This window comes from Streptosporangium sp. NPDC002721 (assembly GCF_042888905.1).
GTDB lineage: Bacteria > Actinomycetota > Actinomycetes > Streptosporangiales > Streptosporangiaceae > Streptosporangium.
This window is the reverse complement of sequence record NZ_JBIAQI010000018.1, coordinates 1-56223: the sequence shown is the minus strand read 5'-3', so window position 1 is coordinate 56223 and position 56223 is coordinate 1. Positions and strand designations below refer to the sequence as shown.

The following is a 56223-nucleotide window of genomic DNA, read 5'->3' as shown; positions in this document are numbered from 1 at the left end:
CGCCGCGCTGGGCCTCGCCGCGGGGGCCGGGGCGCTCGGCCTGCTCGCCCAGATCCCCCCGGCGCGCTCCCTGCTGCTGCGCCGCTTCGCCCCCGGCGACGGTCCCGGCGCCGAGCAGCGGGCCAGGAGCTGGTTCAAGGTCACCTTCCTCGGCAGGGGAGGCGGGGCGCGCGTCGTGACCGAGGTCGCGGGCGGCGATCCCGGCTACGACGAGACCGCCAAGATGCTCGGCGAGTCGGCGCTCTGCCTGGCGACCGACGACCTGCCCGACGTCTCGGGCCAGGTCACCACCGCCGTGGCGATGGGCGACGCGCTCGTCGACCGGCTCCGGCGGGCGGGCATCACGTTCAGGGTGCTGAGCGACTCGCGGAAGTAGACGCCGGCCCGCGGAACCGGCTCGGCCGGAATCCGTTCGGGCGGGTCGCTCACGGCCCGGAGGAGTCGTCCGGTCGCGGTGTGGAGCGGTGGCGCCTGCGGTAGGCACGCTGCCGGCAGGCCCGTGAGCAGTAGGCGCGTGGGCGGCCCGCCTCCGCCCGCTCCATGCTCGTCCCGCACATCGCACACGAGACACTTTCGTCACGCGTTGCGTCACGCTCGCGGACCAGTGTCTCGATGCCGTCCAGCACGCGCCGCAGGCCGAACTCGAAGGAGTCCTCGGGCTCGTCGTAGCCGCCGGCCTCCCAGGCGTGGGTCAGATTGGGGTAGTGGTGGAGCTTCTCGTACAGGGAGTCCCTGGCCCCCCACCACTCCTCCTCGGAGACCCCGGTGTGCCGCTCGATCCTGGTGATCTCCGCGGCCCTGGCCGCCTCGCTGTCCACGAACCGGCCGACGAGCCCCACCACCGCGATCATCTCGGCCGGTCTCAGGCCGATTCCCGCCACGGTGCCGAGCGCGTACTCGAAGTGGGCGATGGAGTTCGGGCCGGGGACGTGCCGGGTGCCGCGCACCCCGGCCAGCCAGGGATGGCGGTGGCACAGCGCCCAGTCGCGCCGCGCCCACCCTTCGAGCGCCTCGCGCCACTCGTGCGACATGCCCGCCGATCGGCCCGCCGACGTGCCCGTCGACGTTCCGGCAAGGGCCTCCGTGGCGACACCGCGGCCCGCCGCGCCCGTCACCGCGCTCCCGGCGCTCCCGGCTCCCCCTGTGCCCCCTGTGCCCGCCGCGGGGCCCGTCGCCGTGTCTGCCGGCACGGCCGTCGTCGTCATGCCCGTCGCGACCTCGCCCACCACCGCGTCGCACATCAGGTCGACGAGCTGTGCCTTGCCCGGTACGTGCCGGTAGAGCGACATGCTGGTGAAACCGAGCCGCTCACCGACCCGGCGCATGGACAGCGCCTCGATCCCGTCGGCGTCGGCGATCTCGACGGCGGCGCGAACGATCGCGTCCAGGCTCAGCCCCTGCCGGGGCGTGGTGTCCCCCCGCTCCCGCCACAGCAGCTCGACCGTCCGGTCCGGATCCTCCTGGGCGGCCACCCGTCCTCCTTCGGCGCGACGTACGAACTCCGACTTGACGCTCGAACGCGATATCTGTTTATGCTGTATATATACGTTTACATTATAAACGAGGAGTGCTCCTTGAACGAACTCTACGTCTCTCCCTCGGGTGACGACACCTGGCCCGGCACCCGGGAGAAGCCGCTCGCCACCCTCGCCCACGCCCGTGACCTGGCCCGTGGCGCGGGCGCCGTGGTCAACCTGCTGGCGGGCACCCATTGGCTCGCCGAAACCCTCCGGCTCACCGAGGCCGACTCCGGCGTGACCTACCGGGCCATGGGCGAGGCCGGCGAGGTCGGCGACGCCGTCGTCAGCGGTGGCCGGAGGATCACCGGCTGGCGCGAGCGGGACGGCGTCTGGCTGGCCGAGGTCGGCGACCTCGACACCCGGCAGCTCTACGTCGACGGCCACAGGGCCGAGCGGGCCTCGATCGACGCCCTTCCGGGAAACGTCACCAGAACCGACACGGGTTACGTCACGGACAGCACGGCTCCGCAGAGCTGGGGCAACCCCGGTGACGTCGAGTTCGTCCTGCGTGGTGTCTACCCGTGGACGGAGGCCCGCCTCGGCGTCGCCGCCGTCGAGGGTGACGAGCACTCGACCACCGTCACCATGGCCCAGCCCGCCTTCGGCTGGGCGATCGAGCTCTACAACTCGGTCGTTCCCTGGGAGGGCGGCGGCGAGTCCTACGGCCCCGGCCTGCCGACCCGGGTGGAGAACGGTGAGGGCTTCCTGGCCGAACCCGGCACCTTCGTCCTCGACAGGTCCCGCCCCGGCCGCCACGTCCTTCGCTACCGGCCGCGCCCCGGTGAGGACCCCGGGCGGACGGAGATCGTCGCACCCGTGCTGGAGGAACTGGTCACGGTCTCCGGCGCCCGCGACGTCGCCTTCCTGGGCATCACCTTCGCCGACGCCACCTGGACGCGGCCGAGCCGCCCCGAGGGCTTCCTGCACTACCACGGCACCGGCTACTACGACGGTGGCCCCATCGAGAAGGTGTCGTTCGCCGAGGGGGCGTGGGTGACGGTGCCCGGGGAGTCGCTGACGATCCCCGCGAACGTCGTGTTCGAGGGCGTCGAGCGTGTCGTGATCGAGGGCTGCCGCTTCACCAGGCTGGGCGCCACGGCCCTGCGGTTCTCCGGAGACAGCGCCGAGGTCCTGGTGCGGGGAAACGTGTTCGAGGACGTCTGCGGCGGTGGCGTCTCGGTCGGCGGGAGCCGTGCCGTCACCATCGAGAACAACTGGATCCACGACATCGGCCTGGAGTACTCCGGCTCGCCCGGCATCGCGGTGGCCGCGAGCGAGGACTCCACGGTCGCGCACAACCAGGTGAACGACGTCCCGCACTGCGGCATCGTGCTCGGCCCCGGCAGGAGCACCCGGGTCCTGCGCAACCTCACCTTCAACACCCTCAAGGTGCTCGCCGACGGCGGCGGAGTCTACCTGTCGGGCCCGCAGGGCGACTCCCACGACAACGGCGCGGTGATTCGCGGCAACGTCGTGCGCGACACGCTCACGCCGTACAACTTCGGGCTCTACACCGACTACGGCGCCGCCTGGGTCACCGTCGAGGGTAACGCCGTCCAGCGCGCCGACAACACCGCCACCTTGCAGGCCTGGCCGCCGCTGGAGAACGTCGTCTTCCGCGGCAACCTCTGGGACGCCGACCCCATGGGCTGGGACGACCCGCCGGAGGGCGTCACCCTGGAGGACAACGCGACGGTGACCGACGAGAGGGACTTCGAGGCCCGTACGGCGGACATCGCCGCGCGAGCGGGCCTGGAGCACGGCCACACCCACCTGCTCGGCCGCTGACCGCCGGACCCTCCACCACCGGGGTGTGCGCGTGACCGGTTTTTCCCCGGTCACGGCGGTGGCACGCCCCGCTGTTCAGGCATGTCCCACCGTTCGGGCATGCCCTGCCGTCCGGGCAGGCCCACCGTTCGGGCACGCTCCGCCGGCCGGGCAGGCCCTACCATGCAGCTGTGCAGAATGATGTTCTAAAGGCCGGGCCGCTCTCCCGCGCCGTACCGGCCGCCTTCTGGGTCTGTTGCGCGGTGCACCTGGCGCTGGTGGCGACCGGCACCACCCCGCTGGACGCGGTGACCAAGGCGCTGCTCATGCCGCTGCTCGCGGCCTGGGTGCTGGTACGGCGCGGGCCGCGCCCGCTGGTGGCGGCGCTCCTGCTGTCGTGGGGCGGTGACGTGGCCCTGGAGATCGACGGCCTCTTCCTCCCGGGCATGGCCCTGTTCGCCGCGGCGCACGTCTGCTACGTGACCTACTTCGTCCGGGAGGGGGCCCTCGACGCGCTGCGGCGCCGCCCGGTGGTCCCGGTGGTCTACGGCGTCCTGTGGCTGGTCCTGATCCTCGTCCTGTGGCCCGGTCTCGGCGACCTGCGCCTGCCGGTGGCCGCCTACTCGCTGCTGCTCACCGCCACCGCGGTGACCGCCGCGGGGCACGGCCGGTGGATCGGGGCGGGCGGCGCCCTGTTCCTGCTGTCCGACACGCTGATCGCGTTCGAACTGGCGGACCTTCCCCGCCTCCCGGCACACGGCTTCCTCATCATGGCCACCTACATCGCGGGCCAGTACCTGCTGGCCTCGGGCGTCGTCGGCCGTTCCCGAAACCCGGCCGCGCGGGACGAACGTCCAGGCTCTCTTGGAGAAGCCTTGGGACCGGTATGAGCGTGAAGGCGATCCGGGCGCGGTAGGAGACGGGGTAGTCCCGGCGCCCGTACGCGGGCACGGGCCGCGTCACGTCCGGTCGCGAGTGTCGGCGACCGTGACCTGGCGCGGCGCGAGGCGGGCCGAGGTCCCGGACGCCAGCCGGGACGCGCCGGCCTCGCCACCGGGTGACAGCGAAACCACTGGGCGACAGGCCCCGGCGATGGCTCGTCGAGCCCGGGACCGGCCCGAGCCCAAGGAGAGTTCAGCCATGCAAATGCCCGCGGTCAACGAGTGCCAGGTCGAGGCGTGCGCCTACAACACGGCGCACACCTGCCACGCCCTGGCCATCACGGTCGGCAACAGCAGCCACGCGGAGTGCGAGACCTTCTTCAAGGTCGACGCGAAGGGCGGCGACCCGTCCGCCACCGGTCACGTCGGCGCCTGCAAGATGTCCAAGTGCCAGCACAACGTCCAGTACGAGTGCCAGGCCTCCGGCATCGTCGTCGGCTACGCGCAGAACGACATCGACTGCCTCACCTACGCGCCCGCCTGACGCCGGGGGAACCAGGTCAGAGCGACGGCGGGACCGGGCTGAGGCGTCCGGTGAGGACACGCACCTCGTCGTGGAGGGCGCGCAACTCACCGGCTGTCGGGCCGAGCTCGTAGCCGTGGTGGTGGCAGGCGGCGCTGAGCGCGGCCCACGCTCCGGAAACGCGCCGGGCGGTGCTCTCGCCGGCGTACCTCGTCAGGCAGAGCACCTGAGTGTGCATGCGGCACCGCTCCACACCCGGCCGGGTGTGGAGCCAGAAGTCGTACATGCATGACTCCAGCGCCTTCCGGAGCAGGAAGGCGGTCATCCGAGGCCACGGCCCGTGGCCACCGGAGCGCAGGACCGTGTCGGCGTCGTCAAGCAGACGCGCGTGGGTCGTCGACGACCAGGAACCGGAAGGGGCTCTCGTTCGCCAGGGCGCGGGGCAGGAACAGCGAGAGCGCCAGCGCGTGCAGCTCCCCCTGGCTCGTTACACCGAGAGCCGCCCCCGACACGTCGTCCACCGTCACGTCGAGTTCGACCTTGCGCCGGGTACGGTTGCCCGCCAGCCGGATCTCGCCCAGGCTCACGTTGCTCTGCCGGCGCATGATCGCCCAGTACATGCGGGCGTCCTGGCCCTGGGCGGACATGCGCCGGCGAGGCGGCCACAAAAGGTATCCATGCGGAGGTATAGGCAACCGGCCTGCCTTGATGCTGGCAACCGCGTTGACTACGCTGAATGAAACGGAACGACCTGCTTGGCCGGATGGCACGCCTGGCCAGGCGATACGGCTTCGAGTTCTCGAAGTCGCCCGATGTGCACGGCGGTGGCCACGACAAGTGGTATGTCCGGGGAGACGCGGTCATCGTGCCGCGCCATACCGAGGTCAACGAGCTGACGGCCAAGGGCATCCTCAAGGAGTGGGAGGCACTGCTCGCCCAGGCTCGGCAGGACGTGCTCCGGGAGAACGAGGGGGAGGGCGAGTGAGCGAGTTCCGAGTCACGGCCCAGCGGTCCGACGGCTGGTGGGCGCTGGAGATCGAGGGGCCAGGGCTGCGGCGTCCGGCGCACACGCAGGCGCGGCGGCTTGACCAGGTCGAGGAGACGGTGCGCGATCTGCTCGCGCTTCGCTTCGACACCGGCGTCGACGACCCGTCCACGGCCGCCTGGCGGATCACGGTGCTTCCCGTCCTGGGGGAGGAGCTCGCCACGGAGGTCGCGCGGACCAGGGAGGTCCGCCAGGAGGCGGACCGGTTGCGTGAGGACGCGGTCAGCCGTTCGCGCGAGGCCGCCCGCCACCTGCACGAGCAGGGGCTTCCCCATCGGGACATCGGCGCGCTGCTCGGTGTCTCCCACCAGGCGGTCGGCAAGCTCCTCGCCGGTTGAACCCGACACTCACCGACGGCGGCCGAGGCGTGAAGGGGGTAAGCAGGCTCGTTTTTCCGCCCCCGGGGCCGGGCCGTCAGCGGAGCCCGAGCCGGGCCAGGTCGGGGAGGAGCGGGAAGGCCGGGCGGGTGCCCGAGCGGGTGGGCAGGGCGAAGGCGACGGCCTTGCCCGGCGTGCCGGTGGTGAGGACCGTGGCGGGGTGGACCCGGCAGTGGCCGTGGGAGAGCCGGTGGGCCAGGAGCAGGCCACGGCCGTTCTCGGCGAGCAGGGGCAGGCCGATCTCCTCCACCGAGCACAGGAGGTCGAGGATGACGCGGACCTCGTGGAGGTCGGGATCGCCGTCGACGACCTCGCACCAGGCGGGGACGCCGTCCAGGCTGAGAACACGCAGCTCGTACGGGGGACGGGCGTGCTTCTCGGCGTTGGCGGCCAGCTCCGCCACGACGGTCTCCGCATCGCCGACGGCGTCGTCGTCCAGCCCCGCGTCCCGGAGCACCTTTTGGACGACGGCGCGGGCGCGGCGCGCGGCCGAGCCCGGCTGAAGGACCCTGGCCAGCGCGCGGATGTCGTCCCGAGCTGGTGAGGGCGCGGGTGCTGCGGGGGATGAGCCAGGAGGCGGCGGCGGAGGCACTCGGAGTGACGCCGACGACCTGGGCGCGGTGGGAACGCGGCGAGCAGGGGGTGCGTGCCTGCTACCGGCCGCAGATCGCCGCCGTGTTCGGTGTCGAGGCCGTCGAGGTCGAGCGGTGGATAGCCGGCTGGTCCTACGGGGAGACATCATCGTGGCCGATCGCGGGCTGTGGCGACGGCTCACCGGCGGCTACCGTGAGGTCGGCCGCGCTTCTGTGGAGGTTGGAGATGGACCCGTCCCGGCGTCACCTGCTGGCCTCGCTGCCGTTCGTGCCCGGAGCCCTGGGGGAGTGGCTGGTCTCCTGGAACTACGGCACCCCGGTCGCGTCGGCCGCCCAGCAGGGGGCGGGGCGCGCGGTGGGTCTCGCCGACGTGGCGCGGATCGTCGAGGCACAGAAGGCGTTCGGCCAGATAGACCAGCGGTTCGGGGCCGGGCTGGTGCGCCCGGTGGTGGTCAAATACCTGAACGAGAGCGTGACGCCACTGCTGCGGGGCCGCTACGACGACCGGGTGGGCTCCGAGCTGATGACGGCCGCGGCCGGGATGACCTGGCTGGCGGGCTGGACGGCCTTCGACCTGAACCGGCACGGCCAGGCCCAGCAGCACTTCGGCCAGGCACTGCGGCTGGCCAAGAACGCCGACGACCCGCTGACCGGCGCCTGGGTGCTGGCGACGCTGACCCGCCAGGCGATCCACCTGGAGCAGGGGGCCTGGGCGGTATGGCTGGCCCGAGCCGCCGTCGACACGGCCCGCCGGGCCGAGGCGTCCCCACATGTCATGGCGTTGATGCTGGTCCGAGAGGCCTGGGCGACGGCCCTGCAGGCCAAGTCGGCCGAGCCACCTGACCGGCATACCGCCAAGCAGGTCGGACAGTTGGTCGCCGAGGCCGAACGAGCCTACGCCCGAGGAGCCAGCGACCGTGATCCGGAATGGGTGGGCAGATACGAGGAGGCGGAGCTGAACGCCCAGGTAGGTCGTTGCTGGAGCATGCTCGGTGAGCACCGGCGAGCGGTGGGTCCCGCAGAGGCGGCCGTAGCCGAGTTCGGTGAGCGAATTCCTCGGACCGCCCAGTTCAACCAGATTCATGTCGCCGAGGCGTACCTCGGCATGGGGGAGTTGGAGCAGGCTCTCGACTCGGCGCGTGCCGCGATCCCGATGACGAAGGCGCTGACCTCCGCTCGCACGGTGGAGCTTGCCCGCCAGTTCGCCGGGCGACTTGAGCCGTACGAGGACAGCGTGATGGTCCGCGAGTTCCGCGATCACCTGAACAGCGAGCTGGCTGCCTGACCAGGTACGAGCTTTAGATCGTTGTTCATGAGGGGTGCTGAGTGGAGAAAGGCGTGGGGTAAGACTCAGGAGCCGGCCGAGAAGTCCTGTGAACGAACGCGGAGGGCCGGAGGTGCGTTCAAGCCGACAGCCGGACCGATCCCGGCGAGTGTGACCGGACGTTCAGTGGAGTTCGTGGAACGGCCAGGCCAAAGGTTTGATTTTCGTGATTCCCTGGGCCATGCCGACGAACTTCAGATCGGTCGTGGCCACATCGGTGATGTGAGGGCGTTCCGCCATCGCGATCACCGTGGCGTCGACGTAGCCGAGCGATGCCGTGACCATGTGGCGGACAAGTTCGGAGGTCCGGGACGGTCGTGACCGTCAGCCGGAGCGGCGGGAGGCGATCACGTCGGTGACGGCCACGGCCAGCGCGACCAGCACGAAGGCGACGGTGACCAGCAGCGAGTGGCGGAACGCCGTCGCGTAGTCGCCGTGCGAGGAGGCGACCTCGGCGAAGAACACCGAGCCGATCGCCGCGATGCCCACGGCGGTGCCGATGCGCTGTCCCGTCTGGAGCACGCCCCCCGCCGAGCCCGCCCCGGCGACCGGCACCTCCGACAGGGTCAGCGTCTGGTTCGGGGAGATCACCAGGCCGCTGCCCAGGCCGGCGAGGAGCAGCGGCAGCGCGGTGGCCCAGGCCACGTGCGTGCCGGGGACCAGCTCCACGGCGAGCGCGGTGACGAGCAGGGAGACCGCGACCGTGACCAGCCCGGCCACCACCAGGGGGCGGCCCAGCCGGGTGACGATCCGGCCGCCGAACAGGGAGGTCACGGCCGACCCCGCCGCGAACGGCGTGGTCGCCAGCCCCGCCTCCAGGGCCGAGTAGCCCAGGCCGTTCTGCAGGTACAGGGTGAGGATGAAGAAGATCGCGGTGAAGCCCGCGAAGTAGAGCGCCCCGACCAGGGCGCCGAGCGCGTACGAGCGCCTGCGGAACAGCGACAGGTCGACGACAGGCTGACGGTGCCGCCCGTACCGGCGCTCCCAGGCCGCGAAGGCGGCCAGCACGGCGAACCCGCCGATCAGGGACGGCCACCTCGCCGAGGCCTCCCACTCGTGCCCCTCGACGAGTGGCAGGAGAACCAGCACGACCCCGGCGGCGAGCAGCAGCACGCCCGCCGGGTCCATGCTCTCCCGTGGCCGCGCCTCCTTCGGGGTGGGCCGGATGTAGCGGTACGCCAGGACCACGGCCAGGACGCCGATCGGCACGTTGACGTAGAAGACGAGGCGCCACCCGCCGACGGCGCCGCCGAGGTCGATGAGCATCCCGCCGAGCAGCGGGCCGATCGCGGTCGAGACGCCGATGACGGTGCCCAGCATCCCGAACGCCCGGCCGCGCTCCGCCCCCCGGAAGAGCTGCTGGATCAGCCCGCTGACCTGCGGGTTGATCACCCCGCCCGCCAGTCCCTGCACGAGCCTCGCGACGACCAGCAGGGTCGGGTTCCCGGCGACCCCGGCCGCCGCGCTGGCCAGGGTGAACAGCACGACGCCGAAGACGAACGCGTTGCGCCGGCCGTACATGTCGCCGAACCGCCCGGCGGGGACCAGGATCAGCCCGAAGGTGAGCGCGTACCCCGACACCACCCACTGCAGGGAGCTCTGCGGGGCGTCCAGGCCGGTACGGATGGCGGGCAGCGCGACGTTGACGATGCTGACGTCCAGCAGGGTCATGAAACCGGCGACGAGGCAGACGGTCAGCGCCTTCCAGCGGCGCGGGTCCGCCCCCTCCTGGTCCCGGGTGGACGTCACCCCGTCCGGGCCGGTGCTCATCCGGCCGGGCGGGGGAGCGGTGCCCCGGCCCGTGATCGGCTGAGGATCGTCATGACCGCCCCGTTCCCCGTCTCCGGTCGACCTTTGCGCATTTTCAGCAGCGCGTACGTACCCTTTTTGACTTCCGAATCACCGTTCAACGCCCGGACAGCGGTCCGGCCCTCGCGGAGGTGCCCGCGAGGGCCGGAGTCGTCTCACCCGAGGCGAAAGAGCCGGGTGAAGAAGTGTGCGAAGAAGCGCGAAGAAGTGCGGCGGGCGGCCCCATCACCGCCCGCCGCACCGGTCCGTCCGGGTATGGCCTTACCTCGGCCGGTGAGCACTCCGGCCGGTGGAACTCCCGGACGGCGGGGTCACCGCCGGGGCGGGAGACCGTCCCGTGTCACGGGCACGACACCTCGCCGCTGGTGGCAGGGACGTTCACCGCGCTCCAGGCGGCCTTGACCGCGTTCACCTCGACGCAGCCGCTCGGGTAGAGCGACTTGGCGGCGGCCACGGTGGCCCTGCGCGCCTTCGCGTGCGTCCACGGGGCGGTCTTGGTGTTCAGGCCCGCCATGTAGATCCGGCCGGCCTTCTGGATGCCGATGCCGGTCAGGCTCGTCGGGCCCGAGCAGACGGAGCTGGCCGGCTTGCCCACCGGGTTGGTGCCCTCGGAGAGCAGGTAGAACCAGTGGTTCTGCGGCCCGGCCGCCGCGTGCACCGCGGTGCCGGGGATGGCCGAGCTGTAGCAGTTCGGGTGCCCCTTGGCCGAGGGGTTGTACATGTTGCGGATCTCGCCCGAGCCGCTCAGGTTGACCTCCTCGCCCACCAGGTAGTCCGGCGGGTCCAGGGTCGCGGGCTGGTTGGCGTAGTGCTCGGTCAGCGCGCCGAAGATGTCGCCGGTCGACTCGTTCAGGCCACCGGACTCGTTGCCGCTGCCACCGCCGCCGCTGCCGGAGGTCTGGAAGATGGCGTGGCCGTACTCGTGGCCGACCACGTCCATCGGGGTGGCCTGCCTGGTGTTCGCGCTGTTGCGCCCGAAGCTGGTGTAGCTGCCGTTCCAGTAGGCGTTGACGGCGCTCAGGCCGACCCGGGCCGGGTATCCGCCGCCTGAGCCGTTGAAGCCGTTGCGGCCCAGCCAGTTGCGGAGCATGTCCCATTCCTTCTGCGCCGCGTACAACGCGTCGACGCAGGCGGTCTCCAGGTTGGTGCCCGAGCCGTTGCCCCAGGAGTCGTCGGTCCCGGTGTAGGTGGCGCCGTTCTGGCCACCGCAGCGCAGGCCCGGACGGGTGCTGTCGGTCATCGAGTACGAGCTGCCGGAGCCCGAGGTCTGGATGGTCACCGGGTTGCCGTTGTAGTAGCTGTTGCCGGTCCCGGCGCGCACGTCGTCGTAGGACTCGACGATCGATCCGTCGAGGGCGTCCACGAAGACGTGCAGGACGCTCGGGGCCTCGGCGGTGGCGCCGTTGACGACCACCTCCCAGGCCAGTTTCGGCGTCTCGGTGGTCGCGTGCACGACCAGCTTGGGCGCGGCCACGCTCTCCACGACGGGCAGCTGCGCGCGGGCGGTGGCGGCCGCGGTCGCGGCGTCCACCTTGCTCGTGACGTCGATCGTGATCCTGGCCTGCTGACCCGAGGACACGGACCCGACGAGCTCCCCGGCCCGGTCGGTGGAGACGATCACGTCACCGCCGTGGACCGGCAGCCCGCGGTAGGTGCGCGCGTAGGTCAGGTACTGCAGGCCGTGGGCGCCGGAGATGTTCTTGGCCAGGGTGAACCTCTCGTTCTGCCCCTTGAGGACGGCCTCCGACCTGGCGGCGAGGGTCGCGTTGGCGGTGGTGACCGCGCGGCTGCGCGCCTCCGCGTCCGGCGGCGCGAACACCGGCGGCTCGGCGGACGCGGTACGGGCTGCGGCGTTGTCCGCCGGGGTGGCGGCGTTCACCGCCGTGGGGGTGGTCATGGCGGCGACGGCCAGTACGGCCACGGCGCCAAGCTTGGCCTTCTTCACGCGGGGTGTCCTCTCGAAGTCCCTTGGGGGGTAGGTAGGGATGCAAGAAGCCCTGAGAAGTCCGGGCTCCATAAAGTTGGCACCGGAAAGCGCGGCTGAGGACCTAGCAAAGTCCCATAACGCGGTGGTATGGGGTGGTACGCATACCGGCGCGGCTCCCTCCGCCGGGGCTTTCATCTGCGCGGGAGCACCCCCGGTCGGGCCGGGCCGCACCCCCGTCCAATGAGCGAAGTCTCATGACGTGACGGGATTACCCGAGTCGGGACGGCCCGCAAGGTTGGGTCTTCTCAACGGCCCGGCGGCGGGTTATCAAGAGCCGTACCTCCGCTCCATCCGGCCCGTCGTGACCCACCCCGTCCCGGCGGCCCTCGGCTACCCGCCCCGATGTTGGTGAAGGACGACATGCGTCAGTGCCGGCAAGTGATCTTGCGTATCCTCAGCGTCACCGCGATGCTCGCCGCCATGCTCGCGGCCGGGCCCCTCTCGGTCGCGAACACGGCCGGTCCTTCCCAGGCCGGTTCCTCCCGGGTCGCCGCGAGCGCCGAGGCCGCCGGGGCGGCCCTCCCCTGGCAGTGGGGGTACGCGTACGTCAGGGGCTCCTCGGTGGTGGACGGCGCCCACCAGGCAGGCTCGTGGGCGTACGGGCTCAAGGCCGAGGCCTCCCCGGGAGGGCCCGGCCAGGTGTTCGTGAAGTTCCCGCAGATCGGCCTCGCCTCCGGGGGGGTCGCCCACGTCACGGCGGTGTCCCGGTCCGCCGACTGGTGCCAGGTCCAGGAGTGGTGGCAGTCGGGAACCGACGAGATCGTGGCGGTGCAGTGCTACCGCTACGGCGGCACCCCGGGCTTCACCCCGTTCTCCGTCGTCTTCGGGCACAGCGCCCAGGTGCCGCGCGCGCCCGGGGCGTTCGGCTACGTGCACTGGAACGGCTCCGCGGTGGCCGGGCAGTTCAACTCGTCGGCACCGGGCGTCGTGAACTCCGTCCTGGCGTCGTCGTCCCCCGGGACGTGGCAGGTCACCCTGCCGGGGCTCGGATCGACGGGCTACGCCGGGAACATCCAGGTCACGGCGGTCGATCCGGCCGTGCCCGCCCGCTGCAAGCTGAGCGGGTGGAGCCCGTCGGCCGCCCAGCAGAGGATCGTGGTGAGGTGTCACGACGCGACCGACGCGCCGGTCAACACCGGGTGGAGCCTGACCTACCACCGCGAGCGCGCCGTCGTCTCGGCCGTCCCGCAGTACGGCTTCGCCTACACCTTCAACAACGAGCCCGACAGGTTGGGCAGCTACCGGCCGATGCCGGTGGCCGTCAGCCACAACTCCCGGAGCGGGGGCGTCCGGATCGACCATGTGGGGATCGGTCGCGCGAACGTGCTCTTCGGCGACGTCACCGGCGGATACCGGGACAACGTCCAGGTCACCGCCTTCGGGTACGGGCCCGAGTTCTGCAACCTGAACACCCCGTGGGAGTCCTATCCCACCTACCCCGCCTACGTGAACATCCGGTACGTCACCTGCTACAACGGCACCACCCAGGTCGACCACCCCTCGATGGTCACCTACCTGTCCGCCTCCACCCCCAGCTCCTGACCGCCGGGCGGCCCTCCGGCCGGACGAGGGCGGCGCGGCGTTCCGCCATGAGGCGACCGGCGGCGGCGCGGTGCTCCGTCACAGGGCGACCCGTGCCAGGAAGGACAGGGATCCCAAGATTTCCGACCTGTGCGACCGCCCTTCTTGGCGCGCGGCCGGTACGGCGACACGGTTGGACCATGAAACAGACAGCACCGACCGGCCGCCGGTGGGGCCGCTTCGCCCGGCACTACGTCGAGATGGTCGTCGCGATGTTCGCCGGGATGCTCGTTCTCGGCATGCTCCTTTCGGCCGCCGGCCTCGGCTTCTCCCACGACCGGCAGCCCGAGCTCGCCTACCTGCTGATGGCGTTCGACATGTCCGTCGGCATGGCCGTCTGGATGCGCTACCGGGGACACGGCTGGACTCCCACCCTGGAGATGTGCGCCGCCATGTTCGTCCCCGTCGTGCCGCTCTTCCCACTGCTCTGGCTGGGCGTCATCGACGGCGGGGCGCTCATGACGATCGCCCACGTGGCGATGTTCCCGCTGATGCTGGCCGCCATGCTCCGGCGCCGCGACGAGTACGCGGGTCACGCGGGCCACGCGGGCTACACGGACCATGCGGACCACGCGGACCACGCGACCTGAGACCGGCGCCCGCCCGGATCGTGTTCCGCGCGGGGGCCGGGACAGGCTCCGGACGGGCGCCCAACTCGGATCCCCGGATCGCGCCGTCCGGCGAGGTCCTCCCGTACGGGATCCTCGGAATGATCATTCCGATGGCGGGGCGCGTGGAGGGCTTGCATACTTACTGGCATGGAGACACACGTCACCGACGAGGTCGTGGGAGAGCTGACGCTCACGCTGGATCGAGACGGCGGCACCGTGCGAGTCGAGGGCGAGGCGATTCCCGCCGTCGTCGTGCGCCGGTCCGCCGAGGCCGTCGCGCAGAGGCACGTCCCCATCGGCACCCGCGGCCCCGACCAGCTGACCATGACCCTCGACGGCGTCCCCGTCCCGCTGCGTCCCGGGCCGGGGCGCGTCACGCGCCACTCCTACCGGGTGGAGGTGGACCACAACGAGGTCGTCTACACCCTGATCCCCACCTCCGAGGAGTCCAGCTCCCTCTTCCGCGGCGAGAAGCACCTGGGAAACTTCACCACCATCACCGACGGCGAGGTCAGGGCCGAGTGGGTCGCCTCACCGGAGCCCGGGGAGGCCGCCATCGGCTACGCGCTCGCCACCTGCTTCGGCAGCGGGGCGGAGCACCCCATCTCGGCGATCGTGAGCATGTTCCACTTCTGAACCGTCACCGGTCGGGCCGGACGCCACGAACCCGCCCGGCCGAGGAGCGTCCGAACCGGCGCCGTCCGGCCGGACCGCCTCCGGCCGGACAATACGAGCCCGCCCGGCGCCCCGGGCGGGCGACGAGGTCAGCCGGTGGCGTGCTCCCAGTACGGATCGCGGTAGAGCATGACCGAGGTGCCGCGGAGCAGCTCGTCGGGGGCGGAGATCAGCACGAGCTCGCCCCGGGCCTCCAGGCCGCGCAGGATGTCGCGGACGCGCGGGCCGACCGGCAGGCGGCCCACCGGCAGGTGGAGGGTCTCGCGGACCAGGTCGGCCACCTCCGAGAGCCGGAACGGCTCGGTGAAACCCGCGATGAGCCCGCGGACGATCTCGACGGTGATGACGGACTCGGCCTCGACGTGGGCGAGCTCCCAGGTCAGCTGGGCCCGACGCCGGCCGGTACCGGCGCAGGCGGTGCAGGGCTGGGAGAAGCCGGGCACGATGTCCTCGACGGTGGTGCCCAGGCAGGTGGTGCACTGGCCGGTCTCCGACGCGTGCAGCTCCGCCGACGCCCGGTCGGACAGCGGCCTGCCGCACAGGCACAGATAGACCCTGAACCCGCCGCGCACCACGACGAGGTCGTCGGCGTCGTCCGGGACCTCTTCCCACAGTGCGGTGATCGTGTGCTTTCTCATCGTCGTGCGACTCTACCCATTCCGGACCGGCCACGGGCCTGACACGGACCTGACACCGGCCTGACACGGACCCCGCGGCCTCGCCCGGCCCCGTCACGGCAGCGTGACCGGGACCAGCCTCATCGGAGCGCTCCACAGCCACTCCTCGGTGATGTAGGTGGAGGTCAGCAGCGTCATCAGGCCCAGGGTGCGCTCGGTCGCGGTGGAGGGGTGGGCGCCGCAGTCGCCGAAGCGGCACATCCACAGCTCGACCATGCTGTCGTCGGAGAGCTGCTCGTGGACCGAGGGACGCCCCGCGGGGAACCCGTCCCGCCAGATGTCGACCGACGGGCTGGTGGACGGGAACGCCCCGGCCAGCACCCCGCCGCCCGAGGTGACCGCCCTGCCGACCCCGTCGCGCACCGGCAGGATGCCGCCGGACTGGAAGAGCACCACCCCGCCCCCCGGCGGGCTGGCCACGCGCAGCACCTCCACCGGGGAGGCCTGCTCCGCGCCCCACAGCTCGCCGGTCCCCATCGGCGGGCACGCCTCCGGCTCGGCGCCCAGGCGGCGGATGACCTCGTCCTCGGCCACGTCGCCGACGAAGGCCACGCACAGCTCCTCGCCGTAGTCCTCGTACGAGAACATCATCGCGTCGACGGTCTCCTGGAGCTCGCGGAACCTGGGGCTCACGCTGGGAGCGCCCGGCAGGTGGGCGAACAGGCCGGCCATCTCGGTGAAGAGGGCCTGGGCGCCGGGGGAGCGGCCCGCGATGCACGGCCGCCAGGGGTCGGCGCCCGCGGCGAGCAGCGTGCGTACGGCGTCGTCCCAGCCGTGGCGGACGGCCTCCCACAGCGGGGTGGCGCCGTCGGCGTCGACGGGATCGACCTCGGCGCCCGAGGCGAGCAGCAGCTCGATCACCTGTGTCGCGCCCTCCTGGGCGGCCTGGTGCAGAGGGGTCGTGCGCAGCCACGGCAGCCGCCGGTCGGGGTCGAACCCGTTCGCCAGCCGGTGGCGGATCTGCGCCAGGTTGGTGTCACGCCACGCGTCGGCGTCCTCGGCCCACTCGTCTTCGCCCACTTCTATCCCATCTTGTCGTGCTGAGCGGATCCAACCAGTTCCGTACGACAGTTCTCGGCCAGGGACCGTCGCGAGAGGCGGTCGGCGGTGCGGGTGGTCTCGGGGAGGCGGTAGCGGGGCGTCAGGTTCAGCACGTTGTGGCAGGCGGTGTCGAGGTCGACGCGGTGGCCGGTGGAGACGAAGACGGGTTTGACCCCGTCGCGGGTGCGCAGCACGCGGCCGACGACGTCGCCGTCCAGCGTCAGGTCGGTCCACGCGCCCCGCTCGGGCGCGGGCTCGGGGTAGGTGCCGACGAAGGCGGTCTTGCCGACCCCGATCGTGGGCAGCCCGGTGAGCACGCCGAGGTGGCAGGCCAGGCCGAAGCGGCGCGGGTGCGCCAGGCCGTATCCGTCGCAGACGACCAGGTCGGGGGCCGCGGACAGGCGCCCGAGGGCGTCCAGCAGCGCGGGGACCTCGCGGAAGGCGAGCAGGCCGGGAACGTAGTCGAAGGTCACCCTCCCGGCCACGGCGACCTCTTCGACGATTTCCAGCGTCGTCCCGTCCAGGACGGTCACCGCCGCCGCCAGCCGGTCCCTGTCGTAGGCGACGTCCACCCCCGCGATCCTGGCGGGATGGCGGGGCCCGGGACCGGTCAGGTCGAGCAGTGCTCTGAGCTCGTCCTGGATGGCCTCGGCCTCCATGACAGTGCGCGGCATTTGTACCTTCATGACTCCATGATCGCTACTTTTATAATATGACGTCATATTTCGGTGCGGTTCACCGGGTTCTTCGGTGGCCGGTGAAGTCGCTGCGGGGCGAGGAGCTCCGGGAAGCGCGTTTCGACGAACGGGGACTGGCCGGCGACCGGGCCTACGCGCTCTTCGACGAACGGGAGAGCCACGCGGGCACGGTGCTGACCGTACGGCGGCGGACGGGGATGCTGCACTGGCGCGCCGCCTACGGTTCCCCGGAGGGCGGAGACGCGCCGACGCCGACGCTGACCGGACCGGACGGCGCCACCTGGGACTGGCACGCCCCCGGTCTGCCGGACGCGCTGGCGGAGTCGCTGGGCACGCCGCTGAGCCTGCGCGCCGCCGACGGCCAGCAGGACCGGGGCCAGACCGTGCTGGTCACCTTCGAGGCGTCCCTGGCGGCCCTGGGCGACGAGCTCGGCAGGCCGGTGGACCTGCTCAGGTTCCGGCCCAACCTGCACCTGGAGACCGACGCGCCCGCGTTCGACGAGGAGGGCTGGGGGCCCGGCACCACGGTCACCGCGGGCGAGGTGGAACTCACCGTCACCGGCGCCAACGCGGGCCCCTGCATCAGGTGCGTCGTACCCAGCTGGGACCCCGAGGGACGCGAGCGCTGGCCCGAGCTGCAGAAGTGGCTGATCGGCGAGCACGAGAACAAGTTCGGTGTGGTCATGCGGGTCACCCGCACCGGCACCGTCCGTCTCGGGGACCGCGCCACCGCCACCCCGGGCTGACACGCCCGCCGCTGGTTCGCCCCGGCCGGATTGCCCGCCGATCCGGCCGGAAACTAGGGTGCGTGAGGGAAGGCGCCGGAAGGCGTGAGGCCGGGGAAAGGGTGAGAGATGTCGGTGCTCGTGGCGTTCAGCGTGACCCCGATCGGAGCGGGGGAGGACGTCGGCGAGCTCGTCTCCGAGGCCGTGCGCGTCGTCCGCGCCTCCGGCCTGCCCAACCGGACCGACGCCATGTTCACCACGGTCGAGGGCGAGACCTGGGACGAGGTCATGACCGTCGTCAGGGACGCCGTCGCGGCGGTCGAGGCCCGCGCAGGGCGGGTCAGCCTCGTTCTCAAGGCGGACATCCGCGAGGGGGCGGGCGGCCGCCTGGAGACCAAGGTCGCCACCGTCGAACGGCATCTCGCCCCGTAGCGCCCCCGCGGCCGCGACGCGCGGCCACCCGCGCCGGTGCCCCGTCCGACGCTCCTCGGCGTCCCGCGGCCGGTCGTTCACGGTCGTCGAGAACGCGCACGCAGTGTCCCGGTATGTCGCCTCCGGGTGACTCGTCCCTGGGTGACCGGTCTCGCCCAGAGCGTAACGGGAACACCGGCGGAGCCGGGACCGTTCTGCAGGCACTGGCAGGTTTCGGGAGCGCGGGGAGCGTGAGCCGCATGGCGGGCAGCAGGTCGATCGGGCGTCTCCTCGTGGGCGGGCTGGCGCTGGCCGCCGCCGGCTGGGCGTTGAAGGACATCCCCGCGGAACTCGGGGGCAAGGCCGGCGGTGAGCGGCTGGAGCGGATGCGCCGCTCGCCGCGCTTCCGGGACGGCGTCTTCCACAACTCCACGCCCGGCGCCTTCGTGCCCTCCCCGCAGAGCGCGCGGGAGCTCGCCTGGCACCTGCTCAACAACCGCGAGGAGCGCCGTCCGGCCGCGCCGATCCCCGTGGTGACCTCACCGTCCGGCGGGCCGTCCCCGGCGGGGCTGAGCGTCATCTGGTACGGCCACGCCACCGCGTTGCTGGAGATCGAGGGCCGCCGCGTGCTCGTCGACCCGATCTGGAGCAGGCGCGCCTCGCCCTCCCAGCTGGTCGGCCCCCGGCGGCTGCACCCGGTGCCGGGGCCGCTGGCGGGCCTTCCGCCGCTGGACGCGATCGTGATCTCGCACGACCACTACGACCACCTCGACCGCGCGACGGTCCGCGGGCTCACCGCGCTGCAGGCCGCCCCGTTCCTGGTGCCGCTGGGCATCGGCGCCCACCTGGAGCGGTGGGGGGTGCCCGCCTCGCGGATCGTCGAGCTCGACTGGGACGAGGAGGCGACCGTCGCGGGCCTGCGGTTCGTCGCCACCGCCGCCCGCCACTTCTCCGGCCGCACCTTCGACCGGAACGTCACCCTGTGGGGCTCCTGGGTGATCGCGGCCGGAGAGAAGAAGGTCTTCTACGCGGGCGACTCCGGATACTTCGACGGCTACGCCGGGATCGGCGCCGCGCACGGCCCGTTCGACCTCACGCTCATGCCGATCGGCGCCTACAACGCCGCCTGGCCCGATATCCACATGGACCCCGAGGAGGCGGTCAACGCCCACCTCGACCTGGGCGGCAGGCTGCTCCTGCCGGTGCACTGGGCGACCTTCGCCCTCTCCACCCACCCGTGGGCCGAACCGGTCGACCGGCTGTGGCGCGAGGCGAAGGCCCGCGACGTCCGCATCGTCGTTCCCCGTCCCGGCGCGCGTGTCGACACCGCCGACGTGCCCATGCTGGAGAGCTGGTGGGAGACGCTGCTCGGCGGCGAGACGCCGCGCCCGCGCCAGGGCCCGGCGCGGGTTCCCGCCCCCCCGCCCCTGGGCTCCGACCCCAGGCTCTGACCGTACGACGACAGCACGACGACCGCACGGCCCCTCAGGTCCGGGCGGTCCTCGCCGACAGGCGGGTACGGACGACGAGGTCGTGCACCGTGCCCGCCGACGGCGCGGTGTCGGGAAGCCCGGAGGAGTCCCGGGCCTCCTCCAGCAGCCCGGTCAGCCGGGCGACGTCGCCCACCAGCCGCTCCGGCCCCGGCGCGCCCTCCGGCGGCGAGCCGTGCTCGGCGGAGCGCTTGGCGGCCACCAGCTCGCCGAGATACGCCGGGCCGCCGGAGAGCCGGGTGAGGTCGGCCTCCAGCTCCCCGGTGCGCATCAGGTGGACGCCGGTGAGCAGCACGCGGAAGGTGTAGAGCAGCGGCTTGAGCTCGCCGGAGCGCTCGAACAGCCGCCACTGGGTGCGGGCGAAGCCCAGATAGTGGTGGGCGTGATGGCGGGTGAGGCAGCCGGGGGCGAGGGCGACCATCTCCTCGTGGACCGGCGAGGTCGACACCACCAGCGGAGAGAGCAGCTGCTCCAGCACGTAGCCGTTGCGGCGCAGCAGCAGGCGGCAGAACTTGGCCAGGTCGTGGGTGACCAGGTCCACCTCGACGCCGTCGCGGACCCAGGACCGGGTGAGGGTCTCCTCGCCCGTCCGCAGGCCGACCACCTCCTCCAGCGGCAGCAGGTGCACGCCGCGCAGGTCGACGTCGGAGTCGACCGAGGGGAAGCCGTACAGGTGCGCCCCGCTGACCGTGGCGAAGGCGGCGGGGTGCGCCTGCCCGGCGGGGATCTCGGCGAGCCAGGAGGGCAGGGTGACGGTCACAGCGCCGCCTCCCTGACGCGCGCCAGGTAGTCCTCCACGCGCCGCCGGTCGGGCTCGGCGGGCAGCACGCCCGTACCGCCGAACCTCGCCACCAGCTCCGAGCGCCAGCGGTCGACCTCGTCCCAGGAGAGCTCCCCGCGCCGTACGGCGAGCAGCCGGTCGCGGTGGGCGTCCATCCGGACCAGGGGCTCGCCGTGGCGGGCCAGGTGCAGGCCGCTGAGCAGCAGGCGGATCATGTGCATGGCCTGCTTCCACCTGGGGCGCGCGGGGTCCAGGCGGCGGAACTGGGCGTCGGCGTACCGGGTGAAGCTCTGGTTGGCCCGCCCGGAGACGAAGGCGTCGCGGACGGCGAGCAGTTCCTCGCCCGCCGAGGTGGCGTGTTCGACGATCGGCGACCACAGGCACTCCAGGACCGTCGGGTTGGCCTCCAGCGCGAGAGCGCAGAACCGCTCGACCTCCCAGGAGAACTGCTCGGGCAGCGGCCCGTCGACGTGCGTGGGCGGCTTGGCCAGCCGCCAGAACAGCCGGGTCGGCGCCACGAAGACGCCGCGCCGGTCGACGTCCGATTCCTCGGTCTCCAGCCCGTATGCCCGCGAACCGACCACCACCGACAGTATCGAGTGATCCGGGACGTACCGTACCTCCATCCGCACAGCCTGCCAGGCCCGCGTCCGGCGCGGGTACGGGTTTTAGCGCGCGGTGAGGGACGCGCGCGTCAGGCGGCCCGGGGGTCGCGTCAGACAGCCGGGAGTCGCGTCAGGCGACCGGGGGTCGCGTGCGGCGGGTGGTGAGGAGCGCGCGTCAGGCGGCGAGGGTCGCGTGCATCTCCCAGAGCAGGATCTCGGCCGGTTCGGTCGCGGTCACGCGCTGGCCGCCGGTGGCGGTGAAGCGGACGGCGTCGCCCTCGGCGAGGTGCCCGGCCCCCTCCAGGTCGACGGTGCCGCGGGGGACGAACAGGTGCAGGAACGGCGCCTCGGGCAACTCCACGCTCTGGCCCGGCTGGAGCCTGGCCACGTGCAGCGCGGCGTATTTGTTGTTGATCCGGATGGCGCTGCGGCCCGCGTCCCTGGCCATGCCCGAGGCGACCGGGACCAGGGCACCGCCGAGCAGGTCGGCGTCGATCTCCAGCTGCTCGTAGCCGGGGGCGAGTCCACCCTCGTCAGGCACCACCCACATCTGGACGAAGTGCACCGGATCGGTATGCTGCTCACCCTGGAGCCGCCAGGAGTCGTTCTTCTCCGAATGGAGGATGCCGGTCCCCGCGCTCATCCGCTGGGCGAGTCCCGGATAGATCACCCCGGCGTGGCCCTCGGAGTCCTGGTGGACGAGAGAGCCGCGCAGCACCCAGGTGACGATCTCCATGTCCCGGTGGGGATGGGTGTCGAAGCCGGTGCCGGGCTTGACGATGTCGTCGTTGTTGACGAGCAGCACGCCGTGGTGGGTGTTGTCCGGGTCCCGGTGACGGCCGAAGGAGAAGGAGTGCTTGGAGTCCAGCCACTGGATCCTGGTGGCCGGGCGTTCGCCCGACCTGCGGACGTCGACGTTCATGCCTGGTGGTCCTCTCATCTCTGTTGTTGAAACTTAAACTAACGGGCCGGGTGAAATGTTCCGCACATCGCCGGGTTGGGGAGATCTTGCTTACCGATCCGAATATGATGTGTGACGATTTATCACTACGCGGGCTGCAGGTGACCTCGCTTTGACGGGGGGCGGCCTATGCGATCTACCTGGGGGAACAGTGCTGGGCTTGCTTTCGCGTGCTCCGAGGTCGCCGGAACGATGAGCACCCCCGCCGACGCCGCGAAAATCGCTCCCTACGACTACGAGAGGTTCAGCAGGCTCGCCGGGCCCGTGACCGAACCGGAGCCCGGGGTGCCCTACCGCGTGAGCTACCGCTCCCTGCTGGCCACCGAGCCGCACCGGGTGCGGGCGGTGCTGCTGATGGTCGCGGCGCTTCTCGTGGAGTTCACCCTGATGGTCTGGCTGCTGCTGCCCGAGCACTGGACCGTCCGGCCCGACCCCTACGGCACGATCCCGTGGTACCTGCCGGTCGCCGACCGGATCATGCTCGTCGCCATCGCCCTCATCGAGGTCTTCCGGCTGGTCAGCGTGGTCTCCAATGTGCACGCCATGCTGGCGGCGAGGGACCCGGTCCCGGTCGCGCCCGAGCCCGGCACCCGGGTGGCCTTCATCACCACCTGCGTACCCGGCAAGGAGCCGCTGGAGATGGTGAGGGAGACCCTGGCCGCCGCGCTGAAGATCCGCCACGACGGCGTGTTCGACGTCTGGCTGCTGGACGAGGGCGACGACCCCGACATCCACGAGCTCTGCGACTGGCTGGGCGCCCACCACTTCACCCGCAAGGGCGTGCCCGAGTGGAACCAGCCCAAGGGCAGCTTCCGGGCCAAGACCAAGCACGGCAACTACAACAGCTGGCTGGACGCGCACGGCGACGACTACGACTTCTTCGTCTCGGTCGATACCGACCACGTACCGCTCCCGGAGTTCTGCGAGCGCATGCTCGGCTACTTCCGCGACCCGCGGGTGGCCTTCGTCGTCGGTCCCCAGGTGTACGGCAACTACGACGCCGGGGTCACCAAGGCGGCCGAGAGCCAGCAGTTCCTGTTCCACTCGCTGATCCAGCGCGCGGGCAACCTGTACGGCGCGCCGATGTTCGTCGGTACCAACAACGCCGTGCGCATCCGCGCGCTCAAGCAGATCGGCGGCCTGTACGACTCGATCACCGAGGACATGGCCACCGGCATCGAGTTCCACCGCTCCCGCGACCCCGAGACCGGGCAGCGCTGGATGTCGGTCTACACCCCCGACGTGCTGGCGGTGGGGGAGGGGCCGTCGTCGTGGACCGACTTCTTCACCCAGCAGCTGCGCTGGAGCCGGGGCACCTACGAGACGCTGCTCACCCAGTTCTGGAGGGCCGCGCCCAAGCTCTCGCCCGGACGGTTCTTCAACTACACCCTGATGGTGACCTTCTACCCGATGTCCGCGCTCAACTGGCTGCTGGCCGGGCTCAGCGCCACCCTGTTCATGGCCGTCGGAGGCTCCGGCGTCACCGTGCCGATGGACGTGTGGCTCATGCTGTACGGCGACGCGGCGCTGCTGCAGGTCATGCTCTACACCTGGAACCGGCGGCACAACGTCAGCCCGCACGAGCCCGAGGGCTCCTCGGGGGTGGCCGGGATGGTCATGTCGGCGCTGTCGGCGCCCATCTACGTCACCTCGCTGATCGGCGCCGCGCTGCGCAGGCCCAGCAAGTTCGTGGTCACCCCCAAGGGCGACTCGGCCAGCCCCGACCAGGTCGCCACGTTCCGCATCCACCTGTGGTGGGCGGCGATCTTCGGTGGAGGCCTGCTGCTGACCATCTTCTGGACCGGCCACATCCACCTGGTCATGACCCTGTGGGGGATCCTCGCCCTGGTCATCTGCCTGGGGCCGCTCACCACCTGGGCCTGGAACCTGCGGGCGCTCAGGGCGGCCCCGCGAGCGGCCGGTGGTGAGTCGTGAGCCGCCTGCGCAAGCACCTGGTCGGGATGGCGGTGGTGACCGCCATCCTCGCGATCAACCTGCCCGCCGTCGCGGGCTTCGCCACCGAGACGTGGCACGACTACCGCATCAACGGCGACGACTACAAGGCCACCCACGGCCACTGGACCTTCCTCGACGTCCCCGAGAGGTTCAAGGTCAACGCCATCCACGCCGCGCTGCTGCACACCGGCAAGGTGCTCATCGTCGCCGGTTCCGGCAACAACGCCGCCAACTTCGACAAGGGCACCTTCAAGACCGTGCTGTGGAACCCGGCGAGGCCGGGCATGCCGGACGAGTTCAAGCTGATCGACACCCCCGTCGACTTCTTCTGCGCCGGGCACGTGATGCTGCCCGACGGCAAGCTGCTCATCGCGGGCGGCACGGGCCGCTTCGAGGTGCTGAAGGCCAAGGTCAAGCGGGCCGCGGGCGCCCTCACCATCAAGAACGAGGACCCCGACGCCAAGCCCAGGGAGTTCCACCCCGGCACGCTGCTCACCGCTCCCGGCGGGCAGGTCTACCGCACCACCGCCCATGTCAGCGTGCCGCCCGCGCGCAAGGTCGAGACCGGCGTACCGGGGAAGGTGCGCATCCGGCCCAGCCAGACCAAGGTGTTCGCCGAGGCCGTCACCGAGGGCGCGCCGGGCCTGCTCACCGCCCCGGCCGGTTCCGTCAAGTTCGAGATCCAGGGGCTCAGGGGCCGGGAGAAGCGCGACCTGTACGCCATGGGCGGCAGCATGACGCTCGACAAGCAGGACTTCCAGGGCATCAGGGACGCCTACGAGTTCGACCCCGTCACCGAGCGCTACGACAAGGTCCAGGACATGGCCGAGGGGCGCTGGTACCCGACCATGACCGGCCTGCCCGACGGCAGCGTGATGACCGTCTCCGGCCTCGACGTCGTGGGGCAGATCACCAGGGACAACGAGATCTACAACCCTCAGACCAAGACCTGGCGGCCCGGCCCCAAGCGCTTCTTCCCCACCTACCCCGCGCTGTTCCTGCTGGAGGACGGCACCCTCTTCTTCTCCGGCATGAGCGCCGGGTACGGCCCCGGCCAGCTCGCGCTGCGTCCCCCCGGCATCTGGGACTACCGCCGCGACACCGACCGGCCGGTGCGGACCCCGGGCGGCGTGGGCGGCGTGGCGCCCGACGAGATGGAGGCGTTCACCCCCGTACCCGGGCTGCCCGAGCCGGAGCTGAACGAGACCGGCGCCTCGGTGCTGCTGCCGCCCGCGCAGGACCAGCGGGTCATGGTGATGGGCGGCGGACCGGTCGGCGAGCGCCAGCCGGGCCTGCCCAACGCCACCGCCAGGACCGCCATCGTCGACCTCACCGAGGCCAGCCCGCGCTACGTCAGGGGTCCCGACCTGTCCGACCCGGTGCGCTACCCGAACGCCGTGCTGCTGCCCGACGACACCGTGTTCTCCTTCAACGGCTCCAGCGACTACCGGGGACGCGGCGCCAGCGACGTCCTGCGCGCGGAGGTCTACCGCCCGGAGAGCAACAGCTTCCACGAGGCCGCGGCGCCCGCCGTCGGCCGCAACTACCACGCCGAGGGCCTCCTGCTGCCCGACGGCCGGGTGCTCGGCATGGGCTCCGACCCGCTCTTCGGCGACAAGGCGGGCTCGCTTCCGGGCACCTTCGACCAGCGCATCGAGATCTACACGCCGACCTACCTGCACAACGGCGAGAAGGCGCCGGTGTTCACCGGCGGGCGCGAGAGCGTGTTCCTGGGCCGCAGGGCCGGCTTCCAGACCCCCGACGCCGCGCGCATCCACCAGGTACGGCTGATGCGCCCGAGCGCCGTCACCCACGTCACCGACGTGGAGCAGCGCTCGATCAGGCTGGACTTCACCCGGGTGAAGACCGGGATCATCGCGGAGATACCCTCCAATCCGGCCCTGGTGCCCCCGGGGTGGTACATGCTGTTCGGGCTCACCGAGCGGGGAACGCCGTCCCCGGCCCGCTGGGTCCACATCCGAGGGGAGGCCGAAACGCTCCCCTCGGCCTCTCGCGGCGTACGCCGTCCTTCCAGCCCTCCCACTTCTGCTCCCCAGGGCCAGGCCCGGGGTCCCCACGCCGGAGGTATTCGATGAACAGGTACGGCCTCGCAGCCGCGCTGGCTCTCGCTCTCGCGACGGCGGCCTGCACCGGCGACCCGGCGCCCGCCGGCTCCGGGAGCGCCGCCTCCGGGAGCACGGCCTCGGGGGGCGCCGCCCCCGGTGACGCGAGCGGTTTCTACGTCGACCCCGACGGCGCCGCGGCCCAGGAGGTCCGCAAGCTCGAAAGGGAGGGCAGGACCGAGGAGGCCGGGCTGATCCGCAGGATCGCCGACCGGCCCAACGCGATCTGGATCGGCGACCAGGACCCGAAGGACAGGGTCGCGGCCATCACCACCAAGGCCCGGCAGGCGGGCCGGACCCCGGTCCTGGTGGCGTACCACATCCCCAACCGCGACTGCGGGCAGTTCTCCGCGGGCGGCGCGGCCGACGCGCGGGAGTACCGCAACTGGATCGGCCGGTTCGCCGAGGGCATCGGCGACCGGCCCGCCCTGGTCGTCGTCGAGCCCGACGCGCTCGCCCACATCCTGGACAACTGCACCCAGGGCGGCCAGGCGGGCGAGCGCCTCGACCTGCTGCGCAACGCGGTGGAGACGCTGAAGAGGCAGCCCGCCGCCAAGGTCTACGTCGACGCGGGGAACGCCGGCTGGATCAAGGATCCGGGCGAGTGGGCCGAGCCCATGCGCAGGGCCGGGGTGCCCCAGGCCGACGGCTTCGCCTTCAACGTCAGCAACTTCTTCACCGTCGAGGAGAGCGTCGCCGTCGCCGGGCGGCTCTCGGACGCGATCGGCGGGGCCCACTACGTCCTCGACACCTCCCGCAACGGCAACGGCCCCGTCCGCGACGCGCAGGGCGACGACGCGTGGTGCAACCCCAAGGGCCGCGCGCTCGGCGCGGAGCCGACCACCGAGACCGGCCACGAGCGGGTCGACGCCTTCCTGTGGATCAAGCGGCCCGGCGAGTCGGACGGCGAGTGCCACCGGGGAGAGCCCCGCGCCGGCGACTGGTTCCCCGAATACGCGCTGGAACTCGCGCGTAACGCGAGATAGCCGCTTATTCGTTATATCTTCGATCTTGCAGGTCAAGATTGCTTCGCGGAGATTGACCGGAGTTGTCAGTGTTTCAGCGACCCTCTGGGAGCTTTCCTCGATGAACAGATGGAAGACCGTCATCCTCGCGCTGGCGGTCACCCTGCCGGGCGGCCTACTGCCGGCCGGCGTGCTGCCCACCGGCGCGTCGCCCGCCGCCGCCTCCACGCGATCCGCGGCCCCCCCGATCGAGAACGGCGAGACCCAGCCGGTCCACTCGCGCGCCGACGCGCTCACCGAGACCGTGTTCGTCGAGGTGGCCGGGGTCGACAGCGACGCCGACGGCCGCCCCGACCGGGTCGCCGTCGACATCATGCGCCCCAAGGAGACCGCCTCGGGGCTGAAGGTCCCGGTCATCATGGAGGCCAGCCCCTACTACGCGGGCGGCAACGACGTGGCCAACCACGTCGTCGACCTCGACGGCTCCGACCCGGCGGGCATGGAGTACCGGCGCAACAAGTTCAACGACCTGCGAGACGAGATGTTCGGCGTCGACGGCCTCGACGTGAACCGCGCGGCCGCGCCGCCCTTCCGCGGCTACTACGACAACTACTTCGTGCCGCGCGGCTACGCGATCGCGCTGGTGGAGAACCTCGGCTCGGGACGGGCGACCGGCTGCCCCACGACCGGCCTGGACAACGAGACCGCGGGCCCCAAGGCCGCGATCGACTGGCTCAACGGCCGCGCCCGCGGGTTCGACGCGGCCGGGAACGAGGTCAAGGCCGGCTGGTCCACCGGCAACGTCGGCATGATCGGCGTCTCCTACAACGGCACGCTGCCCAACGCCGTCGCCGCGACCGGGGTCAAGGGCCTCAAGGCGATCGTGCCGATCGCGGCCATCTCCTCCTGGTACGACTACTACCGCGCCAACGGCGGCGTGCTGGCGCCCGGCGGCTACCAGGGCGAGGACGCCGACGTGCTCGCCCGCTACGTCCTGACCCGCGAGAACGCCACGCAGGTCTGCGGGGCGCTCATGGACCAGATAGAGCGGGACCAGGACCGGGTCACCGGCGACTACTCCAAGTTCTGGGACCAGCGCAACTATCTCAACGACGTGCGCAAGGTCGACGCCGCCGTCTTCCTGGTGCACGGCCTCAACGACTGGAACGTCAAGACCAAGCAGGCCGTCCAGTGGTGGGACGCCCTCGCCAAGCGCGACGTGCCCCGCAAGATCTGGCTGCACCAGGGCGCGCACTTCAACCCGTTCTCCTTCGCCGGGCGCAACGCCGAGTGGCTGCGCCAGCTCCACCGCTGGTTCGACTTCCACCTGTACGGCCTGAGCAACGGCATCATGGACGAGCCGCAGGCCGACGTGGAGTCGGGCCCGGGACAGTGGGCGCAGCACGCCTCCTGGCCGCTGCCCGGCACCCAGGACGCGCGGCTGCGCCTGAACGCCGGCAAGGACGGCCGCAACGGCACCCTGAGCGTCGACCGCCCCCGGGGCGGCCACACCGTCGAGTCCTTCGTCGACCAGAGCGCCCGCACCGCCGAGCAGCTCGCCGAGAACGCCGAGGCCACCGACCCCAACCGCCTGGCCTACCTGTCGGCCCCGCTGGCCCGCGACGCGCGCCTGTCGGGCACCCCGAAGGTCTCGGTGAACGCCGCGTTCGAGAAGGGGCGCTCGCCGTACCTGACGGCGCTGCTCGTCGACTACGGCACCGACGCCCGCGCGTACGGCCAGGTCGTCTACAACGACACCTCGGTCTGCTACGGCCAGGGCGTGCCCGGCGACACCGGCTGCGCCCGGCTGGCCGAGCACGTCACGGAGACCGCCCCCTACAAGATCATCACGAGGGGCTGGCTCGACGTCCGCAACCGCCACTCCGCCGCCAGGACCGACCTCCTGCGCGAGGGCCGCTTCTACGACTTCGACTTCGACCTCCAGCCGAGCGACTACGTCGTCAAGGCCGGCCACCGGATCGGCGTCGTGCTCATCTCCACCGACCGCGACTTCACCCTGCGCCTGCCCGCGGGCACCGGCGTCTCGGTCGACCCGGAGTCGAGCTCGCTCATCCTCCCGGTCGTCGGCGGGCGCTCCGCCCTCCGCTGACAGTGAGGATCTGACAGTGAGGATGTAGGTGAACGCCTCCCGGTGAGGCCCGGCTCGTCGTCTGACCGGCCGCGGTGTCTTCAACGGGATCTGCCGACCTCGGCCGGGAGGCGTTCGTCCGCACTCACCGGACGCTGCGCGTGACCTTATAGGAGCCTGGCCAGAGGCCCCGTCACTGTCTTGTCCGTATCGCCCGGCCGGCGCGTGTCGCCTGTGTCCGGTCGATGAGAACAGGACGGCCATGACCACCATGGCACAGCGCCCGGCTCGACACGAGGTCGAGGTCACCGGTCACCTTGAACACTGCGACGGACGCGTCGAGGCGTTGCGCAACCTGCGCATCGCCCGCTGCAGCGCCGTCCGCCAGCGCGCCACCACACAACGACAGCTCAAAGCCCTGATCGTCACCGCACCCGAGCCGGTCCGTGCCCCCCTGGCGACCCGCGAGTTGATCGCTGTCTGCGCGGCGTTGCGGCCCGACTGGGCACGCCACGATGACCCGGCCACCGCCGTCAAGATCGCATCACGCAGCCTGGCTCGCCGACACCAGCACCTGGCCGAGGAGATCGACGACCTCGACGAACTCATCGAACCTCTTGTCCAGGCGATCAACCCTGCCCTGATGACGGTGAACGGAATCGGCCCTGAGGTGGCCGGCTAGCTGCTGGTCACCGTCGGCGACAATCCCGAGCGAGTGCGCTCAGAGGCCGCTTTCGCCATGCTTTGCGGCGTGGCCCCGCTACCGGCCTCCTCCGGCAAGACCCACCGCCACCGGCTCAACCGTGGTGGAGACCGCGACGCCAACTGCGCGCTGTGGCGCATCGCCGTCACCCGCATGGCCACTGATCCACGCACCCGCGACTACGTGCAACGACGCATCAAAGACGGCAAGGACAAGAAAGAGATCATCCGCTGCCTCAAGCGTTACATCACTCGAGAGATCTACACCCTGCTGTGCCCCACACCCCCACAAAACGGTCTCGATCCGGCCGCTTGACAAACCATAGAAGCATCCCCCGCCTTCCGGCCCCGTCCGGAAGCCAGAATTCTTTTCGAAGGCACGAGCCGCTCCGCAAAGCACGACCCCTTCTGCAAGGCGCAGCCCCCGGCTCTCTTCCGGGCCGAGGGCCGTGAGCAGGCATGCGAGCATCGCCGGTCCAGCGGATGTCTACGAGAAACCTTGAGCCTTCAGGCTTGTTGGGAATCACATATGGTGCCGCATGTTCGGTGAGTTATCTGTAAACCGCGCAGCGTGAAATTCGTTGTACAGGTCCGGTTGTTCCCTACGCCTGTCCAGGAGGCGGCGCTGGCGGACACGCTGCGCCTGTGCAACGACGCCGCTGCCCTCGTCTCCGGTGTCGCGTGGCAGATGAAAGTATTTCGCAATTACGACCTGCGGGCACACTCCTATGGTGAGCTGAAGGGCATGGGCTTGTCGGCCCAGCCCGCTCAGCACGTCATCAAGAAGGTCGCAGATGCCTACACAACGGTAAGGGCCCAGGTGAGGGGGAAGCTTCGCCCGCCCCTGGCCAAGCCGATCGCTTTTCGCCCGGATGCAGCGCAGCCGTTCGACGATCGGTGCCTGTCCTGGCAGATCGAGGTCCGCACTGTGTCGATCTGGACCACCGGCGGCCGGATGAAAGGCCTCCGGTTCGCCTGTTCCGACACCCAGGCTCGTGCGCTGGCCGTCCACCGTAAGGGCGAATCCGACCTGATCCACCGAGACGGTCTGTGGCTGCTCATCGCCACCTGTGACGTCCCCGATGCCGACATCATCGAATCCGACGCCTTCCTCGGCGTCGACCTCGGCATCGCCAACATTGCCACTACCAGCGACGGCGAACGACACTGCGGCAAGCACTTGAACGCGGTCCGCCATCGCAACCGGCGACTGCGGCGCCGTCTGCAGGTTAAGCAGACCAGGTCCGCCAAGAGGCTGCTAAAGCGGCGCCGCCGTAAGGAGTCCCGGTTCGCCCGTGACCTCAACCACCGCATCTCCAAAAGCATCGTGACCGAGGCTGCACGCACCGGACAAGGGATCGCCCTGGAAGATCTCCAGGGCATCCGTGACCGGGTACGGCTCTGCAAGCCCCAGCGGGTCACCCTGCACTCATGGAGCTTTCACCAGCTCGGCCGGTTCGTCGCCTACAAAGCCCGCCGTGCCGGGGTCGCCGTTGTCTACGTTGACCCCGCGTACACCTCTCAGGAGTGCTCGGCATGCGGGCACGTCGACAAACGCAACCGGCCCGACCAGGAAACCTTCTCTTGCACGTCGTGCGGCTTCGCTGAGCACGCCGACGTCAACGCGGCCCGCAACATCGCCTCGCGCGCTGTCGAGGGCCGGGCTGCTGTCAACCAGCCGCACGTGGCTTGACGCCTGACCTCCAGTCAGGATGGTGAGCCACGAGCCCTAGCCTTCGTGCCGGGGTAGTTGACTAGTGCTCGAACACGCAGTGGGCCGCCACGGTCTCGCTCGAACCGTCCGCCCGCACGCCGGTGACGCGCTCGGCCAGCTTCAGCGCCTCGGGAAGGTCCCCCTCGGCGTCCTCGCCCGCCAGGCCGAGCTCGGTCCGCTCGGCGAGGTACGGGCCGGAGTCGTCGTCGCCGGGGAACATCCAGTCGAAGCCGAGGACCTCCTTGCCGTCGGCGTAGTGGACGAAGCTCGCGACCGCGTTGACGTTGCGGAAGACGCTCGCCGTCACCGTTCCCGAGGAGAGCCGGGAGAGGACCTCCGGCAGCGTTCCCGCGAAGCCGAGCGACTCGCTGAGGATTGTCCCGCCCTCGGCGGGACGGGCGGAGACGAGCCCCTCCTCGTAGTCCCCTTCCTCGTCGTCGCCGTCGAACACCTCGACGCGGAAGTGGGCGAGGGCCTCGTGCGGGGTGAGGCCGCGGACGAAGGTCACGCAGAACGCGTCGTCGTCGATCCAGTCGTAGTCGCTCACGGGGGGGTTCCGATTCTCTTCGGCTGACAGATCGGGAAGATCTTGGCACCGGGGACCGACAGAATCGGCGCGATCCCGCGAAACCGTGATCATGGACAGTCCCCGCCCCCGGTTCCGGCCCCCGGACGGCAGGGGCAGGGACGGCAGGGACGGCAGGGAGGGCAGGGAGGTCATGAGGGAGAACCCTGGCTTGTCCCTGACATCGGGGCTCCGGCCTGCCGCCGTGCCCGGCGGGGGCCTAGCGTGGAGTGCATGGGACGAATTCTTCTGATCGTGGCGGCCGTGGTGATCGGCTTCCTGCTGCTGGGCTCGGTTCTGGGCTTCCTCTTCACGCTCCTCAAGTGGGCTCTGATCATCGGGCTGGTGGGTGTGGTGGTCATGTTCGTGAGCAGGCTCTTCCGCTCCTCGAACACGCGCGACTGACCCACCCGCCCGGAGACGGTCCCGGCGCCCGCCGAGACCGCCCCGGGGGGCGAAACCGGCCCGGTGGACCCGAGCTCAGTGAGCCCGGTGAGCCCGGTGAGCCCGGTGGATCCGGTCGGGCGTCCGGCCGTCGCCGGTCGCCCGGGTCCGCGGTTCGTAGCGCGCCACGGCGGGCCGGTGCCCTCGCCGCCTTCCGGCTCCGGTCGCCTTCGCGGGCTGTCTCTGCGGGCCGTCTCCGCCCGCCTTCGCCGTCTCCGCCCGCCTTCCGCCGCCCCCTGACGTCCGCGGTCAGTCTCGGGAGACGTGCTTCAGTTTGAGATCGTCGAGCAGGGTCTGGGTCGCGGCGGCCACGGCCTCGACGGCCCGCTCGAAGGCCTCGGCGTTGCGCGTCGACGGGGAGCGGAAGCCCGACACCTTGCGGACGTACTGGAGCGCGGCGGCTCGCACGTCGTCGTCGGTCACATCGCTGGCGTAGGGCTCACGAAGGGTCTTGATACTCCGGCACATGACAGGACGGTACTCCGTCTCGCGGCCCTCGCGGCCCTCGCGGCCCTCGCGGCCCTCGCGGCCCTCGCGGTCCTCGCGGTCCTCGCGGTCCGATCCCGGATCACGCCCGGGGTGAGCCGTCGCGCTCGCACTGGATCGCGTCGGCGGCCAGGACGGCGCCGAGCAGCCCCGGGAAGAGCGTGTCGAGGTCGTGCCGGCGCAGCGCGTTCATCTTGGCCGTGCCCCGGTAGGCCTGGTTGATCACCCCGGCCTCGCGCAGCACCCGGAAGTGGTGGGTGGTGGTCGACTTGGTGATCGCCAGCTCGATCGCCGAGCAGGGGGCCTCCTCGTCCTCTCCCAGCCGCCACAGGAAGCGCACGATCTGGAGGCGCATCGGGTCGGACAGCGCGTGCAGCACGCCCTCCAGACGGATCTCCGCGCACGCGGGATGCTCCAGGGCCCTGGCGGACGCGGTCGACACGGTGGCTCCCTCCTGTGGATCTTCTTGATTGTACGAAGGCGATCGTAGTTTGACATCTATCGTAGTACGTGAACTATCGTAGTAGATGTGAAGCAGGGGAGCCGCTCCCGCGATCCCTCCGAAGAAGATCCCTCCGAAGAAGATCCCTCCGAAGAAGATCCCTCCCAAGAAGATCCTCCCAAGCAAGGAGTACGGCCGTGAGCGCCCTGTTCGAGCCCCTGACGTTGAGGTCCGTCACCATCCCCAACCGGATCTGGATGGCTCCGATGTGCCAGTACTCCGCGGCGGTCGAGGGCCCCGAGCAGGGAGTGCCGACCGACTGGCACCTGGCCCACCTGGGCGCCCGCGCGGTGGGCGGCGCCGGGCTCATCCTGGCCGAGGCCACCGCGGTGGCGCCGGAGGGCCGCATCAGCCCGGCCGACCTCGGGCTCTGGAACGACCGCCAGCGGGAGGCGTTCACCCGCGTTACCAGCTTCCTGCGGGAGCACGGAGCCGTGCCCGGCATCCAGCTCGCGCACGCGGGACGCAAGGCCTCCACCCGCCGCCCCTGGCAGGGCGGCGCGCCCACCGGCCCCGGCGAGCACGGCTGGCAGCCGGTCGGGCCGAGCCCGATCCCCTTCAACGACGGCCACCCCGTCCCCACGGAGCTGAGCACCGGCGACATCGACCGGATCGTGGACGACTTCGTCGCCGCGGCGCGGCGGGCGCTGGACGCGGGCTTCCAGGTGGCCGAGATCCACGGCGCGCACGGTTACCTGATCGCCGAGTTCCTGTCGCCGTTCAGCAACCACCGCACCGACGCCTACGGCGGCTCGTACGAGAACCGCACCCGGTTCGCGCTCCGGGTCGTCGACGCCGTCCGCGCGGTCTGGCCGGACGAGCTTCCCCTCTTCTTCCGCATCTCGGCCACCGACTGGCTCGCGGAGAACCCCGCGGACGACCGCGAGGGCTGGAGCGCCGACGACACCGTCCGCTTCGCCAAGGACCTGCTCGCCCACGGCGTCGACCTGCTCGACGCCTCGACCGGCGGCAACGTCGCCGGGGCGCGCATCCCCACGGGGCCCGGCTACCAGGTGCCGTACGCGGCCAGGGTGAAGGCCGAGACCGACCTGCCGGTGGGCGCGGTCGGCGAGATCACCGAGCCCCGGCAGGCCGAGGAGATCGTCGCCTCGGGCCAGGCCGACGCCGTCCTGCTGGGCCGCGAGCTGCTCCGCACCCCCTACTGGCCGAACCTCGCCGCCCGCGAGCTCGGCGCCGGAGCCCGCTGGCCCGACCAGTACCACCGCGCGGTCTGACCCGGCCCCGGCCGCCACGCGCCCGAGGGCAGGCGGGTACCACCGCGCGGTCTGACGCGGCCCCGGCCGCCACGCGCCGGGGGACAGGCGGACACCACCGCGCGCCGCGGCTCCGCCCGGCCGCCACCCGCGCGTGTCGCTCCCGCCGGGCGGGGAGGTGACCCGTCCGGAACGAGGGGACACACGCGGGTGGGGCGGGAGGGCGGCGAACCGGTCCGCCAGGGGGGACGCGGGCCGGTCCGCCTGTCAAGGGAGGTCCAGGGGAGGTTCAGGAGCGTTCGGGGAGGTGCCGATGAGCGGACCGGCCCGCCGGGAGGCGAACCTCCGGGGGTCGAGCGGGCCGGTCCGGGATCATGGGGTGGCGCGGCGCAGGGCCACCGCGTCCTGGAGAACCGTGGCCGGATCCTGGCCGTCGACGAGCAGGCGGCGCATCAGGACCGCCACCTCGCCCATGGTCTCCGGGTCGAAGCCGCGGCGGGTCACCTCCTGGGTGCCGATCCGCAGACCCCGCACGGGCTCGCCGGGAGCCTGCCCCGGAAGGTGGACGCCGCTGAGGTAGACGCCGCCCTCGGCCAGCAGCCGGGCGGCCGCCTCCCCGCCGCCGAACGCGGTGGCGTCCACCGCCACGTGGTGCGAGGCGGTCCAGCCCAGGTGGGCGGCGGCCATGGTGAAACCCTCACCGTCCAGCGCCCTGGCCAGCGCCCCGGCGTTGGCGGCGCAGCGGTCGGCGTACCCGGAACCTCCCGCGGCGTGCTCGGCGGCGGCCAGGACCAGCGGTGCCAGCCGCGAGGCGTCGTAGTTGGCGGTCAGGCCGGGGTAGGCCGCCGCCGCCACCTGGCGGGCGAGGTCCTCGTCGCGGGTCACGACGGCCGCCCCCGGCGGGCCGCCGAAGGACGTGTAGGTCGACATGGTCACCAGGTGCGCGCCCTCGTCCAGCGGCCGCTGGAACCGGCCGCCCGCGATCAGCCCGGCCACGTGCGAGGCGTCGTAGACCAGCAGGGCCCCCACCTCGTCGCACGCCGCCCGTACCTCCGCGACGTCGTACGGGAACAGCATCAGGCTCGCGCCGATCACCACCAGCGCGGGCCGGTGCTCGCGCAGGAACGCCGGCAGGGCCGCGTGGTCGACGTCGAGCCGCTCGGTGTCGTAGGGCAGTTCGGCCACCCGCAGGCCCCGGATCCCGGCGGCGCCCTGGGCGTGGTGGCTGGCGTGGCCCCCGGCGGTCTCCGGCAGCACCGCGATCGTGTCGCCGGGCCGGGCGAACGCGCTGTAGCAGGCGAGGTTGGCCAGGGTGGCGCTCTGCAGCCGCACCTCGGCGAACGTGCCGCCCATCAGCGCCGCGACCTGGAGCGGGGCGAGCACCTCCAGCACGTCCAGCTCGTCCAGCCCGGTCTGGTACTTCTCTCCCGGCCAGCCCATCGACGGGCGGCAGCCCAGGGAGATCTCGTGCGCGGCCCTCGCCCGCGCGCTCATCGTGTTGGTGCCCGCGTACAGCACCACGCCGTCCTCGTCGAGGCGGCCGCGGTGCTCGGCCAGCACCGCGTCGACCAGCCGGGTGACCCCGTCGAGCCCCAGCCCGTTCACCTCGGCCTCCAGCTCGGCCAGGCGCAGCTGTGCCCGGGGCGGTGCCCACGGGGCGACGCGGCTGCGCTCCTGCACGAGGCTCCTCTCATCGGGCGATCTGACGGCTCTCACGAGACGGACTCTCCGGCGCTCGCGAGACGGGCCCCCGGCCCGCGCGAGACGGACCTCCCGCCTCTCGCGAGGCGGATTCCCCGGATTCCCCGAAATGAATAAGTGCGACGCTACGGCTCGCGCCAGATCGAGTCATCGTTCCGTCGCCGGAGATACTTCCTACATCTGTAGGATTGGACCGTGATAGCGGATGATGTCCAGGATCTGCTGGAATCGCTGGCCCTGGCGGTAGGCAGAGGCATGTCCGTGGACGACCTGGAGGGCCGGGTCGTCGCACACAGCGCCCATCACGGGGAGGTCGACCAGGTCAGGGCGCAGGCCATCCTCTCGCGGTCGGTTCCCGCCAAGGTGAGCGCCTGGCAGGAGTCGCACGGGGTGGCCACGACCCGCGATCCGGTACGAATCCCGAAAAATCCGGATCTGGGGATGGCGGCTCGGCTCTGCGTACCCCTGCTCCACCAGAACCGCCGCGTCGGCTACCTCTGGATCATCGAGGGGCCCGGCCCGCTGAGCCCGCAGGAGCTGGACAGGGCCGTACGCGACGCCGCCGCGATCGCCGCCCTGCTCGACGACGGCGGCAGCTCCCACACCCTGAGCCAGCTGCTCACCGGTGAGATCGGCGTGCGGCGGGCCGCGGGCGTGCTCGGCGAGGGGCCGCTGCGCGTCCTGGCGCTGCGCGGCGACCCGGACGGGCTGCGCGAGGCGGTCGGCGCCGAGCTGGTCAGGGTACGCCGCCCGCCGGCCTTCACGATCCTGGACCGCCACGCCGTGCTGCTGCTGAACCGCGGCGAGGACGCGACGGCGCTGGGGGAGCGGCTCGCCGCCAGGATCCGGGCGGGCGTCGGCATCAGCGCGCTCCATCCGGGGCTGGAGTCGGCCGTACGGGCGCACGAGGAGGCGCTCACCGCGGCCAGGGCGGCGGCGGCGGAACGCACGCTGCGGCCGGTCGCCCACTGGCCGGACCTGGGCGTCTACCGGCTGTTCGCCGAGCCGGTCACCGGCCAGCCGGGCGCGGGCGGCCCGCTGGACACGCTGCGCGAGCACCCGGCCCTCCTCACCACCCTGGAGACCTACCTGGACAGCGGGGGAGACGCGCAGGAGACCGCCAGGCAGCTGCACCTGCACCGCACCAGCCTCTACTACCGCCTCGCCAGGATCGAGCAGCTGGCCGGCCGCGACCTCAAGAACGGAACCCACAGGTTAGAACTCCATCTCGCGCTGAAGCTCTGTCGCTGGAATGCGGTGTAACGGCCCGGTAATCAGGGCACAGCTCTGCGGTGCCGCAGTTGATCAACGAGATCATGACCGTCGTCGTCGTGCTCGCGCTCATCCCGCTGTCGCTGGTCCTCGTGTCCGTGGTCGTCCTCGTGGTGCTGGCCGCGTTGGCCCTGGCGACCTCGCGGGAGCAGGATGGGAGGACGACATCCCGGAGGTAAGACGGTGCGGCAGCTCAGCGCGGTGGACACACAGTTCCTGAATTTCGAGACCTCGACGAACGTGGCGAACATCGGGGGGCTCGCGATCCTGTCCGGCGGCCTGTCGCGCGCCGACCTGGTGTCGCTGCTGGCCCACCGGCTCCATCTGGCCGCGCCCTTCCGCATGAGGCTCGCCTTCGTCCCGCTCGGCCTGGACCACCCGTACTGGACCGAGGACTCCAGGATCGACCTCGACTACCACGTGCGCGAGATCGCGCTGCCCAGGCCGGGCAGCGACAGGCAGCTGGGCGAGCAGGTGGCCAGGCTGCACGCCCGCCGCCTCGACCGGCGCCGCCCGCTCTGGGAGATGTATCTGATCCACGGCCTCGGCGGCGACCGTACGGCCCTCTACATGAAGGTCCACCACGCCGCGGTCGACGGTGTCACCGGCGCCGACGTGCTGGCCAGCCTGCTGGACACCTCACCCGAGCCCGCCGAGGTCCCGATGGCGCCCGAGGCCGAGCCGGAGGAGGAGATCGACACGGCGGAGATGGTCGCCCGGGGGCTGGCCAAGGTCGCCGCCAACCCGGCCAACACGATACGGTTCCTGGTCAACGCCGTCCCGCACCTCGACGAGATCCCGCTGGTCTCCCAGGTGCCCGGGGCGGGGCTGGTCTCGCGGCTCACCCGTGACCTGGCCACCTACCTGTCCGGGTCGGGCGCGGCAGAGGTGCCCGCCATGCCCCGCATGACCGTTCCCCGCACCCCGTTCAGCGGCAGGATCAGCGCGCACCGGCGCTTCGCCTTCACCACGCTGCCGCTGGAGGACGTCAAGCTGGTCAAGAACGCCTTCGGCGTCACGGTGAACGACGTGGTGATGTCCCTGTGCGCCGGGGCGCTGCGCCAGTGGCTGCTCAAGCACGACGCGCTGCCAGAGCAGCCCCTCGTCGCGGGGGTGCCGTTCTCGCTCCGCCTCCCCGGCGACCAGAGCGCGGGCAACCAGGTCAGCATCATGATCACCACCCTGGCCACGCAGATCGCCGACCCGGTGGAACGGCTGCTGGCCGTACGGGACGCCATGCGCCTGATCAAGGACCGCTCCTCGCTCGCCCCGGCGCGCTGGCTCCAGCAGCTCAGCGACATGATGCCCTCCGCGCTGACCGGCCTGGCCTCCCGCGCGGCCTTCAACCTGTTCGCCGGCAGCGCGGGCCCGATCAACGTGGTGATCTCCAACGTGCCCGGCCCGCAGATCCCCCTCTACGTGAGCGGCGCCAGGCTGCTCGCGTACCACCCCGTCTCCGTGGTGACCGACGCCAGCGGCGGCGTCAACATCACGGTCTTCTCCTACGACGGCTCACTTGACGTCGGCGTGATCGCCTGCAGGGAGATGGTTCCCGACGTGTGGACCGTCACCGACTACTTCAGGGACGCCCTCCTGGAACTCAAGTTCCTCGTTGAGGAGCAGTGACAGGCCGGGGGCGTCCTTGACGAAGCGCAGGGTCTTCTCCAGGCAGACGATCGAACCTCGCTCGGGCCGGTTGACGAACCGGATGTCGTCGGCCAGGGCCTGCATGATCAGCAGCCCGCGGCCGTGCTCGGAGGTGGGGGCGGGGGAGGTGGCGCCCGAGAAGTCGAAGCCGTTGCCGGCGTCCACCACCTTGATGATGCACCGGTCCCTGGACAGCTCGGTGCTGACCATGTAGTCGTCACTGGGGGTGGCGTGCTGGATGACGTTGGAACACGCCTCCGAGAGCATGAGCTGGATGTCCTCGCGAATCTGCGTCACCACCCCCAGGGCCTGGAGCGAAGAGTCGAGAAGTTGTCTGATCACGGGAACACTCGCGGCGTCACGCGGCAGACGCAGCGCGATCGTGGCCTCCACTGTCCCCTCCTTTCAGCCGATGTGCAGAAACCTTGCCCTGGGTGACCCGTCCTAATCGGGGAGGGGTGATCGTGTCCCTGGAATACGGAAACACACGGCAAAGCGCCTCATGCGTGGCAGATGGTCGAATACATGGAGGATTCTCTCCGGGCTACGGGCATGCGACACCCGCCGGGCGGGGATCTCGGATCCCGGCCCGGTTCGGGTGACCGCGGGCCGCTAGCCCGAGAAGGCGTCCATCGCGGCCTGGCAGAAGGCCTTGAGGTCGTCGGGCTTGCGGCTGGTGATCAGCGTGTTCGGGCCCGAGTCGCAGATCACGACCTCGTGGTCCTCCCAGGTCGCCCCGGCGTTGCGCAGGTCGGTCCGCAGGCTCGGCCAGGAGGTGACCTTCCGGCCGCGTACGACGTCCGCCTCGATCAGGGTCCAGGGCGCGTGGCAGATGGCCGCGACCGGCTTGCCCGCGTCGAAGAACTCCTTGGCGAAGCCGACGGCCTCCGGCACGGTCCGCAGGAAGTCGGGGTTGGCGACGCCGCCCGGCAGCACCAGCCCGTCGAAGTCGGCGGCCGAGACCTCCTCGACCGTGGCGTCCACCGGGAAGGTGTCGGCCCTGTCGAGGTGGTTGAACCCCTGGACCTGTCCCCGCTCGGTGGAGATGAGCCGGGGAGTCCCCCCGGCCTGCTTGACGGCCTGCCAGGGCTCGGTGAGCTCGACCTGCTCGATGCCCTCCGGGGCCACGAGGAACGCGATCGTCTTGCCGTTCAGCATGTCGTCCCCTTTGTTGACGTGCGGTGATGTCATCAGGGGGATGCCATGCCCGTGTCGCCGGGATCTATGCGAGGGCCGCCGGTGCCGGGGATCTGTGCGAGGGCCGCCGGTCCCGGGATCCGCGCGAGGACGGTCGGTCCGGGGGCCTGTGTGCCGGGATCTACGTGGGAGCCGCCGCTCCGGGGACCTGCGTCCCGGGGTCCGTACGGGAGCCGCCGGTCCCGGGGCGGACCTTGCGCCGGCGGAGGCCCGCGGCGGTGAGCCGGGTGACGAGCTCGCGCGAGGACACGGCCTCGGCGCCCAGCGCGACGGCCCGCTCGTAGACGGTCTCGGGGACGTCGTAGTGGTCGCGGTCGAACGCCCGGGGCGGCACGCCGAGCAGCTCCGCGAACGCGTGCAGCTCCCCGGTCGAGCTGTCGCTGACCAGGTGTGACCAGAGCAGGCCGTGCGGACCCGGCCAGTTGGGCGGGTCGATGAGGACGCTCATCGCCGGGCGAGGTCGAGCGCGACCTCCAGGGCGGCCGCCTGGCGCTCCTCGTCGGTGATCGAGTCGTCCCTGAGCATGAACAGCGAGGCGTGCAGCGCGAACAGGGCCATCGAGTGCCTCAGCTGGGTGGACAGGGGATCCTCCGGGTCGACGAGGAAGGCGAGCAGCTCGAACATCCGCTCGCGGGTCTTCTCCATCGTCGGATGGTTCTTGAGCGAGGTCTGGTTGCGCTCGAAGAACCGCATGACCTCGCGGTGCCTGCCCCGGTACAGGTCGTGGGAGTAGCGGCGGACCAGCTCCTCGCGCATCTCGTCGGTGTGCGGCTGGGAGCGGGCCCAGGTGACCAGCTCCTCGATCGACCTCACCCGGTCCTCCGCCAGGCTGGCGATGATGTCGTCCTTGGTCTTGAAGTGGTAGTAGAGGGCCGCCTTGGTCACGCCGAGGGCCTCCGCGATCTCGCGGAGCGAGGTGGCCTCGTAGCCCTGCTCGGTGAAGAGCTTCAGGGCGATCTCCTGGATGCGCGTTCGTGTGTCGGCGTGTTCCCTCATGGTTCCCTTTACCGAGAAATCAACTTGACGGCCGGCAAGTAAGCGGCTTACCTTCCATCGTAGCCGATGCTAGCCGGTCGGCAAGTAAGCAAGATCCACAAGGATTTCTCAACAGGGGGCGAAGAAGTGAAGGAGACCGCGGCCGCGCCGGCGCGGCGTCGCGAGGTCATGGTGGTGCTGCCGGGCCTGATGCTCGCGATGGTCCTGGCCATGCTCGACAACATGATCGTCAGCACCGCGCTGCCCCGCATCGTCGGCGAGTTCGGCGGGCTGACCCACCTGTCCTGGGTGGTGACCGCCTACGTGCTCGGCACCACCGTCTCGACCCCCATCTGGGGCAAGATCGGCGACCTGTACGGCAGGAAGAGCATCTTCCTCGCCTCCATCGTCATCTTCATGATCGGCTCCGCGCTCTGCGGCATGGCCGGCTCGGGGATGCTCGGCGGACCGTCCGACGGCATGATGCAGCTCATCGCCTTCCGCGCGCTCCAGGGCCTGGGGGCCGGGGGCCTCATGGTCAACGCCATGGCGATCATCGGCGACCTCGTCCCGCCCCGCGAGCGCGGCCAGTACCAGGGCATCATGGCGGCCGTGATGTCACTCGCCATGATCGCGGGGCCGCTCATCGGCGGGTTCATCACCGACCACCTCGACTGGCGCTGGGCCTTCTACGTGAACCTGCCCGTCGGGTTCGTCGCCCTGGCACTGCTCGCGGTCAAGTTGCAATTGCCGAAACTCCGTACCGAGCACCGCATCGACTGGCTGGGCGCGGCCCTGCTCTCGGTCGGCATCACCGCACTGGTCCTCATCACCACCTGGGGCGGCAACGACTACGGGTGGGGATCGTGGCAGATCCTCGGCCTGGCGGGGCTCGCCGTCGTCACGCTGGTGCTGTTCGTCCTGGTGGAGCGCCGCGTCGCCGAGCCCATCATGCCGCTCAACGTCTTCCGCGACCGCAACTTCAGCCTGATCTCGGGTGTGGGCTTCCTGCTCGGGTTCGCCATGTTCGGCGCGATCAACTTCCTCCCCCTGTTCCAGCAGACCGTCCAGGGGGCGAGCGCCACCAACTCCGGCCTGCTGCTGCTCCCGATGATGGGCGCCGCCATGGTGGTCTCGCTCTTCGTCGGCCGCGCCATCACCAGGACCGGCAAGTACAAGATCTACCCGATCCTCGGCGGCGTGGGCATGGCGTTCGGCATGTGGCTGCTCTCCCTGATGGGCGTCGACACCCCCGCCTGGCAGACCGGCGTGTTCATCGCGGTGCTCGGCCTCGGCATGGGCTTCCTGATGCAGACCACCATGCTGATCGCCCAGAACAGCGTCGAGCAGAAGGACCTCGGCGTCGCCAGCAGCGCCTCGACCTTCTTCCGCTCCATCGGCGGCTCGTTCGGCGTCTCGCTGTTCGGCGCGGTCTTCAACAACCACCTCACCGAGAGCCTGGAGAGCAAACTGGGCGCCGCGGGCGAGCGGCTCGCCTCCGGCGGCGCCCAGTTCGACCCGGCCGCGCTGCACAAGCTGCCCGCCGGTGTACGGGTCGGCTTCCTGGAGTCGCTGGCCGAGTCCATCTCCGGCGTCTTCTGGTGGGCGATCCTGTTCGCCGTCGCGGTGCCGCTGCTGGCGGCCTTCATCAAGGAGGTCCCGCTGCGCGGCGGTCCCGAGGCGCCCGAGGAGGCCCGGCCCCCGGTCCCGGTGCTCGACTGACCGGCTTCAAGACCCACTCCCCGGTCCCGGCGCTCCGGCTGACCGGCCGACCGGGACCCGGAACGCGGGACCCGGAACGCGGGACCCGGAACGCGGGACCCGGAACACGGGACCCGGAACGCGGGACCCGGAACGCGGGGCCCGGCACCCCACTGGGAGCCGGGCCCCAAGCCGTGACCCAGCGATCCCCAAGCCGCCCTCGCCACGATGGGGACATGAAGACAACCACCCCCGTCGCCGGGTACGTCACCCGGCGCCCGCTGGCCGACGACGCTCGCGAGATCCACGAGCTCGTCTCGCTCTGTGACACCCAGGTGATCGGCAAGGCCGACATGACCCTGGACGACGTCGCCGACCAGCTGAACGACTCCTCCTTCGACCCGGAGTCCGACGGCTGGCTCGTCCACGACGAGACCGGGCGGCTGGTGGCGTGGGCATGGGCCTGCCGCAAGGGCGCCAGTGACAACGTCGACGTCGACGTCGTCGTACACCCCGCCGCGCCGGACCTGACCGGCCCGCTCTGGGACACCGTGACCGAGCGGGCCAGGCGGATCGCCGCCGAGCTCGGCCACGAGCGGGCCGTGGTGGACATCGGCCTCTACCGGGAGGACAGCGGCAAGCGGGCCGTCGCCGCCGCCCGTGGTTTCGCCGCGGCCACCAGCTTCATCCGCCTCCGCGCCGACCACGAGGGAACGGTGCCCCGGCCCGAGCTCCCGGCCGGGATCACGGTGCACCACGGACTCACCGAGGAGGTGCGCCGCCAGGGCCACGCCGTGCAGCAGGCCGGGTTCGCCGAGCACTTCGGGTTCACCCCGAAGGACTACGACGAGTGGTACGACGAGCTGGACTCCTCCGTCAACACCGACTGGGCGCAGCTGGCGGTCGCCCGCCTCGACGGCGAGCCCGTGGCGATGCTGCTGGGCACCAACGCCTTCCTCGGCGACGAGAACTCCGGCTACGTACGCCAGCTGGCGGTGCTCCCCGCCTTCAGGGGCCGGGGCCTGGGCCGGTTCATGCTGCGCGGGGCGTTCGCCGACGACGCCCGCCGGGGCAGGGTCGGCACCTACCTCCACGTCGACGCCAACAACAGCACGCCCGCCCTCGACCTCTACCTCTCGGTGGGCATGCGCCAGGTGCTGGCCATCGACGTCTGGCGGCGCACGATCTGACCGCGCCGCGCCGGGCTCCGTCCGGAGCCGTCCTCCGAGGTCACTCCTCCGGGGTCACCCGGTGCTTGGAGAGGTGGGCCAGCACCGCCTGGTTGGCCTCCCAGCCGTCGGGGAACTTCACCGGCACGCCGAGCTGGACCGGCTCGGACGACGGGTGGGCGTCCAGGAGTTCGGGAATGCCCGCCCTGGCCACCACGACGCAGGCGTGCCGGTGCCGGGAGGTGAGCACGCACAGCCGCCCCGACTCCAGGTGGAACGCGGTGGCGTCGCGGCGCCCGGAGAGCGGGTGGAGCACGATCGTCACGTCGTACTCCCGGCCCTGCAGGCGGTTGGCGGTGTCCACCGTGATCTCCGGCGGCACCCCGGCGGCCCTGATCGCGGCGACCTGGTCGCGGTGCGCGGCGCCGATGGCGATCCTGTCGGCCGTGACGGGATGGCTGCCGCGCTCGGAGTGCGCGACCGGACCCCGCTGGAGCAGCCGCGTCGCCAGGACCGCGGTCGCCGCCACGGCCTCCGCGTCGGTGCGCACCGTGTGGCGGCTCGGCAGCTCGTACAGCGCCCAGCCCGACGCGGCCGCCTCCTCCAGCGCCCGGTCGTGGGAGGTGCGCATGCCGTTCACGGTGAACTCCAGCGACCGGTCGCCGGGGCCCGTCCCCGCGCGGAACCCGGTGAACGGGTAGAACGCCTCGGAGACCACCGGCGCCGCCGAGGCGGGCAGCCGCCAGGAGACCGGCAGCCGGTGCACCGGCAGGTCGGGGTTGTGCCGCAGCAGCACCGAGACCGCACTCTGCACCGGATCCCACGACAGGCCCGCCCAGCGGTCGCCGTCCACGATCGAGAACGGGTCGAGCTGGCCGGGGTCGCCCACGAACAGTGCCCGCTCGAACAGCGAGGCGATGCGCAGCAGCTTGTCCGAGCGCATCTGGTACGCCTCGTCGACGATGGCCCAGGGCCAGGTGCGGTCGCCGATCCAGGCCCACTTGTCGGCGGTGGCGATCACCACGGCGGGGTCCCCCAGGTCGGGCAGCTTGCCCGCGACCGAGACGTTGGGGTGGGCGAGGATGCGGCCGGGCGTGATGTAGCCGCTCGCCGACAGTCGGCCGATCGGCAGGTCGGGGTGCTCGGTCGCGAGCCGCTCCACCAGGTCGTCGACCTGCTCGTTGGTCTGGGCGACGATCATCAGCGGCTCGCCGGTCTCCGCGATGTGTCCCGCGGCCTTCACCACCAGAGTGGACTTGCCCGCGCCCGGCGGCGAGTCCACGACCACGCCGCGGTGGCGGGGCAGGTCGGCCAGCACGGCCGCCACCACGGCCGCCGCCTCCTGCTGCGGGGTCACGGCCTGCGGGGTCACGGCGCACCCCCGTCACGGCCCGCCGCGCCAAAAACGCACGCGGCGGGGCGGTCCCGGGCGTCGCGGCCGCGCGGAGCGCTCGGGGTCGCCGGGCCGGAGGCGCACACGGCGCACGGGGCGGGGCGGTCCCGGGCGTCGCGGCCGTGCGGGGCGCCCGGGGTCGCCGGGCCGGTGACGCGTGGGGTGCACGGGGCGGGGGACGTCGCGCGGCGGCGCGGGGGCCGGTGAGCGCTCAAAGCCATTCCTCCTGGGCGTCGTCGTCGCTGGGTTCGTACTCCTTGGGAGGCCCGCCGTGGGTCCACGGCGTCTGCTCCGGGTCGGGCAGCGCCGCCGACGACTGGAAGTCGTCGGTCAGCGAGGTGTACGAGACCCGCTCGCCCGGTTCGGGCACCGAGCCGGGGACCGGTGTCCTGCCCCGCCCCATCCCCTTGGTGATCTTGAGGGTGATCTCCTCGCCCGTGATCTCGACGATCTCGGCCGCGTGGCCGCGCCGGTCGGGGCTGCCGACCGTGGTGCCGGGGGCGAGCCGCACCGGGTCGCCGGTCCGTACCGTGACCAGGGGCCGGAGCTTGCGTGAGCGGCCCTCGCCCTCGCTGTGCTCGGGGTCGGCGGCCGTCACCGTCCCGGCGAAGGCCTCGCCGCTCAGGCGGTACTCGGCCATGAGCAGCGGGTCGTCGTGGGCCCGCTGCACGTCGTAGCTCGCCCGCGCCCGCTCCAGCCCCGCCAGCCGCGCGGCGGCGCCGACCGCGCCGTCCCTGCGCGCCTGGGGCGGACCGCCCTCGGCGATCCGCTCGACGAACCGGGTGAACGACCCGCGGTCGATCTCCCAGCGGTCCTTCACCCGCGACCCCTCGGGCAGGGCACGCAGCAGCTCCACACTCCGCCACATCAGCCGCCAGGTGGGTTCGAGCTGGGTGCGCAGCGCCTGGCCGATCCGGTCGACGGCGCGATCGGTCGGCGCCTCCTCGTAGGCGCGCATCGCGGGGCCGAGCACCTCGTTGTCGAAGCCGGGGTCGGTGGCCGGACCGGCCGGAGGCCAGAGCAGCGGGTCCTCGGCCTCCTCGGCGGCCCGGCGCCCCGACATCCCGGCCGGCGGGTCGATCCACCCCAGCAGCGCCGCCAGGTTGGCGTCCTCCAGGTTGCTCTGCCCGGTCGCCCAGTGCAGGCTCAGCGCCTCGGTGGCCGCGAGCAGCACCGAGGAGCCCGGCTGCCGCGACCGGTCGCCGAAGTAGGTCAGCCACCGGCCGAGCAGCGGCACCGACGGGTGCACCGGGTAGGGGCCGTCGGCCCGGCGGAACCGGGTGGACCGGCCCAGCAGCCCGGCGAACGAGGCCGCCGGCCGGTTCGGCACCAGGATCTGCGGCGCGTCCAGGCACCGCTCGTACGGCTCGCCGCCCCTGCGCTCGACCGTCTCGGTGCTCTTCTCGAACCCCTCGATGTACGGCAGCAGCACCTCGGCCAGCCCGGCGGCGAAGGCGAACCGCTGGTCCCGGTTGCGGGGCTGGGGGACGACGAGCAGCCGCGGGTGGCTGGGGTCGGTGCCCACCATGGCGGCCAGCGGCGCGGCGGCCTCGCCCGCGAGCTTGAGCGGGATGAGCACCAGCGGCTGGTCGGAGACGTGGCAGTGCCGGACCGTGGTGATCCGCTGCGCGACGCCGTCCCTGGCGGCCCGCAGCCGCGCCAGCGCCGTCAGCGTGCTCACCGGCCGCCCTCCGCCGGTCCCGAAGGCCCGGCCGGGCCCGATACGCCGGCTCCGGCCGCGCCGGCGTCCCACGCGGCCGATGCGTCCACTGCGTCCACCTCAGCCGCCACGCCGCCCCACGCGGCGGCTGCGCCGATCCCCGCCGCGCTGACGTCCCGCGCGGCCGGTACGCCCGTTCTCACCGCAGCGACTCCTCGCGCAGCCGGTTCGCCAGCCGGAGCAGGCGGGCGATCTCCTCCTGGTCCCCGGCCGGTTCGCGGGTGCCCTCGGCCAGGCCGAGCGCCTCGTCCATGCCGGAGACGCCGCCCAGCTGGTCGCGTACCTGACGCCCGAGCAGGTCGGTGGACCCGCAGGCGCGGGCCTCGTGACGGCAGAACATGCACATGTCGCAGGTGGACAGGCAGTCGGGCGCGTAACGGGCGGGCACCTGGAGCAGCGCCTGGGCCAGCTCCTCCGCCGAGCGGGTCGGCACGCCGTCCTCGCCGGGGGCCAGGTCGAAGGTGAGGTCGCCGGGCAGGCCCTCCAGCAGGCGCTCGACCCTGGTCATCCGGGCGAGCTGGCGGGTGAGGACCGAGAGGTGCTTGCGCACGTCGACCAGGGCCGCCGTCGGGCGGTTGGCGAAGTTCTCCGGGCAGACGAGGACCACGTCGTGGGAGACGCGCCGCGGGTCGTGCCCGAGGTCGGCCATGAGCGTGCGCAGCGCCAGGACGTAGACGGCCGCCTGCCGCGCCGCCGCCGCGACCTTGTCCGGCTCGGCCTGGCCGTCGATCACGCTGAACGACTTGATCTCGACGATGTGGAAGCGCCCCCCGATCTGGAAGGCCACCACGTCCGGCTCCAGGTAGGAGGTGTGCCCGGCGATCTGCAGGCTGAACAGCGGGTGGTCGTAGAACACCGCGGCGCCGTCGTCCTCGCGCGCCGCGCGGTCGATCAGCGTCCGGGTGTGCGAGTGACGCAGGTGGGAGCCGACGCTCTCCACGTCCCGGTAGCCGACCTGGGTGACATCCAGGCCGAGCAGCTCGCGCAGCAGGCGCAGCAGCTCGGCGCAGCCGTTCTCCTTCACCAGCGCCTCGAACACGTTCCCGCGGCTGATCGCGAACTGGGACTGGCCGAACGGCGCGGGGAAGCCGACGTGCCGGGCCGTGAGGTCCTTGTCGACCCCCGCGGCGTCCATCAACGCCCGGCGCGCGCAGCCGGGGTTGGCGGCCAGCGCCGCGATGGCCCGCGCGTCGTGCGGACGGGACGGCATCGGCCCGCGCAGCTCGTCAAGCCTGTTCGGGAAGGACCTCTCCCTGAGCTTGGTCATGAGCCGGTCTTCCCGTCCAGCCTGGTCTTCAACAGGCCCCCCTCAAGGTGTTCATCGCGGTGGCGCCGAACAGGCGCTCCACGTCCGGTAGTTGCCTCGTGGCCCGCGCCGCCACCTCGGCCCGCTGCGCGGAGTCGGCGGCCAGGTGCACCTCCAGCTCGGCCCGTGCCGCGCGGATCGCGGTCACCGGGTCGGCCGGGGCGAATCCCTCGACGGCCCCCGGGATGTTCTGCGCCATCCGCGACAGCAGCCGCACCGCCCCGGGGGGCGGCTCCGCCAGCCGCGTCAGCTGCTCTGCGACGCGTACGGCCGAGGTGAGGAAGTCGACGCGCGGGCTCAGCGGCCCCAGCACCCGCAGCTCGGGCGGCCACGTGCTGTCGGCGAGCAGCCCCCGGGCGGGGGAGAGGCGGTCGGTGAGCGCGGCGCACAGGTAGTACGGCCTGGCGTAGGGGTCGCCGCGGAACGAGCGCTCCTCGTCGCGGCGCAGGCTGGTCAGCTGGGAGCCGCGCAGCTCGCGGGAGAAGAAGGCGTCGTTCACCGCCACGATCAGCTTGGCCGGGGTCGGCACGCCCAGCATGGTCAGTGCCTGGTGCACCTGCTCCCTGATGGGCAGCAGCGAGGTCTCGGGCTCGTCCGGCGGCACCGGGGACTCGGAGGCCACCGCCGCGTCCCACGCCTGCTCGGCCCTGCGGAGGTCCCCGCGCAGCGACCTGGCGAGCGAGTTCTCCCTCGCCTTGACCGCCCGTCGCACCTCGGCGCGGAGGTCGGCTATCCGCCGTTCCAGCGCGTCCAGTGAATCACTCACGGCCCGGAGCGTAACAGGAGTTCCACCAGCCTCCCCTGAATTCCAGCGATTTCCAGCATTAAAGTGCGAGCTTTTGAATAGCAATAACGGACTAAAAGCACATTTAATACGAAACTGATCATCCGGAACGCGAGACCGGAAAACTTAACCGGGTTAAGATATTGACCAGGTTGCACCTCTGTTAGGTTGGAACGCGTGACAGGACTCCGGGAACGCAAGAAGCGGCAGGCCCACGAGGCGATCTCGGCGGCGGCGATCACGCTCTTCCTGGAGCGCGGGTTCGACGAGGTGTCGGTCGCCGAGGTGGCGGCGTCGGCGGGGGTCTCCAAGCCGACCCTGTTCAAGTACTTCCCGACCAAGGAGGACCTCGTCCTGCACCGCATCTCCGACCATCAGGGAGAGGCGGCCCGGGTCGTCCGCGAGCGCGCGACGGGCGAGACGCCGCTGGCGGCGCTGCACCGGCACTTCCTGGCCGGGCTCGCGCGGCGCGACCCCGTGACGGGGCTCAACGACCATCCCGAGGTGCTCGGCTACCACCGGATGGTCTTCTCCACACCCGGTCTCGCGGCCAGGGTGCTCCACTACATGGCCCTCGACGAGGAGGCGCTCGCCACCGCGCTCGCCGAGGACACGGACGAGCTCACCGCGCTGCTCGTCGCCGGTCAGGTCCTCGTCACGCAGCGGGTGCTGGCCCGGCGCAACTGGCTGGCCCTGGTCGGCGGGGCGACGGCGGAGGAGACCCACCCGTCGGCCGTCGCCGCCGCCGACCACGCGTTCGCCCTGCTCCCCGGCCTTCCCTGAACACGCGCTGCCAGAGAGGGAAGGCCGGGGGCACCGGCTAGCCTTCGACCTCCGTGCGGTCGGCCGACCACAGGGTGTGGAAGGAGCCCTCGCGGTCCACCCGCTCGTAGGTGTGCGCGCCGAAGAAGTCACGCTGGCCCTGGATCAGGGCGGCGGGCAGGCGCTCGGCGCGCAGCCCGTCGTAGTAGGCCAGCGCGGTCGAGAAGCCCGGCGCCGGGATGCCCAGCTCGGCGGCCTTGGACACCACCCGCCGCCACGAATCCTGGGCCAGGGTCAGCGCGTCGGCGAAGTAGGGGGCGGCGAGCAGGGTGACCGGCTTGTCCTGCGCCGCGTACGCCTCGCGGATGCGGTCGAGGAAGACGGCGCGGATGATGCAGCCGCCCCGCCAGATCGTGGCCAGCGCGCCGAGGTCGAGGTCCCAGCCGTACTCGGTGCTGCCGACCCTGAGCTGGTCGAACCCCTGGGCGTAGGCGACGATCTTCGAGGCGTACAGCGCCCGCCGCACGTCCTCGGCGAAGTCCTCGCCGACGGCCCCCGCGGGCACGCCCGACGGGCCCGGCAGGCCGCGCGCGGCCGCACGCAGGTCCGCGTGACCGGACAGGGAGCGGGCGAACACCGCCTCGGCGATGCCGCTCACCGGAACGCCCAGGTCCAGCGCGATCTGCACCGTCCACCGGCCGGTGCCCTTCTGCTCCGCCCGGTCGGCGATCACGTCGACGAGCGGCTTGCCCGTGGCCGCGTCGACCTGGCGCAGCACCTCGGCGGTGATCTCGATCAGGTACGAGGACAGCTCGCCCTCGTTCCACTCCGCGAAGATGTCCGCGAGCTCCGCCGGGGTCCGGCCGAGCCCCTGCCGCAGCAGGTCGTAGGCCTCGGCGATGAGCTGCATGTCGGCGTACTCGATGCCGTTGTGCACCATCTTCACGTAGTGCCCGGCGCCGTCGGGACCGATGTGCGTGCAGCAGGGCACGCCGTCCACCTTCGCCGCGATGTCCTCCAGCAGCGGGCCCAGCGCCTGGTACGACTCCTTCGAGCCGCCGGGCATGATGCTCGGCCCGAGCAGCGCGCCCTCCTCGCCGCCGGAGACCCCCGCGCCGACGAAGTGGAGGCCACGCTCGCGCAGCGCGGCCTCGCGCCGGCGCGTGTCCAGGAAGTGCGCGTTCCCGCCGTCCACGAGCATGTCGCCCGGCTCCAGCAGGGGGGCGAACTCCTCGATCACCGCGTCGGTCGGCGCACCGGCCTTGACCATGATCAGAATTCGCCGGGGGCGCTCCAGCGCGGCGACGAACTCCTCAGCGGTCTCGCAGGGAACAAAGGTCCCCTCGTGCCCGTGTTCCTCGATCAGTGCCTTGGTCCTGTGCTGGGACCTGTTGTGTACCGCTACCGAGTGCCCATGCCTGGCCAGGTTGCGGGCGAGGTTCGCCCCCATGACGGCCAGCCCTGTCACACCGATCTGAGCCTGAGTCATCTCTGACACTCCTTCGTCGTGTCCAAGATGCCAGTTTGCACCCACCGCCGATCAAAGGCGTCGAGAGGGCCCGAACGAGAGACCCCCGGCGCCGTACGGATCAACGGACCGCCCGTCCCCAAGGGGTTCCCGCGCCCGGCGGGGAAGAGAAGACGTCCCGAGCCCGGCGCGGAACCGCGGGGTTTCCGGTGAGAATCGGGGACGGGACAGCGGTCCGGACGTTCGGCACGGAGCCACGGGATCCCGGGGGATCGGTGGCAGGACGGGAGTGTCAGGTCCCGGCGCGGAGCCGTGGGAACCCGCGAGGGAGATCAGCGCCGGAACAGGGTCCCCGGAGCCTCCGAGCCGAGGACCCCGCCCAGGCAGCGATAGGTCCGCGCGCCCCCCTGGAACTGTTCCTTCGAGGGCGGCAGCACCGTGCTCCGCCACCTGGCCTGCCCGATCCCGCGGGCGTCGCCGTAGCGGGAGGCGAGCATGATCCGCGCGGTGCACACCTTCTTCACCGTCGGATGCCTCTCCAGGGCCGCCGAGTCGTAGGTGAGGGAGTCCTGCGGCAGCGGGGCGATCGCGAACGTCTCCCACGAGTGGGACTCCTCGCAGCCGATCCGCTTGGCCGTGGTGTCGCCCGCGATCGAGACGAGGCCGCCCCAGCACTCGGGCTCCGCCACGCACGCGGCCCCCGCGCCCGTCACCGCGGTGGCGGGGCAGGCGGTCGTGACCGTGGCGACCTCGGGAACCTCGCGAGCCGCGGACGCGCTCTCCACCGGGGCCGCACCGCCGCCCTTGCCGTCGCCCTGGAGGCTCTGCTGCCCGGTGGACGGGCCCTGGTCGCGGTTCTCGATGTACATGAGCCCGACCCCGGCCAGCAGCAGGATCGCGAAGGCCACGGCCACCGCGACGAAGACCCGCACGTTCGACGGGCCGGGATGCGCCGGGGCCGTCGCGGGCGACTGGGTACTGGAGAGCCCCTTCAGACCCGGCGACGTCAGATGCGACCGCACCGGCTCCCCGCCCGGCCCACCCCGCGCCGCCGGTGCGCCGTACGGCGACGCGTACGGCCTCTCCGGCGCGTACGGCGTCTCCGGCGCGTACGGCGGCGCGGGGCGGGCCGGGCCCGCGACCGGAGCGGGGCGAGAGGAGGGAGAGGAGGAGGGAGAGGAGGAGGGAGAGGGGGAGGAAGTGGCGGGACGCGGGGCGGGGGACCGGCGCGCCGGGCCGCTCCCCTCCAGGCGCAGGTCCGTGAGGGCGTCGCGCAGCGCGGACACCGAGGGGGTACGCCGCGCGGGATCACTGGCCATGGCCTCCCTGAGCACGGCGGTCAGCTCCGCCGGCACCCCCGGGATCTCGGGGACGGGCAGGCGGTGCAGGGCCATGATGACCGCGATGTTGACCACGCCGCTCTCGGGAAAGCGCGGCGGGCGCCCGGAGAGCAGCGCGTACAGCGTGGCGGCGAGGGAGTAGACGTCGCCCGCGGCGGCGGGTTCGGTCAGCTCGAACGCCTCGGGCGGAGCGTAGGCCGGGGTGAGGGACTCCCGGGTCACCGACGCCTCGCTCCCCGAGGACGGCATGGTGGCCAGCCCGAAGTCGGAGAGCACCACATTGCCGTACCGGTTGATCAGGATGTTGGCGGGCTTGATGTCGCGGTGCAGCACCCCGGCGGCGTGCGCGGCCGCCAGCGCGTCGGCGATCCGGATCCCGATGTCGGCGACCTCGGCCGGGGGCAGCCGCTTCTCGGCCCGCATCCGGTCCAGCAGCGACCCGCCGGGACACAGCTCCAGGACCATGTACGGGCGGCCGTCGGGCAGGACCCCCGCGTCGTAGACGTGGGCGACGTGCGGGTGGCCGGAGAGGGCGCCCGCCGAGGTCACCTCACGCATGAAACGGCGCCGGTCCCGCTCGGAGACCAGCACCCGGTTGTCCACCTTGAGCGCCACCTCGCGCTCCACCGCCAGCTGCCTGGCCCGGTAGACGATCCCGAAGCCGCCCTGGCCGAGCACCCCGGACACCTCATAGCCCGGTACCGCAAAGGCGCCCGATCCGGTCACCTGCCACCTCCTGAAGACGAGCGGCAGATTACCGGAGTTTGATCCGCAAATTAGGTGCGTATTCCTCATGCCTGGTCAGAAAGGTGACGTCCACGGCCGTGAGACACCGGCCGGCCGATGGGACGCCTGTCGCCGGAGTCGTTTTCGCCGGAGCACGCACGCGTATCACGACATCATGGTCACCATCTGGCGGGCTGCCAGCCCTCCCGGCGCCCTGATCCCCGGCCGTCCGTCACTCGCCGAAGCGGGAGAGCCGGCCGCGCATGCGGGCGTGGCGCAGCGCCCACGCGAACAGGCCGAGCGTGGCGGCGAGGTAGACGACGTCCAGCAGCGCCGCCCAGGCGAGGCTGTCCCAGGGCACGGCGCCGCCGTTCAGCACGGTCCGCATGCCGGTGAAGACGTGGGTGGCGGGCAGGAACCCCGCGATGGCCTGGAGGGGGCCGGGAAGCGTCTCGACGGGGTAGAAGATGCCCGCCAGCGGCTGCACCACGAACACCAGTGACCAGGCGATCACCTGGGCGTTCTCGCCGAAGCGCAACACCGCGCAGATTCCCACCAGGCCGAGGGACCAGCCCATCACCAGCAGCAGCGCCATGAACGGCACCATCCCCGCGCCCAGGCTCGTGATGCCGAAGCCGTAGAGGGCGAGCGCCAGCCCCGACATGATCGCGATGGCGAAGACGACCTTGCCGAACGAGAACACGATCAGCCCGATCACGTACTCGACGTTGGAGAGCGGGCTGACCTGGACGTTCAGCAGATTCCTGCTCCAGATGTCCTCAAGGAAGGCGATCGAGATCTCGTTGCTCGCCTTCTGGAGCACCTGCCACAGCAGGACGGCGCCGAGCAGGAAGGCGGCGATGAACGGCACGCGCTGCGACTGCAGGAACAGCGTCACGAAGCCCCAGACGAAGAGCTCGATCGTGGGCCAGAAGACGATCTCGAACATCCGGACCGGGCTGCGGCGCAGCGCCGCCAGGTCACGGAAGACGACACCGCTGATCCGTTTCCTGCGCGCGGCCAGGCTGAGCGGGGGAAGGGTCGTCGTCATGCTTGCGCCCCCGATCGCGCCACCTTGAGAAAGACCTCCTCCAGATCCTCCGCGCCGTAGACGCCGGTGAGCTCGGTGGTGCTCCCGCTGGCCACGATCCGGCCTTCGGACATGAAATGGACGCGCTGACACATCCGCTCCACCTCCTGCATGTTGTGGGACGTGATGAGCATGGCCCGCCCGCTCTCGGTGGCGACCCGGACGAGCAGGTTGCGGATCCGGTCACCGGCGTCGGGGTCGAGGTTGGCGGTGGGTTCGTCCAGGATGAGCAGGCTCGGTTCGTTGATCAGTGCCTTGGCCAGTTGCACGCGCGTGCGCTGGCCGGAGGAGAGTTCCATCACGCGGCGCCTGCGCAGCGGGCCGAGGTCCAGCAGCTCGATGACCTCCTCCACCCGGGCCCTCGGCCTCCGCACGCCGTACAGCCGGGCGAAGGCGTCGAGCACCTCGCGCACGTGCAGGACGCCGGGGAGGTCGACGTAGCTCGCGGCGAAGTTGATCTGGCTCAGCACCTCGGTCCGGTTCCTGGCGAGGTCAAGGCCGAACATGTGGATGCTGCCGCTGTCAGGCGTGATCAGGCCGAGGAGCATGTGCAGGGTCGTCGACTTGCCCGCGCCGTTGGGGCCCAGCAGCCCGACGATCTGGCCCGCGCCGACGGTGAGGCTCACCTCCCGGACGGCGGACACCGAACCGAACCTCTTCGCCAGCGCCACAGCCTCGAGAATCACCACCACGCCAGCGTGCGGTCAGCCGCCCCCTCCGGGCAATCGGTTTTCCCCCTGGGACGCGGTTGATTTGACGATGTGGGTCGCGGTTCATAAAGTTCACCAGACCCGAGGGAGACGGCGGTGACGCCGGGGCCTCGGAACCCTCTCTGATGATCTTTCTCCTTACGGGATCTTTGTCCCCAAAGAGGCTCGATTCGACACGAATCGGACGATCAAGTAAGTTAGACGGGTTGCCCCGAAAGGGGAGGCTGGAAATTCTGAAACAGGTAAGCCGGATCGGGTCGGTTTGACACGAAAAAGCGGGCCTGAAAGAATAAGGGCACAACGAAAGAACAGAATAAAACAAAACGAACGCCCCGGAGTTCGGGCCTGGCTGATCGGCTGGGTTTGGGTGATGGTGTACGCGTCCGTTTCTTGAGAACTCAACAGTGTGTTAAAAGCCAG

Annotated in this window: 57 protein-coding genes (1 of these 57 only partly in view); 28 read left to right on the top strand and 29 right to left on the bottom strand. The window is 71.5% G+C overall.

From position 1 onward, the window contains the following. A protein-coding gene (locus ACFYWM_RS25370; protein WP_389918011.1) for a saccharopine dehydrogenase family protein crosses the window boundary here: on the top strand, positions 1 to 376 show its 3' portion. Its footprint begins 947 nt before the window's first position; only the last 376 of its 1323 coding nucleotides appear in the window; its start codon lies beyond the left edge, outside the window; the stop codon is at positions 374 to 376. Between the two features lie 49 nt (positions 377 to 425). Here ACFYWM_RS25370 and ACFYWM_RS25365 read toward each other — a convergent pair whose 3' ends face one another. Then, positions 426 to 1472, bottom strand: a complete 1047-nt coding sequence (locus ACFYWM_RS25365; RefSeq protein ID WP_389918009.1) for a TetR/AcrR family transcriptional regulator — start codon at positions 1470 to 1472, stop codon at positions 426 to 428. 102 nt (positions 1473 to 1574) lie between these two features. On the opposite strand from ACFYWM_RS25365, the gene ACFYWM_RS25360 reads away from it, so the two are divergent. From ACFYWM_RS25360 to ACFYWM_RS25350, 3 genes are all read left to right on the top strand, one after another. After that, positions 1575 to 3308, top strand: coding sequence for a right-handed parallel beta-helix repeat-containing protein (locus ACFYWM_RS25360; RefSeq protein ID WP_389918007.1), 1734 nt, complete (start codon positions 1575 to 1577; stop codon positions 3306 to 3308). Between the two features lie 170 nt (positions 3309 to 3478). Continuing rightward, positions 3479 to 4177 carry a lysoplasmalogenase gene (locus ACFYWM_RS25355; RefSeq protein ID WP_389918005.1) on the top strand — a complete coding sequence of 233 codons (699 nt, stop codon included), beginning with the start codon at positions 3479 to 3481 and terminating at the stop codon, positions 4175 to 4177. A gap of 250 nt (positions 4178 to 4427) precedes the next feature. After that, entirely contained in the window at positions 4428 to 4712 is a 285-nt protein-coding gene (locus ACFYWM_RS25350) for a DUF1540 domain-containing protein (RefSeq protein ID WP_389918003.1), read from the top strand. 16 nt (positions 4713 to 4728) lie between these two features. On the opposite strand, the gene ACFYWM_RS25345 is transcribed toward ACFYWM_RS25350, so the two are convergent. Both ACFYWM_RS25345 and ACFYWM_RS25340 read right to left on the bottom strand, forming a co-directional pair. After that, positions 4729 to 4977 (bottom strand): hypothetical protein, encoded by a 249-nt coding sequence (locus ACFYWM_RS25345; RefSeq protein ID WP_389918001.1) that lies wholly within the window; start codon positions 4975 to 4977, stop codon positions 4729 to 4731. Between the two features lie 88 nt (positions 4978 to 5065). After that, positions 5066 to 5338 carry a hypothetical protein gene (locus ACFYWM_RS25340; RefSeq protein WP_389917999.1) on the bottom strand — a complete coding sequence of 91 codons (273 nt, stop codon included), beginning with the start codon at positions 5336 to 5338 and terminating at the stop codon, positions 5066 to 5068. 89 nt (positions 5339 to 5427) lie between these two features. Between ACFYWM_RS25340 and ACFYWM_RS25335 the strand changes: the two genes are divergently transcribed. After that, positions 5428 to 5676: a hypothetical protein gene (locus ACFYWM_RS25335; RefSeq protein WP_389917998.1), complete on the top strand. Its 249-nt coding sequence runs from the start codon at positions 5428 to 5430 to the stop codon at positions 5674 to 5676. Then, the gene (locus ACFYWM_RS25330; RefSeq protein WP_389917996.1) at positions 5673 to 6074 is read left to right on the top strand and encodes a hypothetical protein; all 402 of its coding nucleotides are present in this window, start codon (positions 5673 to 5675) and stop codon (positions 6072 to 6074) included. The genes ACFYWM_RS25335 and ACFYWM_RS25330 overlap by 4 nt, the downstream gene beginning before the upstream one ends. Before the next feature lie 76 nt (positions 6075 to 6150). On the opposite strand, the gene ACFYWM_RS25325 is transcribed toward ACFYWM_RS25330, so the two are convergent. Then, positions 6151 to 6705, bottom strand: a complete 555-nt coding sequence (locus tag ACFYWM_RS25325; RefSeq protein WP_389917994.1) for an ATP-binding protein — start codon at positions 6703 to 6705, stop codon at positions 6151 to 6153. Here ACFYWM_RS25325 and ACFYWM_RS25320 point away from each other — a divergent pair. Then, positions 6654 to 7991 carry a helix-turn-helix domain-containing protein gene (locus ACFYWM_RS25320; protein WP_389917992.1) on the top strand — a complete coding sequence of 446 codons (1338 nt, stop codon included), beginning with the start codon at positions 6654 to 6656 and terminating at the stop codon, positions 7989 to 7991. The two genes, ACFYWM_RS25325 and ACFYWM_RS25320, sit on opposite strands and share 52 nt — an antisense overlap. A 162-nt stretch (positions 7992 to 8153) precedes the next feature. Here ACFYWM_RS25320 and ACFYWM_RS25315 read toward each other — a convergent pair whose 3' ends face one another. The 3 genes from ACFYWM_RS25315 to ACFYWM_RS25305 all read right to left on the bottom strand — a co-directional run bounded on the left by ACFYWM_RS25315 (position 8154) and on the right by ACFYWM_RS25305 (position 11784). Beyond that, the gene (locus ACFYWM_RS25315; protein ID WP_389917990.1) at positions 8154 to 8315 is read right to left on the bottom strand and encodes a hypothetical protein; all 162 of its coding nucleotides are present in this window, start codon (positions 8313 to 8315) and stop codon (positions 8154 to 8156) included. A 39-nt stretch (positions 8316 to 8354) separates the two neighbouring features. Next, entirely contained in the window at positions 8355 to 9800 is a 1446-nt protein-coding gene (locus ACFYWM_RS25310) for an MFS transporter (RefSeq protein ID WP_389917989.1), read from the bottom strand. 379 nt (positions 9801 to 10179) lie between these two features. Continuing rightward, positions 10180 to 11784, bottom strand: coding sequence for a M4 family metallopeptidase (locus tag ACFYWM_RS25305; RefSeq protein WP_389917988.1), 1605 nt, complete (start codon positions 11782 to 11784; stop codon positions 10180 to 10182). A gap of 420 nt (positions 11785 to 12204) precedes the next feature. Here ACFYWM_RS25305 and ACFYWM_RS25300 point away from each other — a divergent pair, with 420 nt between their 5' ends. The 3 genes from ACFYWM_RS25300 to ACFYWM_RS25290 all read left to right on the top strand — a co-directional run bounded on the left by ACFYWM_RS25300 (position 12205) and on the right by ACFYWM_RS25290 (position 14654). Beyond that, a complete protein-coding gene (locus tag ACFYWM_RS25300) occupies positions 12205 to 13368 on the top strand; it encodes a hypothetical protein (protein ID WP_389917986.1) in 1164 nt (387 codons plus the stop codon). 179 nt (positions 13369 to 13547) lie between these two features. Beyond that, entirely contained in the window at positions 13548 to 13997 is a 450-nt protein-coding gene (locus ACFYWM_RS25295; protein WP_389917984.1) for a hypothetical protein, read from the top strand. 168 nt (positions 13998 to 14165) lie between these two features. After that, positions 14166 to 14654, top strand: coding sequence for a hypothetical protein (locus ACFYWM_RS25290; RefSeq protein WP_389917982.1), 489 nt, complete (start codon positions 14166 to 14168; stop codon positions 14652 to 14654). A gap of 128 nt (positions 14655 to 14782) precedes the next feature. Here the strand turns inward: ACFYWM_RS25290 and ACFYWM_RS25285 are convergent, their stop codons facing one another. From ACFYWM_RS25285 to ACFYWM_RS25275, 3 genes are all read right to left on the bottom strand, one after another. Further along, positions 14783 to 15331 (bottom strand): hypothetical protein, encoded by a 549-nt coding sequence (locus ACFYWM_RS25285; RefSeq protein ID WP_389917981.1) that lies wholly within the window; start codon positions 15329 to 15331, stop codon positions 14783 to 14785. Between the two features lie 93 nt (positions 15332 to 15424). After that, positions 15425 to 16390 (bottom strand): ankyrin repeat domain-containing protein, encoded by a 966-nt coding sequence (locus tag ACFYWM_RS25280; RefSeq protein ID WP_389917979.1) that lies wholly within the window; start codon positions 16388 to 16390, stop codon positions 15425 to 15427. A 2-nt stretch (positions 16391 to 16392) separates the two neighbouring features. Then, the gene (locus tag ACFYWM_RS25275; protein ID WP_389917977.1) at positions 16393 to 17085 is read right to left on the bottom strand and encodes an endonuclease V; all 693 of its coding nucleotides are present in this window, start codon (positions 17083 to 17085) and stop codon (positions 16393 to 16395) included. Positions 17086 to 17168: 83 nt separating this feature from the next. On the opposite strand from ACFYWM_RS25275, the gene ACFYWM_RS25270 reads away from it, so the two are divergent. From ACFYWM_RS25270 to ACFYWM_RS25260, 3 genes are all read left to right on the top strand, one after another. Next, entirely contained in the window at positions 17169 to 17855 is a 687-nt protein-coding gene (locus ACFYWM_RS25270; protein ID WP_389917975.1) for an MOSC domain-containing protein, read from the top strand. 114 nt (positions 17856 to 17969) lie between these two features. Next, complete coding sequence (locus ACFYWM_RS25265; RefSeq protein WP_389918351.1) at positions 17970 to 18266, top strand: MTH1187 family thiamine-binding protein; 297 nt, start codon at positions 17970 to 17972, stop codon at positions 18264 to 18266. 239 nt (positions 18267 to 18505) lie between these two features. Next, on the top strand, positions 18506 to 19696 hold the full coding sequence (locus ACFYWM_RS25260) for an MBL fold metallo-hydrolase (protein WP_389918349.1): 1191 nt from the start codon (positions 18506 to 18508) through the stop codon (positions 19694 to 19696). A 34-nt stretch (positions 19697 to 19730) separates the two neighbouring features. Here ACFYWM_RS25260 and ACFYWM_RS25255 read toward each other — a convergent pair whose 3' ends face one another. From ACFYWM_RS25255 to ACFYWM_RS25245, 3 genes are all read right to left on the bottom strand, one after another. Beyond that, positions 19731 to 20495 carry a DNA polymerase beta superfamily protein gene (locus tag ACFYWM_RS25255; RefSeq protein ID WP_389917973.1) on the bottom strand — a complete coding sequence of 255 codons (765 nt, stop codon included), beginning with the start codon at positions 20493 to 20495 and terminating at the stop codon, positions 19731 to 19733. Beyond that, positions 20492 to 21142 (bottom strand): DNA polymerase beta superfamily protein, encoded by a 651-nt coding sequence (locus ACFYWM_RS25250; RefSeq protein WP_389917971.1) that lies wholly within the window; start codon positions 21140 to 21142, stop codon positions 20492 to 20494. The genes ACFYWM_RS25255 and ACFYWM_RS25250 overlap by 4 nt, the downstream gene beginning before the upstream one ends. A gap of 154 nt (positions 21143 to 21296) precedes the next feature. Beyond that, on the bottom strand, positions 21297 to 22043 hold the full coding sequence (locus ACFYWM_RS25245) for a pirin family protein (protein WP_389917969.1): 747 nt from the start codon (positions 22041 to 22043) through the stop codon (positions 21297 to 21299). Positions 22044 to 22274: 231 nt separating this feature from the next. Between ACFYWM_RS25245 and ACFYWM_RS25240 the strand changes: the two genes are divergently transcribed. From ACFYWM_RS25240 to ACFYWM_RS25210, 7 genes are all read left to right on the top strand, one after another. Then, entirely contained in the window at positions 22275 to 24017 is a 1743-nt protein-coding gene (locus ACFYWM_RS25240) for a glycosyltransferase family 2 protein (protein WP_389917966.1), read from the top strand. Beyond that, positions 24014 to 26134 (top strand): galactose oxidase-like domain-containing protein, encoded by a 2121-nt coding sequence (locus ACFYWM_RS25235; RefSeq protein WP_389917965.1) that lies wholly within the window; start codon positions 24014 to 24016, stop codon positions 26132 to 26134. Before ACFYWM_RS25240 ends, ACFYWM_RS25235 begins: the two co-directional genes overlap by 4 nt. Next, the gene (locus tag ACFYWM_RS25230) at positions 26131 to 27147 is read left to right on the top strand and encodes a glycoside hydrolase family 6 protein (RefSeq protein ID WP_389917963.1); all 1017 of its coding nucleotides are present in this window, start codon (positions 26131 to 26133) and stop codon (positions 27145 to 27147) included. The genes ACFYWM_RS25235 and ACFYWM_RS25230 overlap by 4 nt, the downstream gene beginning before the upstream one ends. A 100-nt stretch (positions 27148 to 27247) precedes the next feature. After that, positions 27248 to 29236 (top strand): Xaa-Pro dipeptidyl-peptidase, encoded by a 1989-nt coding sequence (locus ACFYWM_RS25225; protein ID WP_389917961.1) that lies wholly within the window; start codon positions 27248 to 27250, stop codon positions 29234 to 29236. Positions 29237 to 29477: 241 nt separating this feature from the next. Continuing rightward, positions 29478 to 29897 (top strand): hypothetical protein, encoded by a 420-nt coding sequence (locus tag ACFYWM_RS25220; RefSeq protein WP_389917959.1) that lies wholly within the window; start codon positions 29478 to 29480, stop codon positions 29895 to 29897. Then, complete coding sequence (locus tag ACFYWM_RS25215; RefSeq protein ID WP_389918348.1) at positions 29898 to 30233, top strand: transposase; 336 nt, start codon at positions 29898 to 29900, stop codon at positions 30231 to 30233. 255 nt (positions 30234 to 30488) lie between these two features. Continuing rightward, the gene (locus ACFYWM_RS25210) at positions 30489 to 31610 is read left to right on the top strand and encodes an RNA-guided endonuclease InsQ/TnpB family protein (protein WP_389917957.1); all 1122 of its coding nucleotides are present in this window, start codon (positions 30489 to 30491) and stop codon (positions 31608 to 31610) included. A 61-nt stretch (positions 31611 to 31671) separates the two neighbouring features. Here ACFYWM_RS25210 and ACFYWM_RS25205 read toward each other — a convergent pair whose 3' ends face one another. Further along, positions 31672 to 32178 carry a DUF6461 domain-containing protein gene (locus ACFYWM_RS25205; RefSeq protein ID WP_389917955.1) on the bottom strand — a complete coding sequence of 169 codons (507 nt, stop codon included), beginning with the start codon at positions 32176 to 32178 and terminating at the stop codon, positions 31672 to 31674. Between the two features lie 252 nt (positions 32179 to 32430). On the opposite strand from ACFYWM_RS25205, the gene ACFYWM_RS25200 reads away from it, so the two are divergent. Further along, complete coding sequence (locus ACFYWM_RS25200; RefSeq protein ID WP_389917953.1) at positions 32431 to 32601, top strand: hypothetical protein; 171 nt, start codon at positions 32431 to 32433, stop codon at positions 32599 to 32601. 288 nt (positions 32602 to 32889) lie between these two features. Here ACFYWM_RS25200 and ACFYWM_RS25195 read toward each other — a convergent pair whose 3' ends face one another. Both ACFYWM_RS25195 and ACFYWM_RS25190 read right to left on the bottom strand, forming a co-directional pair. After that, positions 32890 to 33108 (bottom strand): DUF2277 domain-containing protein, encoded by a 219-nt coding sequence (locus ACFYWM_RS25195; RefSeq protein ID WP_350967565.1) that lies wholly within the window; start codon positions 33106 to 33108, stop codon positions 32890 to 32892. Positions 33109 to 33208: 100 nt separating this feature from the next. Next, entirely contained in the window at positions 33209 to 33568 is a 360-nt protein-coding gene (locus ACFYWM_RS25190; protein WP_389917951.1) for an ArsR/SmtB family transcription factor, read from the bottom strand. Between the two features lie 197 nt (positions 33569 to 33765). Between ACFYWM_RS25190 and ACFYWM_RS25185 the strand changes: the two genes are divergently transcribed. Continuing rightward, complete coding sequence (locus ACFYWM_RS25185; RefSeq protein ID WP_389917949.1) at positions 33766 to 34863, top strand: NADH:flavin oxidoreductase/NADH oxidase; 1098 nt, start codon at positions 33766 to 33768, stop codon at positions 34861 to 34863. A 351-nt stretch (positions 34864 to 35214) separates the two neighbouring features. On the opposite strand, the gene glyA is transcribed toward ACFYWM_RS25185, so the two are convergent. Further along, complete coding sequence (gene glyA, locus ACFYWM_RS25180; RefSeq protein ID WP_389917947.1) at positions 35215 to 36522, bottom strand: serine hydroxymethyltransferase; 1308 nt, start codon at positions 36520 to 36522, stop codon at positions 35215 to 35217. A 216-nt stretch (positions 36523 to 36738) separates the two neighbouring features. Between glyA and ACFYWM_RS25175 the strand changes: the two genes are divergently transcribed. Genes ACFYWM_RS25175 through ACFYWM_RS25165 form a run of 3 tightly spaced genes read left to right on the top strand, consistent with a single transcriptional unit; the run spans position 36739 to position 39441 of the window. Then, positions 36739 to 37806 carry a PucR family transcriptional regulator gene (locus ACFYWM_RS25175; RefSeq protein ID WP_389917945.1) on the top strand — a complete coding sequence of 356 codons (1068 nt, stop codon included), beginning with the start codon at positions 36739 to 36741 and terminating at the stop codon, positions 37804 to 37806. 29 nt (positions 37807 to 37835) lie between these two features. Beyond that, on the top strand, positions 37836 to 37994 hold the full coding sequence (locus ACFYWM_RS25170) for a hypothetical protein (RefSeq protein WP_389917943.1): 159 nt from the start codon (positions 37836 to 37838) through the stop codon (positions 37992 to 37994). A 4-nt stretch (positions 37995 to 37998) separates the two neighbouring features. Continuing rightward, the gene (locus ACFYWM_RS25165; protein ID WP_389917941.1) at positions 37999 to 39441 is read left to right on the top strand and encodes a wax ester/triacylglycerol synthase family O-acyltransferase; all 1443 of its coding nucleotides are present in this window, start codon (positions 37999 to 38001) and stop codon (positions 39439 to 39441) included. On the opposite strand, the gene ACFYWM_RS25160 is transcribed toward ACFYWM_RS25165, so the two are convergent. From ACFYWM_RS25160 to ACFYWM_RS25145, 4 genes are all read right to left on the bottom strand, one after another. Further along, entirely contained in the window at positions 39328 to 39855 is a 528-nt protein-coding gene (locus ACFYWM_RS25160) for an ATP-binding protein (RefSeq protein WP_389917939.1), read from the bottom strand. The genes ACFYWM_RS25165 and ACFYWM_RS25160 overlap by 114 nt on opposite strands. A 219-nt stretch (positions 39856 to 40074) precedes the next feature. Then, entirely contained in the window at positions 40075 to 40620 is a 546-nt protein-coding gene (locus ACFYWM_RS25155) for a type 1 glutamine amidotransferase domain-containing protein (protein WP_389918346.1), read from the bottom strand. A 160-nt stretch (positions 40621 to 40780) separates the two neighbouring features. Next, positions 40781 to 41107, bottom strand: coding sequence for a DUF4031 domain-containing protein (locus ACFYWM_RS25150; RefSeq protein WP_389917938.1), 327 nt, complete (start codon positions 41105 to 41107; stop codon positions 40781 to 40783). Continuing rightward, positions 41104 to 41655, bottom strand: coding sequence for a TetR/AcrR family transcriptional regulator (locus ACFYWM_RS25145; RefSeq protein WP_389917936.1), 552 nt, complete (start codon positions 41653 to 41655; stop codon positions 41104 to 41106). Before ACFYWM_RS25145 ends, ACFYWM_RS25150 begins: the two co-directional genes overlap by 4 nt. A gap of 126 nt (positions 41656 to 41781) precedes the next feature. Between ACFYWM_RS25145 and ACFYWM_RS25140 the strand changes: the two genes are divergently transcribed. Together ACFYWM_RS25140 and ACFYWM_RS25135 are read left to right on the top strand one after the other, a co-directional pair. Then, positions 41782 to 43356 (top strand): MDR family MFS transporter, encoded by a 1575-nt coding sequence (locus tag ACFYWM_RS25140; RefSeq protein WP_389917934.1) that lies wholly within the window; start codon positions 41782 to 41784, stop codon positions 43354 to 43356. 215 nt (positions 43357 to 43571) lie between these two features. After that, positions 43572 to 44525, top strand: a complete 954-nt coding sequence (locus ACFYWM_RS25135; RefSeq protein WP_389917933.1) for a GNAT family N-acetyltransferase — start codon at positions 43572 to 43574, stop codon at positions 44523 to 44525. Positions 44526 to 44565: 40 nt separating this feature from the next. On the opposite strand, the gene ACFYWM_RS25130 is transcribed toward ACFYWM_RS25135, so the two are convergent. From ACFYWM_RS25130 to ACFYWM_RS25115, 4 genes are all read right to left on the bottom strand, one after another. Further along, positions 44566 to 45876, bottom strand: a complete 1311-nt coding sequence (locus tag ACFYWM_RS25130; RefSeq protein WP_389917931.1) for an AAA family ATPase — start codon at positions 45874 to 45876, stop codon at positions 44566 to 44568. A gap of 232 nt (positions 45877 to 46108) precedes the next feature. Beyond that, positions 46109 to 47578: a hypothetical protein gene (locus ACFYWM_RS25125; RefSeq protein ID WP_389917929.1), complete on the bottom strand. Its 1470-nt coding sequence runs from the start codon at positions 47576 to 47578 to the stop codon at positions 46109 to 46111. Positions 47579 to 47756: 178 nt separating this feature from the next. Further along, the gene (locus ACFYWM_RS25120) at positions 47757 to 48884 is read right to left on the bottom strand and encodes a hypothetical protein (RefSeq protein ID WP_389917927.1); all 1128 of its coding nucleotides are present in this window, start codon (positions 48882 to 48884) and stop codon (positions 47757 to 47759) included. Positions 48885 to 48912: 28 nt separating this feature from the next. Beyond that, entirely contained in the window at positions 48913 to 49689 is a 777-nt protein-coding gene (locus ACFYWM_RS25115) for a hypothetical protein (RefSeq protein WP_389917926.1), read from the bottom strand. Between the two features lie 195 nt (positions 49690 to 49884). Here ACFYWM_RS25115 and ACFYWM_RS25110 point away from each other — a divergent pair, with 195 nt between their 5' ends. Next, on the top strand, positions 49885 to 50490 hold the full coding sequence (locus ACFYWM_RS25110) for a TetR family transcriptional regulator (protein WP_389917924.1): 606 nt from the start codon (positions 49885 to 49887) through the stop codon (positions 50488 to 50490). Positions 50491 to 50527: 37 nt separating this feature from the next. On the opposite strand, the gene gndA is transcribed toward ACFYWM_RS25110, so the two are convergent. The 4 genes from gndA to ACFYWM_RS25090 form a co-directional block, all read right to left on the bottom strand. Beyond that, on the bottom strand, positions 50528 to 51958 hold the full coding sequence (gene gndA / locus ACFYWM_RS25105; RefSeq protein ID WP_389917922.1) for an NADP-dependent phosphogluconate dehydrogenase: 1431 nt from the start codon (positions 51956 to 51958) through the stop codon (positions 50528 to 50530). A 311-nt stretch (positions 51959 to 52269) separates the two neighbouring features. After that, the gene (locus ACFYWM_RS25100) at positions 52270 to 54003 is read right to left on the bottom strand and encodes a serine/threonine-protein kinase (protein WP_389917920.1); all 1734 of its coding nucleotides are present in this window, start codon (positions 54001 to 54003) and stop codon (positions 52270 to 52272) included. 232 nt (positions 54004 to 54235) lie between these two features. Further along, complete coding sequence (locus ACFYWM_RS25095; protein ID WP_389917918.1) at positions 54236 to 55054, bottom strand: ABC transporter permease; 819 nt, start codon at positions 55052 to 55054, stop codon at positions 54236 to 54238. Beyond that, a complete protein-coding gene (locus ACFYWM_RS25090) occupies positions 55051 to 55782 on the bottom strand; it encodes an ABC transporter ATP-binding protein (protein ID WP_389917916.1) in 732 nt (243 codons plus the stop codon). Before ACFYWM_RS25090 ends, ACFYWM_RS25095 begins: the two co-directional genes overlap by 4 nt. Positions 55783 to 56223: the final 441 nt, after the last annotated feature.

Coding starts and splice junctions, on each gene's coding strand:
- ACFYWM_RS25220 (WP_389917959.1), top strand. CDS start 29,478: ATGACCACCATGGCACAGCGCCCGGCTCGACACGAGGTCGAGGTCACC.
- ACFYWM_RS25260 (WP_389918349.1), top strand. CDS start 18,506: ATGGCGGGCAGCAGGTCGATCGGGCGTCTCCTCGTGGGCGGGCTGGCG.
- ACFYWM_RS25150 (WP_389917938.1), bottom strand. CDS start 41,107: ATGAGCGTCCTCATCGACCCGCCCAACTGGCCGGGTCCGCACGGCCTG.
- gndA (WP_389917922.1), bottom strand. CDS start 51,958: ATGACTCAGGCTCAGATCGGTGTGACAGGGCTGGCCGTCATGGGGGCG.
- ACFYWM_RS25200 (WP_389917953.1), top strand. CDS start 32,431: ATGGGACGAATTCTTCTGATCGTGGCGGCCGTGGTGATCGGCTTCCTG.
- ACFYWM_RS25240 (WP_389917966.1), top strand. CDS start 22,275: ATGAGCACCCCCGCCGACGCCGCGAAAATCGCTCCCTACGACTACGAG.
- ACFYWM_RS25230 (WP_389917963.1), top strand. CDS start 26,131: ATGAACAGGTACGGCCTCGCAGCCGCGCTGGCTCTCGCTCTCGCGACG.
- ACFYWM_RS25250 (WP_389917971.1), bottom strand. CDS start 21,142: ATGGAGGTACGGTACGTCCCGGATCACTCGATACTGTCGGTGGTGGTC.
- ACFYWM_RS25335 (WP_389917998.1), top strand. CDS start 5,428: ATGAAACGGAACGACCTGCTTGGCCGGATGGCACGCCTGGCCAGGCGA.
- ACFYWM_RS25195 (WP_350967565.1), bottom strand. CDS start 33,108: ATGTGCCGGAGTATCAAGACCCTTCGTGAGCCCTACGCCAGCGATGTG.
- ACFYWM_RS25315 (WP_389917990.1), bottom strand. CDS start 8,315: ATGGTCACGGCATCGCTCGGCTACGTCGACGCCACGGTGATCGCGATG.
- ACFYWM_RS25145 (WP_389917936.1), bottom strand. CDS start 41,655: ATGAGGGAACACGCCGACACACGAACGCGCATCCAGGAGATCGCCCTG.
- ACFYWM_RS25290 (WP_389917982.1), top strand. CDS start 14,166: ATGGAGACACACGTCACCGACGAGGTCGTGGGAGAGCTGACGCTCACG.
- ACFYWM_RS25350 (WP_389918003.1), top strand. CDS start 4,428: ATGCAAATGCCCGCGGTCAACGAGTGCCAGGTCGAGGCGTGCGCCTAC.
- ACFYWM_RS25245 (WP_389917969.1), bottom strand. CDS start 22,043: ATGAACGTCGACGTCCGCAGGTCGGGCGAACGCCCGGCCACCAGGATC.
- ACFYWM_RS25340 (WP_389917999.1), bottom strand. CDS start 5,338: ATGTCCGCCCAGGGCCAGGACGCCCGCATGTACTGGGCGATCATGCGC.
- ACFYWM_RS25295 (WP_389917984.1), top strand. CDS start 13,548: ATGAAACAGACAGCACCGACCGGCCGCCGGTGGGGCCGCTTCGCCCGG.
- ACFYWM_RS25225 (WP_389917961.1), top strand. CDS start 27,248: ATGAACAGATGGAAGACCGTCATCCTCGCGCTGGCGGTCACCCTGCCG.
- ACFYWM_RS25155 (WP_389918346.1), bottom strand. CDS start 40,620: ATGCTGAACGGCAAGACGATCGCGTTCCTCGTGGCCCCGGAGGGCATC.
- ACFYWM_RS25095 (WP_389917918.1), bottom strand. CDS start 55,054: ATGACGACGACCCTTCCCCCGCTCAGCCTGGCCGCGCGCAGGAAACGG.
- ACFYWM_RS25120 (WP_389917927.1), bottom strand. CDS start 48,884: ATGACCAAGCTCAGGGAGAGGTCCTTCCCGAACAGGCTTGACGAGCTG.
- ACFYWM_RS25310 (WP_389917989.1), bottom strand. CDS start 9,800: ATGAGCACCGGCCCGGACGGGGTGACGTCCACCCGGGACCAGGAGGGG.
- ACFYWM_RS25345 (WP_389918001.1), bottom strand. CDS start 4,977: ATGTACGACTTCTGGCTCCACACCCGGCCGGGTGTGGAGCGGTGCCGC.
- ACFYWM_RS25135 (WP_389917933.1), top strand. CDS start 43,572: ATGAAGACAACCACCCCCGTCGCCGGGTACGTCACCCGGCGCCCGCTG.
- ACFYWM_RS25285 (WP_389917981.1), bottom strand. CDS start 15,331: ATGAGAAAGCACACGATCACCGCACTGTGGGAAGAGGTCCCGGACGAC.
- ACFYWM_RS25275 (WP_389917977.1), bottom strand. CDS start 17,085: ATGCCGCGCACTGTCATGGAGGCCGAGGCCATCCAGGACGAGCTCAGA.